At 44.0% G+C, this 55,371-nt stretch carries 64 protein-coding genes and 2 pseudogenes (1 of these 66 only partly in view); 54 read left to right on the top strand and 12 right to left on the bottom strand.

Annotated elements, in window-relative coordinates; all coding sequences use genetic code 11:
- The 9 genes and pseudogenes from ACQEXU_RS18520 to rpoC form a co-directional block, all read left to right on the top strand.
- A pseudogene (locus ACQEXU_RS18520) lies at positions 1-96 on the top strand (elongation factor Tu); the annotation flags it as partial.
- A 278-nt stretch (positions 97-374) separates the two neighbouring features.
- Positions 375-755 (top strand): preprotein translocase subunit SecE, encoded by a 381-nt coding sequence (gene secE, locus ACQEXU_RS18525; RefSeq protein ID WP_367987457.1) that lies wholly within the window; start codon positions 375-377, stop codon positions 753-755.
- Between the two features lie 13 nt (positions 756-768).
- Complete coding sequence (gene nusG / locus ACQEXU_RS18530) at positions 769-1,317, top strand: transcription termination/antitermination protein NusG (protein WP_005384681.1); 549 nt, start codon at positions 769-771, stop codon at positions 1,315-1,317.
- Between the two features lie 141 nt (positions 1,318-1,458).
- Positions 1,459-1,887: a 50S ribosomal protein L11 gene (gene rplK, locus ACQEXU_RS18535; protein ID WP_367987456.1), complete on the top strand. Its 429-nt coding sequence runs from the start codon at positions 1,459-1,461 to the stop codon at positions 1,885-1,887.
- A 4-nt stretch (positions 1,888-1,891) separates the two neighbouring features.
- Entirely contained in the window at positions 1,892-2,593 is a 702-nt protein-coding gene (gene rplA, locus ACQEXU_RS18540) for a 50S ribosomal protein L1 (RefSeq protein WP_006878400.1), read from the top strand.
- A 291-nt stretch (positions 2,594-2,884) separates the two neighbouring features.
- Positions 2,885-3,379 (top strand): 50S ribosomal protein L10, encoded by a 495-nt coding sequence (gene rplJ, locus ACQEXU_RS18545; protein WP_367987455.1) that lies wholly within the window; start codon positions 2,885-2,887, stop codon positions 3,377-3,379.
- A 57-nt stretch (positions 3,380-3,436) separates the two neighbouring features.
- The gene (gene rplL / locus ACQEXU_RS18550; protein WP_367987454.1) at positions 3,437-3,805 is read left to right on the top strand and encodes a 50S ribosomal protein L7/L12; all 369 of its coding nucleotides are present in this window, start codon (positions 3,437-3,439) and stop codon (positions 3,803-3,805) included.
- Between the two features lie 249 nt (positions 3,806-4,054).
- Positions 4,055-8,083: a DNA-directed RNA polymerase subunit beta gene (gene rpoB, locus ACQEXU_RS18555; protein ID WP_367987453.1), complete on the top strand. Its 4,029-nt coding sequence runs from the start codon at positions 4,055-4,057 to the stop codon at positions 8,081-8,083.
- Between the two features lie 105 nt (positions 8,084-8,188).
- On the top strand, positions 8,189-12,391 hold the full coding sequence (gene rpoC, locus ACQEXU_RS18560; RefSeq protein WP_367987452.1) for a DNA-directed RNA polymerase subunit beta': 4,203 nt from the start codon (positions 8,189-8,191) through the stop codon (positions 12,389-12,391).
- 100 nt (positions 12,392-12,491) lie between these two features.
- On the opposite strand, the gene rsd is transcribed toward rpoC, so the two are convergent.
- Complete coding sequence (gene rsd / locus ACQEXU_RS18565; protein ID WP_367987451.1) at positions 12,492-12,986, bottom strand: sigma D regulator; 495 nt, start codon at positions 12,984-12,986, stop codon at positions 12,492-12,494.
- Between the two features lie 179 nt (positions 12,987-13,165).
- On the opposite strand from rsd, the gene nudC reads away from it, so the two are divergent.
- The 31 genes from nudC to rplQ all read left to right on the top strand — a co-directional run bounded on the left by nudC (position 13,166) and on the right by rplQ (position 30,012).
- A complete protein-coding gene (nudC, locus tag ACQEXU_RS18570; RefSeq protein WP_427011880.1) occupies positions 13,166-13,993 on the top strand; it encodes an NAD(+) diphosphatase in 828 nt (275 codons plus the stop codon).
- A 205-nt stretch (positions 13,994-14,198) separates the two neighbouring features.
- Complete coding sequence (hemE, locus tag ACQEXU_RS18575) at positions 14,199-15,266, top strand: uroporphyrinogen decarboxylase (protein WP_427011881.1); 1,068 nt, start codon at positions 14,199-14,201, stop codon at positions 15,264-15,266.
- 103 nt (positions 15,267-15,369) lie between these two features.
- Positions 15,370-16,005, top strand: a complete 636-nt coding sequence (locus tag ACQEXU_RS18580; protein ID WP_427011882.1) for a TetR/AcrR family transcriptional regulator — start codon at positions 15,370-15,372, stop codon at positions 16,003-16,005.
- Positions 16,006-16,371: 366 nt separating this feature from the next.
- Complete coding sequence (gene rpsJ / locus ACQEXU_RS18585) at positions 16,372-16,683, top strand: 30S ribosomal protein S10 (RefSeq protein ID WP_001181007.1); 312 nt, start codon at positions 16,372-16,374, stop codon at positions 16,681-16,683.
- Positions 16,684-16,697: 14 nt separating this feature from the next.
- Positions 16,698-17,327: a 50S ribosomal protein L3 gene (gene rplC / locus ACQEXU_RS18590; RefSeq protein WP_367987447.1), complete on the top strand. Its 630-nt coding sequence runs from the start codon at positions 16,698-16,700 to the stop codon at positions 17,325-17,327.
- Positions 17,328-17,344: 17 nt separating this feature from the next.
- A complete protein-coding gene (gene rplD, locus ACQEXU_RS18595) occupies positions 17,345-17,947 on the top strand; it encodes a 50S ribosomal protein L4 (RefSeq protein ID WP_005379556.1) in 603 nt (200 codons plus the stop codon).
- Positions 17,944-18,246, top strand: coding sequence for a 50S ribosomal protein L23 (rplW, locus tag ACQEXU_RS18600; protein WP_004398471.1), 303 nt, complete (start codon positions 17,944-17,946; stop codon positions 18,244-18,246). Before rplD ends, rplW begins: the two co-directional genes overlap by 4 nt.
- 16 nt (positions 18,247-18,262) lie before the next feature.
- Positions 18,263-19,087: a 50S ribosomal protein L2 gene (rplB, locus tag ACQEXU_RS18605; RefSeq protein WP_367987446.1), complete on the top strand. Its 825-nt coding sequence runs from the start codon at positions 18,263-18,265 to the stop codon at positions 19,085-19,087.
- A gap of 20 nt (positions 19,088-19,107) precedes the next feature.
- Positions 19,108-19,386, top strand: a complete 279-nt coding sequence (gene rpsS / locus ACQEXU_RS18610; RefSeq protein ID WP_005435078.1) for a 30S ribosomal protein S19 — start codon at positions 19,108-19,110, stop codon at positions 19,384-19,386.
- Positions 19,387-19,396: 10 nt separating this feature from the next.
- Positions 19,397-19,729, top strand: coding sequence for a 50S ribosomal protein L22 (gene rplV, locus ACQEXU_RS18615; RefSeq protein ID WP_367989214.1), 333 nt, complete (start codon positions 19,397-19,399; stop codon positions 19,727-19,729).
- 17 nt (positions 19,730-19,746) lie between these two features.
- Positions 19,747-20,445 carry a 30S ribosomal protein S3 gene (gene rpsC / locus ACQEXU_RS18620; protein ID WP_070962697.1) on the top strand — a complete coding sequence of 233 codons (699 nt, stop codon included), beginning with the start codon at positions 19,747-19,749 and terminating at the stop codon, positions 20,443-20,445.
- Positions 20,446-20,456: 11 nt separating this feature from the next.
- Complete coding sequence (gene rplP, locus ACQEXU_RS18625; RefSeq protein WP_021704472.1) at positions 20,457-20,867, top strand: 50S ribosomal protein L16; 411 nt, start codon at positions 20,457-20,459, stop codon at positions 20,865-20,867.
- Positions 20,867-21,058 carry a 50S ribosomal protein L29 gene (rpmC, locus tag ACQEXU_RS18630; RefSeq protein ID WP_004410456.1) on the top strand — a complete coding sequence of 64 codons (192 nt, stop codon included), beginning with the start codon at positions 20,867-20,869 and terminating at the stop codon, positions 21,056-21,058. The genes rplP and rpmC overlap by 1 nt, the downstream gene beginning before the upstream one ends.
- On the top strand, positions 21,058-21,312 hold the full coding sequence (gene rpsQ / locus ACQEXU_RS18635) for a 30S ribosomal protein S17 (protein ID WP_367987445.1): 255 nt from the start codon (positions 21,058-21,060) through the stop codon (positions 21,310-21,312). The genes rpmC and rpsQ overlap by 1 nt, the downstream gene beginning before the upstream one ends.
- A 159-nt stretch (positions 21,313-21,471) precedes the next feature.
- Positions 21,472-21,843: a 50S ribosomal protein L14 gene (rplN, locus tag ACQEXU_RS18640; RefSeq protein WP_004410450.1), complete on the top strand. Its 372-nt coding sequence runs from the start codon at positions 21,472-21,474 to the stop codon at positions 21,841-21,843.
- Positions 21,844-21,855: 12 nt separating this feature from the next.
- The gene (gene rplX, locus ACQEXU_RS18645) at positions 21,856-22,173 is read left to right on the top strand and encodes a 50S ribosomal protein L24 (protein ID WP_005455662.1); all 318 of its coding nucleotides are present in this window, start codon (positions 21,856-21,858) and stop codon (positions 22,171-22,173) included.
- Between the two features lie 23 nt (positions 22,174-22,196).
- The gene (gene rplE, locus ACQEXU_RS18650) at positions 22,197-22,736 is read left to right on the top strand and encodes a 50S ribosomal protein L5 (RefSeq protein WP_005450569.1); all 540 of its coding nucleotides are present in this window, start codon (positions 22,197-22,199) and stop codon (positions 22,734-22,736) included.
- 17 nt (positions 22,737-22,753) lie between these two features.
- Positions 22,754-23,059: a 30S ribosomal protein S14 gene (rpsN, locus tag ACQEXU_RS18655; protein WP_367987444.1), complete on the top strand. Its 306-nt coding sequence runs from the start codon at positions 22,754-22,756 to the stop codon at positions 23,057-23,059.
- A 31-nt stretch (positions 23,060-23,090) separates the two neighbouring features.
- The gene (gene rpsH, locus ACQEXU_RS18660) at positions 23,091-23,483 is read left to right on the top strand and encodes a 30S ribosomal protein S8 (RefSeq protein WP_367987442.1); all 393 of its coding nucleotides are present in this window, start codon (positions 23,091-23,093) and stop codon (positions 23,481-23,483) included.
- A gap of 12 nt (positions 23,484-23,495) precedes the next feature.
- Positions 23,496-24,029 carry a 50S ribosomal protein L6 gene (rplF, locus tag ACQEXU_RS18665; RefSeq protein ID WP_367987441.1) on the top strand — a complete coding sequence of 178 codons (534 nt, stop codon included), beginning with the start codon at positions 23,496-23,498 and terminating at the stop codon, positions 24,027-24,029.
- A 9-nt stretch (positions 24,030-24,038) separates the two neighbouring features.
- Entirely contained in the window at positions 24,039-24,392 is a 354-nt protein-coding gene (rplR, locus tag ACQEXU_RS18670; protein WP_367987440.1) for a 50S ribosomal protein L18, read from the top strand.
- A 14-nt stretch (positions 24,393-24,406) separates the two neighbouring features.
- Positions 24,407-24,910, top strand: coding sequence for a 30S ribosomal protein S5 (rpsE, locus tag ACQEXU_RS18675; RefSeq protein WP_004745894.1), 504 nt, complete (start codon positions 24,407-24,409; stop codon positions 24,908-24,910).
- A 7-nt stretch (positions 24,911-24,917) separates the two neighbouring features.
- A complete protein-coding gene (gene rpmD / locus ACQEXU_RS18680) occupies positions 24,918-25,094 on the top strand; it encodes a 50S ribosomal protein L30 (protein ID WP_000201159.1) in 177 nt (58 codons plus the stop codon).
- Between the two features lie 5 nt (positions 25,095-25,099).
- Positions 25,100-25,534, top strand: a complete 435-nt coding sequence (gene rplO / locus ACQEXU_RS18685) for a 50S ribosomal protein L15 (RefSeq protein WP_367987439.1) — start codon at positions 25,100-25,102, stop codon at positions 25,532-25,534.
- A 20-nt stretch (positions 25,535-25,554) separates the two neighbouring features.
- A complete protein-coding gene (secY, locus tag ACQEXU_RS18690) occupies positions 25,555-26,889 on the top strand; it encodes a preprotein translocase subunit SecY (protein ID WP_367987438.1) in 1,335 nt (444 codons plus the stop codon).
- Positions 26,890-26,914: 25 nt separating this feature from the next.
- Positions 26,915-27,028: a 50S ribosomal protein L36 gene (gene rpmJ / locus ACQEXU_RS18695; protein WP_000868186.1), complete on the top strand. Its 114-nt coding sequence runs from the start codon at positions 26,915-26,917 to the stop codon at positions 27,026-27,028.
- A 147-nt stretch (positions 27,029-27,175) separates the two neighbouring features.
- The gene (gene rpsM / locus ACQEXU_RS18700) at positions 27,176-27,532 is read left to right on the top strand and encodes a 30S ribosomal protein S13 (RefSeq protein WP_005450559.1); all 357 of its coding nucleotides are present in this window, start codon (positions 27,176-27,178) and stop codon (positions 27,530-27,532) included.
- 18 nt (positions 27,533-27,550) lie between these two features.
- The gene (rpsK, locus tag ACQEXU_RS18705) at positions 27,551-27,940 is read left to right on the top strand and encodes a 30S ribosomal protein S11 (RefSeq protein ID WP_001118870.1); all 390 of its coding nucleotides are present in this window, start codon (positions 27,551-27,553) and stop codon (positions 27,938-27,940) included.
- A gap of 27 nt (positions 27,941-27,967) precedes the next feature.
- Positions 27,968-28,588, top strand: coding sequence for a 30S ribosomal protein S4 (gene rpsD, locus ACQEXU_RS18710; protein ID WP_367987437.1), 621 nt, complete (start codon positions 27,968-27,970; stop codon positions 28,586-28,588).
- Positions 28,589-28,612: 24 nt separating this feature from the next.
- Positions 28,613-29,605 (top strand): DNA-directed RNA polymerase subunit alpha, encoded by a 993-nt coding sequence (locus tag ACQEXU_RS18715; protein WP_367987436.1) that lies wholly within the window; start codon positions 28,613-28,615, stop codon positions 29,603-29,605.
- Positions 29,606-29,631: 26 nt separating this feature from the next.
- The gene (gene rplQ / locus ACQEXU_RS18720) at positions 29,632-30,012 is read left to right on the top strand and encodes a 50S ribosomal protein L17 (RefSeq protein ID WP_005383141.1); all 381 of its coding nucleotides are present in this window, start codon (positions 29,632-29,634) and stop codon (positions 30,010-30,012) included.
- Between the two features lie 106 nt (positions 30,013-30,118).
- Here the strand turns inward: rplQ and ACQEXU_RS18725 are convergent, their stop codons facing one another.
- A complete protein-coding gene (locus ACQEXU_RS18725) occupies positions 30,119-30,616 on the bottom strand; it encodes a DUF2780 domain-containing protein (RefSeq protein WP_427011883.1) in 498 nt (165 codons plus the stop codon).
- Between the two features lie 100 nt (positions 30,617-30,716).
- Positions 30,717-31,337: an FKBP-type peptidyl-prolyl cis-trans isomerase gene (locus tag ACQEXU_RS18730; RefSeq protein WP_367987434.1), complete on the bottom strand. Its 621-nt coding sequence runs from the start codon at positions 31,335-31,337 to the stop codon at positions 30,717-30,719.
- A 232-nt stretch (positions 31,338-31,569) separates the two neighbouring features.
- On the opposite strand from ACQEXU_RS18730, the gene ACQEXU_RS18735 reads away from it, so the two are divergent.
- Positions 31,570-32,139: a LysM-like peptidoglycan-binding domain-containing protein gene (locus ACQEXU_RS18735; RefSeq protein ID WP_427011884.1), complete on the top strand. Its 570-nt coding sequence runs from the start codon at positions 31,570-31,572 to the stop codon at positions 32,137-32,139.
- Between the two features lie 3 nt (positions 32,140-32,142).
- On the opposite strand, the gene ACQEXU_RS18740 is transcribed toward ACQEXU_RS18735, so the two are convergent.
- The 4 genes from ACQEXU_RS18740 to cpdB all read right to left on the bottom strand — a co-directional run bounded on the left by ACQEXU_RS18740 (position 32,143) and on the right by cpdB (position 36,114).
- Complete coding sequence (locus ACQEXU_RS18740) at positions 32,143-32,952, bottom strand: DMT family transporter (RefSeq protein ID WP_427011908.1); 810 nt, start codon at positions 32,950-32,952, stop codon at positions 32,143-32,145.
- 38 nt (positions 32,953-32,990) lie between these two features.
- Positions 32,991-33,449, bottom strand: coding sequence for a GNAT family N-acetyltransferase (locus tag ACQEXU_RS18745; RefSeq protein WP_427011885.1), 459 nt, complete (start codon positions 33,447-33,449; stop codon positions 32,991-32,993).
- Between the two features lie 76 nt (positions 33,450-33,525).
- Complete coding sequence (locus tag ACQEXU_RS18750) at positions 33,526-34,089, bottom strand: Crp/Fnr family transcriptional regulator (RefSeq protein ID WP_427011886.1); 564 nt, start codon at positions 34,087-34,089, stop codon at positions 33,526-33,528.
- A gap of 63 nt (positions 34,090-34,152) precedes the next feature.
- The gene (gene cpdB / locus ACQEXU_RS18755; protein ID WP_427011887.1) at positions 34,153-36,114 is read right to left on the bottom strand and encodes a 2',3'-cyclic-nucleotide 2'-phosphodiesterase; all 1,962 of its coding nucleotides are present in this window, start codon (positions 36,112-36,114) and stop codon (positions 34,153-34,155) included.
- A 255-nt stretch (positions 36,115-36,369) separates the two neighbouring features.
- On the opposite strand from cpdB, the gene cobA reads away from it, so the two are divergent.
- The 5 genes and pseudogenes from cobA (at position 36,370) to cysC (ending at position 42,027) form a co-directional block, all read left to right on the top strand.
- Positions 36,370-37,227, top strand: coding sequence for a uroporphyrinogen-III C-methyltransferase (gene cobA, locus ACQEXU_RS18760; protein WP_427011909.1), 858 nt, complete (start codon positions 36,370-36,372; stop codon positions 37,225-37,227).
- Between the two features lie 41 nt (positions 37,228-37,268).
- Positions 37,269-38,189, top strand: a pseudogene (gene cysD / locus ACQEXU_RS18765) (sulfate adenylyltransferase subunit CysD); the annotation flags it as partial.
- Positions 38,190-38,207: 18 nt separating this feature from the next.
- Entirely contained in the window at positions 38,208-39,635 is a 1,428-nt protein-coding gene (cysN, locus tag ACQEXU_RS18770) for a sulfate adenylyltransferase subunit CysN (protein ID WP_427011888.1), read from the top strand.
- 33 nt (positions 39,636-39,668) lie between these two features.
- Positions 39,669-41,393, top strand: coding sequence for an SLC13 family permease (locus ACQEXU_RS18775; RefSeq protein ID WP_427011889.1), 1,725 nt, complete (start codon positions 39,669-39,671; stop codon positions 41,391-41,393).
- Positions 41,394-41,406: 13 nt separating this feature from the next.
- Positions 41,407-42,027 carry an adenylyl-sulfate kinase gene (gene cysC, locus ACQEXU_RS18780; protein ID WP_427011890.1) on the top strand — a complete coding sequence of 207 codons (621 nt, stop codon included), beginning with the start codon at positions 41,407-41,409 and terminating at the stop codon, positions 42,025-42,027.
- A gap of 53 nt (positions 42,028-42,080) precedes the next feature.
- Here cysC and ACQEXU_RS18785 read toward each other — a convergent pair whose 3' ends face one another.
- Positions 42,081-42,542 (bottom strand): chemotaxis protein CheX, encoded by a 462-nt coding sequence (locus ACQEXU_RS18785; RefSeq protein ID WP_427011891.1) that lies wholly within the window; start codon positions 42,540-42,542, stop codon positions 42,081-42,083.
- Between the two features lie 16 nt (positions 42,543-42,558).
- A complete protein-coding gene (gene zur / locus ACQEXU_RS18790) occupies positions 42,559-43,023 on the bottom strand; it encodes a zinc uptake transcriptional repressor Zur (RefSeq protein ID WP_367987425.1) in 465 nt (154 codons plus the stop codon).
- Positions 43,024-43,741: 718 nt separating this feature from the next.
- Here zur and ACQEXU_RS18795 point away from each other — a divergent pair.
- The 5 genes from ACQEXU_RS18795 to ACQEXU_RS18815 all read left to right on the top strand — a co-directional run bounded on the left by ACQEXU_RS18795 (position 43,742) and on the right by ACQEXU_RS18815 (position 47,014).
- A complete protein-coding gene (locus ACQEXU_RS18795) occupies positions 43,742-44,041 on the top strand; it encodes a pyocin activator PrtN family protein (protein WP_427011892.1) in 300 nt (99 codons plus the stop codon).
- 183 nt (positions 44,042-44,224) lie between these two features.
- Complete coding sequence (locus tag ACQEXU_RS18800; protein ID WP_427011910.1) at positions 44,225-44,569, top strand: MobC family plasmid mobilization relaxosome protein; 345 nt, start codon at positions 44,225-44,227, stop codon at positions 44,567-44,569.
- A 2-nt stretch (positions 44,570-44,571) separates the two neighbouring features.
- Positions 44,572-45,933 carry a hypothetical protein gene (locus tag ACQEXU_RS18805; RefSeq protein ID WP_427011893.1) on the top strand — a complete coding sequence of 454 codons (1,362 nt, stop codon included), beginning with the start codon at positions 44,572-44,574 and terminating at the stop codon, positions 45,931-45,933.
- Positions 45,934-46,249: 316 nt separating this feature from the next.
- Positions 46,250-46,750 carry a hypothetical protein gene (locus ACQEXU_RS18810; protein ID WP_427011894.1) on the top strand — a complete coding sequence of 167 codons (501 nt, stop codon included), beginning with the start codon at positions 46,250-46,252 and terminating at the stop codon, positions 46,748-46,750.
- A gap of 39 nt (positions 46,751-46,789) precedes the next feature.
- On the top strand, positions 46,790-47,014 hold the full coding sequence (locus tag ACQEXU_RS18815; protein ID WP_427011895.1) for a hypothetical protein: 225 nt from the start codon (positions 46,790-46,792) through the stop codon (positions 47,012-47,014).
- A 123-nt stretch (positions 47,015-47,137) separates the two neighbouring features.
- Here the strand turns inward: ACQEXU_RS18815 and ACQEXU_RS18820 are convergent, their stop codons facing one another.
- From ACQEXU_RS18820 to ACQEXU_RS18830, 3 genes are all read right to left on the bottom strand, one after another.
- Positions 47,138-47,497, bottom strand: a complete 360-nt coding sequence (locus ACQEXU_RS18820) for a hypothetical protein (RefSeq protein WP_427011896.1) — start codon at positions 47,495-47,497, stop codon at positions 47,138-47,140.
- 83 nt (positions 47,498-47,580) lie between these two features.
- Positions 47,581-47,934: a hypothetical protein gene (locus ACQEXU_RS18825; RefSeq protein ID WP_427011897.1), complete on the bottom strand. Its 354-nt coding sequence runs from the start codon at positions 47,932-47,934 to the stop codon at positions 47,581-47,583.
- An 89-nt stretch (positions 47,935-48,023) separates the two neighbouring features.
- Entirely contained in the window at positions 48,024-49,454 is a 1,431-nt protein-coding gene (locus tag ACQEXU_RS18830; protein WP_427011898.1) for a hypothetical protein, read from the bottom strand.
- An 812-nt stretch (positions 49,455-50,266) separates the two neighbouring features.
- On the opposite strand from ACQEXU_RS18830, the gene ACQEXU_RS18835 reads away from it, so the two are divergent.
- The 3 genes in view from ACQEXU_RS18835 to ACQEXU_RS18845 are tightly spaced (at most 38 nt apart) and all read left to right on the top strand, a layout consistent with a single transcriptional unit that may run on beyond the window.
- Positions 50,267-51,838, top strand: a complete 1,572-nt coding sequence (locus ACQEXU_RS18835; protein WP_427011899.1) for a type I restriction-modification system subunit M — start codon at positions 50,267-50,269, stop codon at positions 51,836-51,838.
- A 12-nt stretch (positions 51,839-51,850) separates the two neighbouring features.
- Positions 51,851-53,182, top strand: coding sequence for a restriction endonuclease subunit S (locus tag ACQEXU_RS18840; protein WP_427011900.1), 1,332 nt, complete (start codon positions 51,851-51,853; stop codon positions 53,180-53,182).
- A gap of 38 nt (positions 53,183-53,220) precedes the next feature.
- Positions 53,221-55,371, top strand: the 5' portion of a protein-coding gene (locus tag ACQEXU_RS18845) for a type I restriction endonuclease subunit R (RefSeq protein WP_427011911.1). The gene runs 816 nt beyond the window's last position; only the first 2,151 of its 2,967 coding nucleotides appear in the window; its start codon is at positions 53,221-53,223; its stop codon lies beyond the right edge, outside the window.

Here is a 55,371-nt window from a genome sequence, read left to right on the forward strand (position 1 = left end):
ATCGCACCAATCGCGATGGACGAAGGTCTACGTTTCGCGATCCGTGAAGGTGGCCGTACAGTTGGTGCTGGTGTTGTTGCTAAAATCTTCGAATAATTCCTCGGAATTGCTGAAGATGTCGGAAAAATCTTTGAATAAGATTTGACGAACCAGTAACAAAAAGGGCATCATTTGATGCCCTTTTTCTGCACTAAATTTTGATGTTTGCTTTTTTCTTATCCAGGCAAGCATTAAGCAGGATTTTTTTGAATTGGATTTCGGTCTGAATCAATAAAAGAGTACACCAAAATCAATTTTCGTTTGGTGTTTATGGATTTGCCCTGCAACAGCGGGGTTGTTGTCGTCTATATTAAGACTTGTGACAGGTTGGTTTTATGAAAGCAAATAATGCTGAAACTCCTGAAAGCTCAAATGGCGCAGATATCTTTAAGTGGATTGTCACTTTCGTTCTGCTAGCTGCCGCTGTTGTGGGTAATTACCTGTATGGTGAGATGTCTGTAGTGGTTCGCGCTGCAGCGGTTGTTGTTCTTATCGCCGTAGCACTTGGTGTTGCAGCTACAACAACGAAAGGTAAAGCTGCGATCAGCTTTGCTAAAGAATCCCGTATGGAAGTTCGCAAAGTGGTTTGGCCTACTCGCCAAGAAACTATGCAAACAACTCTGATCGTTTTGGCTGTAAGTATTGTAATGGCTCTAGCGCTTTGGGGCATTGACGGCATCATGGTTCGTCTTGTCGCTCTAGCGACTGGGGTATAGAGGGTTTTAATTCATGAGTGAAGCTCCAAAAAAACGCTGGTATGTGGTTCAAGCCTTCTCTGGATTTGAAGGCCGTGTCGCTCAGTCTCTTCGCGAGCATATCAAAATGCACGGCATGGAAGAGCTGTTTGGTGAAGTACTGGTTCCTACTGAAGAAGTAGTGGAAATGCGTGCAGGTCAACGCCGCAAATCTGAGCGTAAGTTCTTCCCAGGATACGTTCTAGTTCAGATGATTATGAACGATGAATCATGGCACCTAGTACGCAGCGTGCCGCGTGTCATGGGCTTCATTGGTGGTACCTCAGATCGTCCTGCACCTATCACTGACAAAGAAGCTGACGCAATTCTTAACCGTCTTGAGAAAGCGAGTGAAGCACCACGCCCACGTACGATGTACGAAGCGGGTGAAGTGGTACGTGTTAACGAAGGCCCATTTGCTGACTTTAACGGTACTGTTGAAGAAGTGGATTACGAAAAGAGCCGCCTGAAAGTGTCTGTATCGATCTTTGGTCGTGCAACACCAGTTGAGCTTGAGTTTGGTCAGGTTGAAAAACTTGATTAAAAAAACACCTTTATAGGGTTGTTTAAGGCGCGAATTATGTCTATAATTTCGCGCCTTTTTACTTCTCTCGAAATAAAAAGTTTTTGAATAACGGGGAGCTGATCGAGTGATTAGCGTCTGAACCCAAAATTAGGAAAAATCATGGCTAAGAAAGTTGAAGCTTATATCAAGCTACAAGTTGCTGCTGGTATGGCAAACCCAAGTCCACCAGTTGGTCCTGCACTAGGTCAACACGGTGTAAACATCATGGAATTCTGTAAAGCGTTCAACGCGAAAACAGAATCTATTGAGAAAGGTCTACCAACTCCAGTTGTTATCACTGTATACAACGACCGTTCTTTCACGTTCATCACTAAGACTCCACCTGCTGCTGTTCTTCTGAAGAAAGCTGCTGGCGTTAAGTCTGGTTCTGGTCGTCCAAACACTGAAAAAGTGGGTACAGTAACTGACGCTCAAATCCAAGAAATCGCAGAAACTAAAGCTGCTGATTTGACTGGTGCTGACATCGAAGCAATGAAGCGTTCAATCGCTGGTACTGCTCGTTCAATGGGCCTAGTGGTAGAGGGTTAATAAGATGGCTAAACTAACTAAGCGTATGCGCGTAATCCGCGAAAAAGTTGACGTAACTAAAGAATACGAAATCAACGAAGCTGTAGCTCTTCTTCAAGAACTAGCGACTGCTAAATTCGTAGAGTCTGTTGACGTTGCTGTTAACCTAGGCATCGATGCTCGTAAATCTGACCAGAACGTACGTGGTGCAACTGTACTACCTCACGGTACTGGCCGCGAAATCCGCGTTGCAGTGTTCACTCAAGGTGCAAACGCTGAAGCAGCTAAAGAAGCTGGCGCAGACATCGTTGGTATGGAAGATCTTGCTGAGCAAGTGAAGAAAGGCGAAATGAACTTCGACGTAGTTGTTGCTTCTCCAGATGCAATGCGCGTTGTAGGTCAACTAGGTACTATCCTAGGTCCTCGCGGTCTAATGCCAAACCCTAAAGTTGGTACTGTAACTCCTAACGTTGCTGAAGCAGTTAAAAACGCTAAAGCTGGTCAGGTTCGTTACCGTAACGACAAAAACGGCATCATCCACACTACAATTGGTAAAGCAAACTTCTCTGCTGAGCAGATCAAAGAGAACCTAGAAGCGCTTCTAGTTGCTCTGAAGAAAGCTAAGCCATCTTCTGCTAAAGGTACATTCCTGCAGAAAGTAAGTATCTCTACTACTATGGGTGCTGGTGTTGCTGTTGATCAGGGTAGCCTGAACACTCAAGCTTAATATATTTGCTTAGGCGTGAAATTTGTGTATAATTTCGCGCCTAATATTTGTGGTTGGGGCTGATCTTTACTTTATGGTGATAGGATCACTTATTAGCATAATTTAAGACCCAGTCTCCGTCCAAGACCGTAGGTGTTTATTTTAAATAGACTTAATTTTCCTACGTAGATGGTGCCCGAACTGACAGAAAGCTCTATGTAAATAGTTAACTTTCTTCTGGGAAGCACCTCAATAACTCTCACTGTCGTGATGATAGTGAGTGGTGTAACGACAACCAGGAGTAAATCCAAGATGGCTTTAAACCTTCAAGACAAAAAAGCAATTGTTGCTGAAGTCAACGAAGCTGCCAGTGGTGCACTTTCTGCAGTTGTAGCTGATTCTCGTGGCGTAGAAGTGGGCGCGATGACTTCACTACGTAAACAAGCTCGCGAAGCGGGTGTTTACGTACGAGTTGTTCGTAACACACTTATGCGTCGTGCGGTTGAAGGTACAGACTACGAGTGTCTAAAAGAGACATTTACTGGTCCTACTCTAATCGCGTTCTCAAACGAGCACCCAGGTGCTGCAGCGCGTCTTTTCAAAGACTTCGCTAAAGAGAACAAAGACTTCGAGATCAAAGCTGCTGCATTTGAAGGCGCGCTAACTGACGCTGAAGTACTAGCGACACTACCAACTTACGACGAAGCTATCGCACGCCTAATGATGTGCATGAAAGAAGCTTCTGCAGGCAAGCTGGTACGTACTATCGCTGCACTACGCGACCAAAAAGAAGAAGCTGCTGCTTAAGCCTTGCTTTTCACTGGTTGCTATTTAAACTTATTGTTGATTTAAAAGAGAATTGTTATGTCTATCACTAACGAGCAAATCCTAGACGCAGTTGCAGAAATGTCTGTAATGCAAGTTGTTGAACTAATCGAAGCAATGGAAGAGAAATTCGGTGTTTCTGCTGCTGCTGCTGTTGTAGCTGGCGGCGCTGCTGCAGGCGAAGCTGCTGCTGAGCAAACTGAATTCGACGTAATCCTAGAATCTGCTGGCGGTAACAAAGTTGCTGTAATCAAAGCAGTACGTGGCGCAACTGGCCTAGGTCTTAAAGAAGCTAAAGCTCTTGTAGACGGTGCTCCTGCTCCTCTGAAAGAAGGCATCGAGAAAGATGAAGCTGAAGCTCTTAAAGCTCAGCTAGAAGAAGCTGGTGCAACTGTTGCTGTTAAGTAATTATTGCATAGTTTCTTAGCCTAACGGCTAATGGCTGGTGGTTTTGTAACCACCGGCCTTTTTGCGCTGTAGGGTATAGGCGAATTTTCCCGCTGTTTAAGCGTCTTTACCTGAGCAAAATACATTTCATTTCATCGTAATGAAATGTCACTACAGTAAACAGCTATTTAGTCACTGTCCCTTACCCCCCTTAAGTAACTAGGTGTGGGCGGACAGTTTGGGTCACTTATCAGCGAGCTGAGGAACCCCATGGTTTACTCTTATACCGAGAAAAAGCGCATCCGTAAGGACTTTGGTACTCGTCCACAAGTTTTGGACATTCCATACCTGCTATCGATCCAGCTCGATTCGTTCGAAAAGTTCATCGAACAGGATCCTGAAGGGCAATACGGTCTTGAGGCTGCTTTCCGTTCTGTATTCCCGATTCAGAGCTACAACGGCAATTCCGAGCTGCAATACGTTAGCTACCGTCTTGGTGAGCCAGTTTTTGACGTTAAAGAATGTCAAATCCGCGGTGTTACATATTCAAAACCACTACGCGTTAAATTACGCTTGGTTATTTTTGATAAAGACGCGCCAGCAGGTACTGTAAAAGACATTAAAGAACAAGAAGTCTACATGGGTGAGATTCCACTCATGACAGACAATGGTACCTTCGTAATCAATGGTACCGAGAGGGTTATCGTATCCCAGCTGCACAGAAGCCCAGGCGTTTTCTTCGACAGCGATAAGGGTAAGACCCACTCATCAGGTAAAGTTCTATATAACGCACGTATCATTCCTTACCGTGGTTCATGGTTAGACTTTGAGTTTGATCCTAAGGACAATCTATACGTACGTATTGACCGCCGTCGTAAGCTTCCAGCATCTATCATTCTTCGCGCACTTGGTAAGACGACAGAAGAGATTCTGGATATCTTCTTCGAGAAGGTGAACTTCGAAGTAAAAGATCAAACTCTACTCATGGAGCTTGTTCCTGATCGTCTACGTGGTGAAACTGCGTCATTCGATATCGAAGCTAATGGCAAAACTTACGTTGAAACTGGTCGTCGTGTAACTGCACGCCACATCCGTCAACTTGAAAAAGATGGCGTTGATCATATCGAAGTGCCAGTTGAGTACATCGTAGGTAAAGTTGCATCGAAAGATTACATCAACGAAGCGACTGGCGAGATCATTGTTGGTGCAAACCAAGAAATCAGCCTTGAAGCATTAGCGAACCTTTCGCAAGCTGGCCACAAAGCTCTGGAAGTTCTATTTACGAACGATCTAGACCACGGTCCATTCATGTCAGAAACTCTACGTATTGACAGCACTGTTGATCGTATTTCTGCATTGGTAGAAATCTACCGCATGATGCGCCCTGGTGAGCCACCAACAAAAGAAGCTGCTGAAGCACTATTCGAAAGCCTATTCTTCTCTGAAGAGCGTTACGATCTATCGACTGTTGGTCGTATGAAGTTTAACAGCTCTATCGAACGTGAAGATGCTCAAGAGCAAGGCACACTTGACGAAACTGATATCGTTGAAGTGATGAAGAAGCTTATCGCTATCCGTAACGGCATCGGTGAAGTGGACGATATCGACCACTTAGGTAACCGTCGTATCCGTTCTGTTGGCGAAATGGCAGAAAACCAATTCCGCGTTGGTCTAGTACGTGTTGAACGTGCTGTTAAAGAGCGTCTAAGCCTTGGCGACCTTGATGCAATCATGCCTCAAGATCTAATCAACGCTAAGCCGATCTCTGCTGCTGTTAAAGAATTCTTTGGCTCTTCACAGCTTTCACAGTTCATGGACCAAAACAACCCGTTATCAGAAGTTACGCATAAGCGTCGTATCTCTGCATTGGGTCCTGGCGGTCTTACTCGTGAACGTGCTGGCTTCGAAGTACGTGACGTACACGTAACTCACTACGGTCGTCTATGTCCTATCGAAACGCCTGAAGGTCCAAACATCGGTCTGATCAACTCTCTATCTGCGTTTGCGCGTTGTAACGAGTACGGTTTCCTAGAGACTCCATACCGTCGTGTTGTAGATGGCGTAGTAACAGACGAAGTAGATTACCTATCTGCTATTCAGGAAGGTCAGTACGTTATCGCTCAGGCGAACACTGTTCTTACTGAAGAAGGCACATTCTCTGAAGAGCTAATCACTGCTCGTCAGAAAGGTGAATCTGGCCTACACCCACGCGAACATGTTGACTACATGGACGTTGCAACTAACCAGGTTGTATCTATTGCTGCATCGCTTATCCCGTTCCTAGAACACGATGATGCGAACCGTGCATTGATGGGTGCCAACATGCAACGTCAGGCAGTTCCAACACTTAAGGCTGACAAGCCTCTAGTTGGTACTGGTATTGAGCGTAACATCGCCGTTGACTCTGGTGTTACAGCGGTAGCGAAACGTGGTGGTGTAATCCAGTCTGTAGATGCTTCTCGTATCGTTGTTAAAGTTAACGAAGACGAGCTGATCCCTGGTGAAGCGGGTATCGATATCTACAACCTAACTAAATACACTCGTTCTAACCAAAACACGTGTATCAACCAGCGTCCATGTGTGATGCCGGGTGAACCTGTAGCGCGTGGTGACGTTCTTGCTGATGGTCCTTCAACAGACCTTGGTGAGCTTGCGCTTGGTCAGAACATGCGTATCGCATTCATGCCTTGGAACGGTTACAACTTCGAAGACTCGATCTTAGTATCTGAGCGCGTAGTTCAAGAAGACCGTTTCACGACTATCCACATTCAAGAGCTATCTTGTGTGGCGCGTGATACTAAGCTTGGTGCTGAAGAAATCACAGCTGACATTCCAAACGTAGGTGAGTCTGCTCTGTCTAAACTAGACGAGTCAGGTATCGTTTACATCGGTGCGGAAGTGAAAGGCGGTGATATCCTTGTAGGTAAAGTAACGCCTAAAGGTGAAACTCAGCTCACTCCTGAAGAGAAGCTACTACGTGCTATCTTTGGTGAGAAAGCGTCAGATGTTAAAGATACGTCTCTACGCGTGCCAAATTCTGTTTCAGGTACGATCATCGATGTTCAAGTATTTACTCGTGACGGTGTTGAAAAAGACAAACGTGCACTTGAAATTGAACAGATGCAGCTTAAAGAAGCGAAGAAAGACCTTACTGAAGAATTCCAGATTCTTGAGGGTGGCCTTCTAAACCGTGTTAAAGCTGTACTAATCGACGGTGGCTACACTGAAGCGAAACTAGATGCTATCGATCGTAAGAAATGGCTAGAACTAACGCTTGAAAACGATGCTCAACAGACTCAGCTAGAGCAACTAGCAGAGCAGTATGATGAGCTACGTGCAGACTTCGATAAGAAATTCGAAACTAAGCGTCGCAAGATCACACAAGGTGATGATCTAGCTCCTGGCGTACTGAAGATCGTGAAAGTTTACCTAGCGGTTAAACGTCGCATCCAGCCTGGTGATAAGATGGCGGGTCGTCACGGTAACAAGGGTGTAATCTCTAAGATCAACCCTGTTGAAGACATGCCTTACGACGAAAAAGGTCAGCCTGTAGACATCGTACTTAACCCACTGGGTGTACCTTCGCGTATGAACATCGGTCAGATCCTAGAAGTACACTTAGGTCTGGCAGCGAAAGGTATCGGTGACAAGATCAACCAGATGGTGAAAGAGCAGCAAGAGCTAGCTAAGTTCCGTGACTTCCTACAGAAGGTTTACGATCTTGGTGAGACACGTCAGAAAGTAGACGTTGCGTCTCTATCTGATGATGAAGTTCGTACGCTGATCAAAAACCTACGTGGCGGTTTACCGATCGCGACTCCAGTATTTGATGGTGCTTCTGAACAATCAATCAAAGAGCTATTGAAACTAGGTGACCTACCAGAGTCTGGTCAGCTAACGCTGTTTGATGGTCGCACAGGTGATGCGTTTGAGCGTCCTGTAACTGTTGGTTACATGTACATGCTGAAACTGAACCACCTTGTTGATGACAAGATGCACGCTCGTTCAACTGGTTCGTACAGCCTAGTAACTCAGCAACCACTTGGTGGTAAAGCTCAGTTCGGTGGTCAGCGTTTCGGTGAGATGGAAGTATGGGCACTAGAAGCATACGGTGCTGCTTACACGCTTCAAGAAATGCTAACAGTTAAGTCGGATGACGTTAACGGCCGTACTAAGATGTATAAGAACATCGTAGATGGCAACCACAGCATGGAACCTGGCATGCCAGAATCGTTCAACGTATTGTTGAAAGAGATCCGCTCGCTAGGTATCAACATCGAGCTAGAAGACGAAGAGTAATCTCTTTCTCTCTTGACTAAGGTTGAGAGAATCAAAGGCGATTATTTGGTAGAAGGTGCTCACTTTTGCGGGTGAGCTCCTTTTAACTCCTTACAGGAGCTGATTGTGAAAGACTTATTAAACTTTCTAAAAGCACAGCATAAGACCGAAGAATTTGATGCAATCAAAATCGGTCTATCTTCACCAGACATGATTCGTTCATGGTCTTTCGGTGAAGTTAAAAAACCTGAAACGATCAACTATCGTACGTTCAAACCTGAGCGCGATGGTCTATTCTGTGCGCGTATCTTTGGTCCAGTTAAAGACTACGAATGTCTTTGTGGTAAGTACAAGCGCCTGAAACACCGTGGTGTTATCTGTGAGAAGTGTGGTGTAGAAGTTACACAGACTAAAGTTCGTCGTGACCGTATGGGCCACATCGAGCTTGCTTCACCAGTGGCTCACATCTGGTTCCTAAAATCGCTACCGTCTCGTATCGGTCTACTGATGGATATCCCTCTACGTGATATCGAACGTGTTCTTTACTTCGAAATGTACGTAGTAACTGAACCAGGTATGACAGATCTAGAAAAAGGTCAGATGCTAACTGAAGAAGAGTATCTAGACCGTTTAGAAGAGTGGGGCGACGAGTTCACCGCTAAGATGGGTGCAGAGGCAATCAAGGATCTTCTAGGTTCTATGGATCTGCACGCAGAAACTGAACAAATGCGTGAAGAACTAGAGTCTACAAACTCTGAAACTAAGCGTAAGAAAGTAACTAAGCGCCTTAAGCTGGTAGAAGCGTTCATCGCATCTGGCAACAACCCAGAGTGGATGATCCTAACTGTACTTCCAGTTCTTCCGCCAGATCTACGTCCTCTAGTACCACTAGATGGCGGCCGCTTTGCGACTTCTGATCTGAACGATCTATACCGTCGTGTGATCAACCGTAACAACCGTTTGAAGCGTCTTCTAGAGCTAGCTGCTCCGGACATCATCGTACGTAACGAAAAACGTATGCTACAAGAGTCTGTTGATGCGCTACTAGATAACGGTCGTCGTGGTCGTGCGATCACAGGTTCGAACAAGCGTCCTCTGAAATCTCTTGCTGATATGATCAAGGGTAAACAAGGTCGTTTCCGTCAGAACCTTCTAGGTAAACGTGTAGACTACTCTGGCCGTTCTGTAATCACAGTAGGTCCATACCTTCGTCTACACCAGTGTGGTCTTCCTAAGAAGATGGCACTTGAGCTATTCAAACCATTTATCTACAGCAAGCTAGAGACTCGTGGTCTTGCGACTACAATCAAAGCTGCTAAGAAAATGGTAGAGCGTGAAGAAGCGGTAGTTTGGGATATCCTAGACGAAGTCATCCGTGAACACCCAGTACTATTGAACCGTGCACCTACACTTCACCGTCTAGGTATCCAGGCGTTCGAACCAGTACTAATCGAAGGTAAAGCGATTCAGCTACACCCACTTGTGTGTGCGGCGTATAACGCGGACTTCGATGGTGACCAAATGGCGGTTCACGTACCTCTAACTCTAGAGGCACAGCTTGAAGCTCGTACCCTGATGATGTCGACAAACAACATTCTGTCGCCAGCGTCTGGTGACCCGATCATCGTACCTTCTCAGGACGTTGTATTGGGCTTGTACTACATGACTCGTGAAAAGATCAACGTTAAAGGCGAAGGTATGTACCTTGCTGGACCAGCAGAGGCTGAGAAAGCATACCGCACTAAACAAGCTGAACTTCATGCACGCGTTAAAGTACGTATTACAGAAACTGTTGTAGATGAAGATGGCAACAGCACAACTGAGACTAAGATGGTTGATACAACTATCGGTCGTGCAATGCTATGGCAAATCGTGCCAGCTGGTCTACCGTACAGCATCGTTAACCAAAAGCTAGGTAAGAAGCAAATCTCTAACCTACTAAACGAGGCGTACCGTAAACTGGGTCTGAAAGACACGGTAATCTTCGCTGACCAAATCATGTACACAGGTTTCGCATACGCTGCACTATCTGGTGTGTCTGTTGGTATCGACGATATGGTTGTTCCACCTGCGAAATACACTGAGATTTCTGAAGCGGAAGAAGAAGTACGTGAAATCCAGGAACAATACCAATCTGGTCTTGTAACCGCGGGTGAGCGCTACAACAAAGTGATCGATATTTGGGCATCGACCAACGATCGCGTTGCAAAAGCGATGATGGAGAACCTTTCATCTGAGACGGTAATTAACCGTGATGGTGAAGAAGAGCAGCAAGAGTCATTTAACAGCATCTATATGATGGCTGACTCAGGTGCTCGTGGTTCTGCAGCTCAGATTCGTCAGCTAGCGGGTATGCGTGGTCTGATGGCGCGTCCAGATGGTTCAATCATCGAAACGCCGATCACTGCGAACTTTAAAGAAGGTCTAAACGTACTTCAGTACTTTATCTCAACGCACGGTGCTCGTAAGGGTCTTGCGGATACGGCACTGAAAACAGCGAACTCGGGTTATCTAACTCGTCGTCTAGTAGACGTTGCTCAAGACGTTGTTGTAACTGAACATGACTGTGGCACTCATGAGGGTGTTGACATGATGCCTCACATCGAAGGTGGTGATGTTAAAGTTGCACTAACTGAGCTAGCGCTAGGTCGTGTAGTAGCTGAAGACGTTCTTAAGCCAGGTACTGAAGATGTTCTGATCCCACGTAACACTCTAATTGATGAGAAGTGGTGTCAGATCATGGAAGAGAACTCAGTAGACAGCATGAAAGTGCGCTCTGTGGTTACTTGTGATTCTGACTTCGGTTGTTGTGCACAGTGTTATGGTCGTGACCTAGCACGTGGTCACCTAGTAAACCAAGGTGAAGCAGTAGGCGTTATCGCTGCTCAGTCAATCGGTGAACCAGGTACACAGCTTACGATGCGTACGTTCCACATCGGTGGTGCGGCATCTACTGCAGCAGCAGAGAACAGTATCCAAGCTAAGAACACAGGTTCTGTGAAACTACACAACGCGAAGTTCGTAACGAACAAAGACGGTAAGCTAGTTATCACTTCTCGTGCATCTGAACTAACCATCATCGATGAGTTCGGCCGTACGAAAGAGAAACACAAACTGCCATATGGTTCTCTACTGTCTAAAGGTGATAACGACGCAGTTGAAGCTGGTGAAACAGTGGCTAACTGGGAAGCGCACACCATGCCAATCATCACTGAAGTGGCAGGTCGTATCCAGTTTGTAGATATGATCGATGGTGTAACCGTTTCTCGTCAAACAGATGACCTAACTGGCCTTTCTTCAAGTGAAGTAACTGACGCTGCGGCTCGTCCATCGGCAGGTAAAGATATGCGTCCAGCTATCAAACTTGTTGATGCAGCGGGTAACGATGTAATGATCCCTGGTACTGAAATGCCAGCTCACTACTTCCTACCTGGTAAAGCTATCGTTAACATCGAAGACGGCGCAGAAGTGGGCGTGGGTGACACGTTAGCACGTATTCCACAGAAATCTGGCGGTAACAAAGATATCACCGGTGGTCTACCTCGCGTTGCGGACCTATTCGAAGCACGTAAGCCAAAAGAGCCAGCAATCCTTGCTGAGCACACTGGTACTGTGAGCTTTGGTAAAGAGACAAAAGGTAAGCGTCGTCTAGTTATCACTCGCGAAAGCGGTGAAGCTTATGAAGAGATGATTCCTAAACATCGCCAGTTAAACGTATTTGAAGGTGAGAAAGTGGAACGTGGTGATGTGATCGCCGACGGTCCAGAATCTCCGCATGACATCCTTCGTCTACGTGGTGTACACGCAGTAACACAATACATCGCGAACGAAGTTCAAGAAGTATATCGTTTACAAGGCGTTAAGATTAACGATAAGCACATTGAGACTATCGTTCGTCAAATGCTACGTAAGTGCACTATCACTCATGCGGGTGACTCAGAGTTCTTACCTGGTGAGCAAGTAGAATATGCAAATGTTAAAATTGCAAACCGTCTACTTGAAGCAGAAGGTAAAGAACCTGCACGTTTTGAGCGTGAGCTATTAGGTATTACTAAGGCATCTCTAGCAACTGAGTCGTTTATTTCTGCGGCATCGTTCCAAGAGACAACTCGCGTACTAACGGAAGCGGCAGTTTCTGGTAAACGTGATGATCTACGTGGTCTGAAAGAAAACGTAATTGTAGGTCGTTTGATTCCTGCAGGTACTGGTTTTGCGTATCACCAAGATCGCCAAGCTAAGCGTGATCAAGAGCAAGAAGGTCCATCTGCTGAACAAGCAACGGATAACCTAGCAGCACTTCTAAACGCAGGTTTCTCTTCGGAAGAATAATCGCTCCGAGTAAAATAATAAAAGGCACCGAAAGGTGCCTTTTTTGTATTCTCTTTTTGAGATATTTAAACCTAATAGCGACTACTAAGCGGAAGTTCTATCAAGCTCCGGGAGGGACTGCGAGACTATCGGCGATTTGCTGAATTAATTCGTCCTCAACTTCAAAACGTACTTCTATGATCTCGCCAATCAAAGATAAGTTACTATCAAAATCACTTAAGTTGTCATCTTCAGCAATAGAAGCATATTTATCTGTGAAATTGAGTAGAGGCTCTGTTGTCAGAACGATCTTGCCATAGGTTTGGTTGATTTCATCTGTTGCTTCAAACCCAGTCGCGCGCCATTTATCCATGACCATGTCGTAGATCTTAAAATGTCCCTCTGAAATATAGTCGACAAGGTGTTGGCAGAATGACTGAAGTTCAGTCGCGGAAGGGAGTTTAGCAAGAGAAGGTTTTGTAGAGCAGGGCTGAAGATCAGCAAGCTTACAGTATTCGACGATTAATAATTGCCGTTTTTCTAGCCAATGATCGATGACTTCACTAGAGCCACCCCACTGTTCTTGCGTTTGTTTGAATTTATTTAGCATGACCATGCCCTCATGATCGGATCACATCTCCGGTGATCATTAAGCCTTGCTTGGCAAAGCGTTCTTAAAGGTATAAACCTTAGTCCTTACAGTAATTTATAGTCTGAATATTTCGTGACTACAAACTCTAGTATGAAATTAGATTGCCAGTAAAATAACGACACTGCAAGCAATGAGGATTAAACATGTCGAAGAAAGGTGAACTAAACCAAATAGAAAAAGCCTACTGGTGTGTTGTTTCAGGAAGTAACATTTTTTTGCAAGATCAACAGCTGCCATTTGGAACAGGGGAGAAGTATGGTTTTGAAAATGTTGATGCCATACAAATTGGAACTTACAACGGATTCCCAGTAATGTGGCTCAACGAAAGTGATTTAGTTGGTAATTTAGAACTCACGTCATTGCGTGACTGCTTACACTTTCCAGAAGAGTTATATCTGTTACTGAGTCGTGCGGTACAGTATGGCCATATGTATCAATCAATTCGTTTTTGCCCACAATGTGGTGGTCGCACACACTTGAACATCAATCAACTTGCAATGCAGTGCTCCGATTGTCGCGCACTACATTATCCGAGAGTATTTCCTTGTATTATTGTTGCGGTGCGCAATGAGAACCAAATATTGTTGGCGCAACACCCTCGCCACAGAAATGGTATGTATACCGTAATCGCCGGTTTTGTCGAGGTAGGAGAGACGTTGGAACAATGTGTAGAACGAGAAGTTTTTGAAGAAACGGGAATCCGAGTTAAGAATATTCGATATTACGGTAGCCAACCATGGGCCTTTCCAAGTAGCTTGATGGCTGCCTTTTTTGCGGATTATGAGTCGGGAAATATTAAGCCAGATTATACTGAACTCAGTGATGCTGGCTGGTTCTCGCCAGAAAATATGCCAGGGGTGGCTCCTAAAGGAACAATTGCACGTCAGTTGATTGATCAAACTGTATTAGAAATTGTAGAGAACAAAAAAAACCCTCCAATGAAGGAGGGGGTAAGTAAGATGTCGTTATGAGATGCTGAGTCTCAAGTACTCAGTATTGTAATTGTAGTTTTCGCTAGCAAACAAATTTTTAACACTGTTATTGTGTACTGGCAAACGAACTGTTCATCTAAAAGTTAATAACTTGATCCAGGTTGCAAAGCACGCAGCTTTTGAGATGGAAACAGTGTTAGAATACGAGCGAAATAAATGAAGTTAATTGAATTGGAATAACGGAATGACAGAATTAAAAAATGATCGTTATCTGCGCGCATTACTTAAAGAATCAGTAGACTACACACCTGTATGGATGATGCGTCAGGCTGGTCGTTATTTACCTGAGTATAAAGCCACACGTGCGCAAGCTGGCGACTTTATGTCTTTATGTAAAAATGCAGAACTTGCATCTGAAGTGACGCTTCAGCCATTGCGCCGTTTTCCTCTTGATGCAGCCATTTTATTTTCTGACATTCTAACGATTCCAGATGCAATGGGGCTTAGTCTACGTTTTGCAGCTGGTGAAGGCCCAGTGTTTGATAATCCAATTACCTGCAAAGCAGACGTAGAGAAAATCGGTCTGCCGGATCCTGAAGGTGAGCTGCAATATGTAATGAATGCAGTACGTCAGATCCGCAAAGATTTGAATGGTGATGTTCCACTGATTGGCTTCTCTGGCAGCCCTTGGACACTAGCAACTTATATGGTGGAAGGTGGCAGTTCAAAAGCATTCACTAAGATCAAGAAGATGATGTATGCAGAACCACAAACGCTGCACCTTCTGCTAGATAAACTGGCAGACAGCGTTATTGAATACCTAAACGCGCAAATTAAAGCGGGTGCGCAGTCTGTAATGGTGTTTGATACATGGGGAGGCGTTCTTACTCCACGTGATTACAACCTATTTTCACTTCAGTACATGCACAAGATTGTTGATGGTCTGATCCGTGAAAATGATGGTCGCCGTGTACCGGTGACACTATTTACGAAGAATGGTGGCATGTGGCTTGAACAAATCGCAGCTACTGGCTGTGATGCAGTGGGTCTGGACTGGACAATCAACATTGCAGACGCGAAAGCACGTATTGGTGATAAAGTGGCACTTCAAGGCAACATGGATCCATCAATGCTATATGCATCTCCTGACCGTATCCGAGAGGAAGTAGCAAGTATCCTTGAGGGGTTTGGTGATGCTGGTACTGGCCATGTATTCAACCTAGGTCACGGTATCCACTTAGATGTGCCGCCTGAAAATGCGGGTGTGTTTGTTGAAGCAGTACACGAACTCTCTAAGCCGTATCATAAATAACAAACTAATTAATAAAGCGTCTGGTCTAATCAGGCGCTTTTTTGTTATTGGCTAAACTACTGGTTATACTTCAAATACTGCTATTAAGGGATTACACGTAGAGATGAAAACTCGTGACAAGATCGTATTCGCTGCTCTTGAGTTGTTTAACAAACATGGAGAGCGGAACATAACGACTAACCATATTGCTGCTCACATCGATATTAGCCCTGGTAACCTCTACTATCACTATCGAAACAAGCAAGAAATTGTCCGAGAAATCTTTGCTTTATATTCGGCTGAGCTTTTAGAACGTTTCACTCCTTTTCAAGGGCAACAAGAAAGCTTAGTACTACTGAAACACTACCTTGATTCAATTTTTACCTTGATGTGGAAATATCGATTCTTCTACGCAAACTTGCCTGAAATTCTTCAGCGAGATGAAGTTCTTCACGACGATTATATACATGTTCAGGAAAAGCTGCAGAGTAACCTGATCAGTATTGTTAGAGCATTTATTGAACTTGAGTTACTGAATGTCGAAGAGGAAGAAATGCGTCCCTTTGTGACAACATTGCATTTGATTGCATCGAGTTGGCTTGGCTACCGCTCTGCAATGTCGGTAAAAACTCAAATAACTGAGCAAGTCGTCCATCAAGGAATGTTGCAGATGATTGCTGTTGTAAAGCCTAAAGCCACTAAGCAGGGATTGGAGCAGCTACAGTTGCTGGAAGAGGGGGTGAAAGCCATTCACGCCTAAAAGTCTATATGGCACTTTTTATTTTTTGAACAGTACTTGCAAGCGAAGTTGTGATCTGTATAATACGCCGCACTGACTTGTTCAGTTGTGAACCAATGAGCAGCGAGGAGCGGACTTATCTTTTGATAAGTTAGGTAATGTATACTCAGCTTATGTTCGCGGTTAATACAATTAGCTATCTATTCTTCGGAATAACTATTCCCAGAGGTGACTCTGATATATAGGGATAGTTAATCGAAAATTAACTGACAATGCATCCTAATCTTGGATGCTACGGTTTCACATGAATCAATCGGCATTCTCTCGTCTTGACGAGCTTGAGTGGCGATATTGTTTGTGTAATTTTTAATATTGGAGCTCTGTCTCATGCAGAACCAACGTATCCGTATCCGCCTTAAAGCTTTCGATTACAAACTAATCGATGCTTCTACAGCGGAAATCGTTGAAACAGCTAAGCGCACTGGCGCACAGGTTCGTGGTCCAATCCCACTACCTACTCGTAAAGAGCGTTTCACAGTTCTTATCTCTCCACACGTTAACAAAGATGCTCGTGATCAGTACGAAATCCGTACTCACAAACGTCTAATCGACATCGTTGAGCCAACAGACAAAACTGTTGATGCTCTGATGCGTCTAGACCTTGCTGCGGGCGTTGACGTACAAATTAGCCTAGGTTAAGGGAGATTAGAAGAATGATTGGTCTAATCGGTCGTAAAGTGGGTATGACCCGCGTATTTACTGAAGAAGGCGTTTCTATCCCAGTAACTGTTGTTGAGGTTGAAGCAAACCGTGTATCTCAAGTTAAAACTCTTGAGACAGATGGCTACGCAGCAATCCAGGTAACTACTGGTGCAAAGAAAGCTAACCGCGTATCTAAACCAGAAGCAGGTCACTTTGCAAAAGCAGGTGTTGAAGCTGGTCGTGGTCTTTGGGAATTCCGTTTGGAAAACGGTGAAGAGTTCGAAGTTGGTGCTGAGCTAACAGTTGAACTATTCAACGAAACTAAGAAAGTAGACGTTACTGGTACATCTAAGGGTAAAGGTTTCCAAGGCGCTGTTAAGCGTTGGAACTTCCGTACTCAAGATATGACTCACGGTAACTCATTGTCTCACCGTGCTCCTGGTTCTATCGGTCAATGTCAGACTCCAGGTCGCGTGTTTAAAGGCAAGAAAATGGCAGGTCACATGGGTGCTGAGCGTGTAACGACTCAAAACCTAGAGATCGTACGTGTTGACGCTGAGCGCAACCTGCTTCTTATTAAAGGTGCAGTCCCAGGCTCAACTGGCGGCAACGTGATCGTTAAACCAGCTGTTAAAGCATAACGTCTCAGGAGTAAGTAATGGAACTTATGGTTAAAGGTGCTGATGCACTAACTGTTTCTGAAACTACTTTCGGACGTGAGTTTAACGAAGCTCTTGTACACCAAGTAGTTGTTGCGTATGCAGCAGGTGCTCGTCAAGGTACACGTGCTCAGAAAACACGTTCAGAAGTATCTGGCGGTGGCGCTAAGCCATGGCGTCAAAAAGGTACTGGCCGCGCACGTGCTGGTACAATCCGTAGCCCAATCTGGCGTACAGGTGGTGTTACTTTTGCTGCGAAACCACAAGATCACAGCCAAAAAGTTAACAAGAAAATGTACCGTGGTGCTATGAAGAGCATTCTTTCTGAGCTAGTTCGTCAAGAACGTCTAATCGTTGTTGATAACTTCTCAGTAGAAGCGCCAAAAACTAAAGAGCTTGTAGCTAAGCTTAAAGAGCTTGAGCTAACTGACGCTCTAATCGTGACTAGCGAAGTAGATGAGAATCTATTCCTAGCTGCTCGTAACCTATACAAAGTTGACGCACGTGACGTAGCTGGTATTGATCCAGTTTCACTAATCGCGTTCGACAAAGTTGTAATGACTGCTGAAGCAGTTAAGCAAGTTGAGGAGATGCTAGCATGATCACTGAAGAGCGTATCCTAAAAGTTCTACGTGCTCCGCACATCTCTGAAAAAGCAACTATGGCTGCTGAAAAAGCGAACACTATCGTTTTTAAAGTAGCTAAAGATGCAACTAAAAAAGAGATCAAAGCAGCTGTAGAAAAGCTATTTGAAGTTGAAGTTAAGTCTGTAAATACTCTTATCACTAAGGGTAAGACCAAACGTCAAGGTCTACGCCAAGGTCGCCGCAGCGACGTTAAGAAAGCGTACGTTACTTTGAAAGAAGGTCAAGATCTTGACTTTGTTGGCGGCGCGGAATAACAGGAGTAGTTGAGAAATGGCTATTGTTAAATGTAAGCCGACTTCGGCTGGTCGTCGTCACGTTGTTAAAGTTGTTAACGCTGACCTACACAAAGGTAAGCCTTACGCACCTCTTCTAGAGAAAAACTCTAAGAACGGTGGTCGTAACAACAACGGTCGTATCACAGTACGTCACATCGGCGGTGGTCACAAACACCACTACCGTGTAATTGACTTCAAACGTACTAAAGATGGCATTCCAGCGAAAGTTGAGCGTCTAGAATACGATCCAAACCGTAGCGCAAACATTGCTCTAGTTCTGTACGCAGACGGTGAGCGTCGTTACATCATCGCACCTAAAGGTGTTCAAGCAGGTGACCAGATTCAATCTGGTGTGGATGCGCCAATTAAAGCAGGTAACACTCTGCCAATGCGCAATATCCCAGTAGGTTCTACTGTACACTGTGTTGAACTTAAACCTGGTAAAGGTGCTCAGCTAGCTCGTTCGGCTGGTGCTTATGCTCAAATCGTTGCTCGCGACGGTGCATACGTAACTATCCGTCTACGTTCTGGTGAGATGCGTAAAGTATTGTCTGAAGGCCGTGCAACAATCGGTGAAGTAGGCAATGCAGAACACATGCTACGTGAACTAGGTAAAGCTGGTGCTAACCGCTGGCGCGGTGTTCGTCCAACCGTTCGCGGTGTGGTAATGAACCCGGTTGACCACCCACACGGTGGTGGTGAAGGTCGCACATCTGGTGGTCGTCACCCAGTTTCTCCTTGGGGTATGCCAACTAAAGGCTTTAAGACCCGTAAGAACAAACGCACTGACAAGTACATCGTACGTCGTCGTAACAAGTAATCTATATAAGAGGATAAGCCATGCCACGTTCTCTCAAGAAAGGTCCATTTATTGACCTACACTTGCTGAAGAAGGTAGAGAAAGCGGTGGAAAGCGGAGACAAAAAGCCTATTAAGACTTGGTCCCGTCGCTCAATGATCATTCCTACAATGATCGGTTTGACCATCGCTGTCCATAATGGTCGTCAGCACGTACCAGTTTTCGTAACCGAAGAAATGATCGGTCACAAACTGGGCGAATTCGCACCAACTCGTACTTACCGCGGTCACGCTGCGGATAAGAAAGCTAAGAAGCGTTAAGGAGTAGATGATGGAAGCATTAGCTAAACATAACTTTGCTCGCATTTCGCCTCAGAAAGCTCGCTTAGTTGCAGATCAAATTCGTGGTAAATCAGTTGATCAAGCTCTAGAAATCTTGACGTTCAGCAACAAAAAAGCTGCTGATCTTATCAAGAAAGTTCTTGAATCAGCTATCGCGAACGCGGAGCACAACGAAGGTGCAGATATCGACGATCTATCAGTCGCTAAAATCTTCGTAGATGAAGGCCCGATCATGAAGCGTATTATGCCTCGTGCTAAAGGTCGTGCGGATCGTATCTTGAAGCGTTCAAGCCACATCACTGTTGTTGTTGCAGACGCTTGAGACTAGGAGAGTAAGCAATGGGTCAAAAAGTACATCCTAATGGTATTCGTTTAGGCATCGTTAAGCCTTGGAATGCTACTTGGTTTGCTAATACCAAAGAATTCGCTGACAACCTAGACGGCGACTTCAAGGTACGTCAGTTCCTTACTAAGGAACTACAAAAAGCATCTCTATCACGCATCGTTATCGAACGTCCAGCTAAGAGCATCCGTGTGACTATTCACACTGCTCGTCCTGGCGTTGTAATCGGTAAGAAAGGTGAAGACGTAGAGAAGCTACGCGCAGCTGTAGCTAAAATTGCAGGTGTACCAGCGCAAATTAACATCGCTGAAGTACGTAAACCTGAGTTAGATGCACAACTTGTTGGTGACAGCATCGCGTCTCAGCTAGAGCGTCGTGTTATGTTCCGTCGTGCTATGAAGCGCGCAGTACAAAACGCAATGCGTCTAGGCGCTAAAGGCATCAAAGTAGAAGTAAGTGGTCGTCTAGGCGGCGCTGAAATCGCACGTTCTGAGTGGTACCGTGAAGGCCGTGTGCCTCTACACACTCTACGTGCTGACATTGATTACGCAACTTCTTCGGCTCACACTCAATATGGTGTGATCGGCATTAAAGTTTGGATCTTCAAAGGTGAGATCCTAGGCGGTATGCCAGCAGCTAACGCTGTAGAGCCTAAAGGCGACAAGCCTAAGAAGCAGCGCAAAGGCCGTAAGTAAGGAGTCGACAGATGCTACAACCTAAACGTACTAAGTTCCGTAAGGTTCACACTGGTCGTAACCGCGGTCTTGCTAAAGGTACTGACGTAAGTTTCGGTACTTTCGGCTTGAAAGCTGTTGGCCGTGGTCGTCTAACTGCTCGTCAAATCGAAGCAGCACGTCGTGCAATGACGCGTCATGTTAAGCGTCAAGGTAAAATCTGGATCCGTGTGTTCCCAGACAAACCAATCACAGAAAAACCGCTTGAAGTTCGTCAAGGTAAGGGTAAAGGTAACGTTGAGTACTGGGTAGCCCAAATCCAACCTGGTAAGGTTATGTACGAAATGGACGGTGTACCTGAAGAATTGGCACGTGAAGCGTTCCGCCTAGCGGCTCGTAAACTGCCATTCAAGACTACATTTGTAACTAAGCAGGTGATGTGATGAAAGCACAAGATCTACGCGAAAAGAGCGTTGAAGAGCTTAACGCTGAGCTTTTGAATTTGCTACGTGAACAGTTCAACCTGCGCATGCAGGCTGCGACTGGTCAGCTACAGCAAACTCATACTCTGAAAGCTGTACGCCGTGATATCGCACGTGTGAAAACTGTTTTGACTGAGAAGGCAGGCGCATAATGAGCGAAGTAAAACGTACTCAACAAGGTCGTGTAGTTAGCGACAAGATGGACAAGTCTATCGTAGTTGCTATCGAGCGCATGGTTAAACACCCAATTTACGGTAAATTCGTAAAGCGCACGACTAAAGTACACGCACATGACGAAAACAATGAGTGTGGCCTAGGCGACACTGTTGAAATCGCAGAGTGTCGTCCACTGTCTAAGACTAAGTCTTGGACTTTGGTAAAAGTTGTAGAAAAGGCGAAGATGTAATCTTCACTTATCTATAAAGAAACGGCTCCAAAATTATTTTTGGAGCCGTTTATTTTTTGACTACCCAATCACAAAAAAGGGTGGTACAATTCGCGTCCCTTTTAAAGAGGCAGCCCGACCCGAGATGGGTCTAGTTTTAATATTTAGCGGAGCACTAACATGATCCAAATGCAAAGTATGCTGGACGCAGCTGATAACTCAGGCGCTCGCAGCGTAATGTGTATTAAGGTTCTGGGTGGCTCTCACCGCCGTTATGCACATATCGGTGACGTTATCAAAGTTACTGTTAAGGAAGCAATTCCTCGCGGTAAAGTTAAAAAAGGTGACGTTCTGAAGGCGGTGGTAGTTCGCACCCGTAAAGGCGTACGTCGTCCGGACGGTTCTGTCATTCGCTTCGACCGAAATGCTTGTGTATTGTTGAACGACAACACTGAGCAACCAATCGGTACACGTATCTTTGGTCCTGTGACACGCGAACTTCGTGGCGATAAGTTCATGAAGATCGTTTCACTGGCTCCAGAAGTTCTGTAAGGAGCACGTAAGATGGCAGCTAAAATCCGTCGTAATGACGAAGTAATCGTTCTTGCTGGTAAAGATAAAGGCAAGAAAGGTAAAGTAACTAAGGTTCTCGCAACTGGTAAAGTTATCGTAGAAGGTATCAACCTTGTTAAGAAACACCAGAAACCTGTTCCTGCTCTAGGTATCCAAGGTGGTATCGTTGAGCAAGAAGCAGCGATCGATGTTTCTAACGTGGCTATTTTCAACGCAGCTACTGGTAAAGCGGACCGTATCGGTTTCCGTTTTGAAGACGGCAAAAAAGTTCGTTTCTTCAAGTCTAACGGCGAAACCGTTTCTAACTAATAGAAGTAATTTGGAGTTCTACTATGGCGAAACTGCATGATTACTACAAGTCGTCTGTAGTCGCTGAACTGACCAAACAGTTCAGCTACACAAGCGTCATGCAAGTCCCTAGAATCGAGAAAATCACCCTAAACATGGGTGTTGGTGAAGCAATCAACGATAAGAAACTGCTAGAAAACGCAGCTGCTGATATGGCAACGATCTCTGGTCAAAAGCCACTTATCACTAAAGCTCGTAAATCTGTAGCAGGTTTCAAAATCCGTGAAGGCTACCCTATCGGTTGTAAAGTAACCTTGCGTGGCGAACGTATGTGGGATTTTCTTGAGCGTCTAATTTCGATCGCTCTTCCACGTGTACGTGACTTCCGTGGTGTTAGCGCTAAGTCTTTTGACGGTCGCGGTAACTACAGCATGGGCGTTCGCGAGCAAATCATCTTCCCGGAAATCGACTTTGATAAAGTTGATCGTGTGCGCGGTCTTGATATTACTATCACGACGTCTGCTGGCACTGATGAGGAAGGCCGTGCTCTGCTGGCTGCCTTTAACTTCCCATTCCGTAAGTAAGGTGAAGGGTTACTGTTATGGCTAAACAATCAATGAAAGCACGTGAAGCTAAACGTGCGAAGCTAGTAGCTAAGTTCGCTGAAAAGCGTGCAGCGCTAAAAGCTATCATCAGCGATGTAAACGCATCTGAAGAAGATCGTTGGAACGCGGTTCTAAAACTGCAAACTCTTCCACGTGATTCAAGTGCATCACGTCAGCGCAACCGTTGTAACCAAACTGGTCGTCCACACGGTTACCTACGTAAGTTCGGTCTAAGCCGTATTAAGGTTCGTGAAGCTTGCATGAAAGGCGAGATTCCGGGTCTTCGTAAGGCTAGCTGGTAATTGCCACTTTTAATCATTTGGAGTAAATCATATGAGCATGCAAGATCCGATTTCGGATATGCTGACCCGCATTCGTAACGGTCAGGCAGCAAACAAAGTTGCTGTTAAGATGCCTTCTTCAAAGCTTAAAGTTGCAATCGCTGCACTACTAAAAGCTGAAGGTTACATCACTGACTTCGCTGTTGAAGGCGACGTAAAACCTGAGCTAGAAGTTACTCTTAAGTACTTCCAAGCTAAACCAGTTATCGAGCAACTAAAGCGTGTTTCACGTCCAGGTCTGCGCGTCTACAAGAACAAAGACTCGCTACCATCTGTAATGGGTGGTCTAGGTGTTGCTATCGTTTCAACTTCCAAGGGTCTGATGTCAGACCGTGCTGCACGTAAAGCAGGTCTTGGTGGTGAAATCATCTGCTACGTAGCGTAATAGGAGTAGAATATGTCTCGTGTTGCTAAAGCACCTGTCGCTATTCCAGCTGGCGTAGAGGTGAAACTAAACGGCCAAGAAATCACTGTAAAAGGTGCTAAAGGCGAACTGTCTCGCGTTCTTAATGACGCAGTAGTTGTCGCTCAGGAAGATAACAACCTTACTTTCGGTCCTAAAGAAGGTGTTGCTAACGCATGGGCACAAGCAGGTACTGCTCGCGCTCTAGTTAACAACATGGTTGTTGGTGTTACTGAAGGCTTTACTAAGAAGCTAACTCTTAAAGGTGTTGGTTACCGTGCTGCTATTAAAGGCAACGCTGTAGGTCTAACACTTGGCTTCTCTCACCCTGTTGAGCACGAGTTGCCAGCGGGTATTAAAGCTGAATGTCCAAGCCAAACTGAAATCGTGATCACTGGTTGTGACAAACAACTTGTTGGTCAAGTAGCGGCTGACATTCGTTCTTACCGTGAGCCTGAGCCTTATAAAGGTAAAGGTGTTCGTTACGCAGATGAAAATGTGCGTACTAAAGAAGCTAAGAAGAAGTAAGGTAACACTATGGATAAGAAAGCATCTCGCATCCGTCGTGCTACACGTGCACGTCGTAAGATTGCAGAACTGGGTGCAACTCGCCTAGTAGTACACCGTACTCCTCGTCACGTGTACGCTCAGGTTATCGCATCAAACGGCTCTGAGGTTATCGCTTCAGCTTCTACTGTAGAAAAAGCGATCCGTGAGCAAGTGAAATACACTGGTAACATCGATGCAGCTAAAGCAGTAGGTAAAGCTATTGCTGAACGCGCTCTTGAAAAAGGCGTTGAAGCAGTTGCATTTGATCGTTCTGGTTTCCAATACCACGGTCGAGTAGCGGCGCTAGCAGAATCTGCTCGCGAAGCTGGTCTGAAATTCTAAGGTAGGGTTGGAAGATGGCTAAAGAACAACAAGTTCAAGCGAATGATTTGCAAGAAAAGCTGATCGCAGTTAACCGTGTTTCTAAGACGGTTAAAGGTGGTCGAATCATGAGCTTTACTGCACTAACAGTTGTTGGTGACGGTAACGGTCGTGTAGGTTTCGGTTACGGCAAAGCTCGTGAAGTACCTGCAGCGATTCAAAAAGCAATGGAAAAAGCACGTCGTAACATGACTACGATCGCGCTTAACGAAGGCACTCTTCACCACCCAGTGAAAGGTCGCCATTCGGGCTCTAAAGTTTACATGCAGCCTGCTGCAGAAGGTACAGGTGTTATCGCCGGTGGTGCGATGCGTGCAGTACTAGAAGTTGCTGGTGTACACAACGTACTATCTAAAGCATACGGTTCTACGAACCCTATCAACATCGTTCGTGCAACGATCGATGCACTAGGTAGCATGAAGTCGCCAGAAATGGTTGCTGCTAAACGTGGTCTAACTGTTGAATCTATTTCGGAGTAAGCACACGATGGCAACTATTAAAGTAACTCAAACTAAAAGCTCAATTGGTCGTCTACCTAAGCACAAAGCTACGCTTCGTGGTCTAGGTCTTCGTAAAATCAACCACACAGTAGAACTTGAAGATACACCGTGCGTACGCGGTATGATCAACAAGGTTTACTACATGGTTAAAGTTGAGGAGTAATCAGAATGCGTTTGAATACTCTATCACCGGCTGCGGGTTCTAAGCCTTCTGCGAAGCGCGTAGGTCGTGGTATCGGTTCTGGTCTTGGTAAAACAGGTGGCCGTGGTCACAAAGGTCAAAAATCACGTTCTGGCGGTAAAGTTCGCCCAGGTTTCGAAGGCGGTCAAATGCCTCTGAAACAACGTCTACCTAAATTCGGTTTCACTTCTCGTAAGAGCCTAGTGTCTGCTGAAGTTCGTCTAGCTGAGCTAGCGAAAGTAACTGGTGACGTGGTTGATCTAAACAGCCTTAAAGCTGCTAACGTAATCACTAAGAACATCGAATTTGTTAAAGTTGTTCTTTCTGGTGAAATTAACAAAGCAGTGACTGTTAAAGGTCTACGTGTGACTAAAGGCGCTAAAGCTGCAATCGAAGCTGCAGGCGGTAAAATCGAGGAATAATCTCGAGGAACGAGGTACAGATGGCTAAGAAACCAGGACAAGATTTTCGTAGTGCTCAGAGCGGCTTAAGTGAGCTAAAGTCGCGCTTATTATTCGTAATTGGTGCACTTTTAGTATTCCGAGCCGGCTCTTTTGTGCCGATTCCTGGTATTGACGCTGCTGTACTTGCCGATTTGTTCGAACAGCAAAAAGGTACCATCGTTGAAATGTTTAACATGTTCTCCGGTGGTGCTCTTGAGCGTGCATCTATCTTAGCATTGGGCATCATGCCGTATATTTCGGCATCTATTGTTGTCCAATTGCTAACAGTAGTTCATCCAGCGTTAGCGGAACTCAAAAAAGAGGGTGAAGCAGGCCGTCGTAAGATAAGCCAATATACACGCTATGGCACGCTTGTACTTGCAACATTCCAGGCTATTGGTATTGCAACAGGCTTACCAAACATGGTCGATAATCTGGTTGTTATCAACCAAACCATGTTTACGCTAATTGCTACCGTAAGTTTAGTAACCGGCACCATGTTTCTTATGTGGTTAGGTGAACAAATTACAGAGCGTGGAATAGGTAACGGTATATCGTTACTAATTTTCGCAGGTATTGTTGCTGGGTTGCCTTCTGCAATCGGTCAAACAATCGAGCAAGCGCGTCAAGGTGAATTGCATGTACTTCTTCTGCTGTTGATTGGTGTACTAGCTTTTGCAGTAATTTACTTCGTTGTTTTCATGGAGCGTGGTCAACGTAAAATCGTTGTGAACTACGCGAAGCGTCAACAAGGTCGTAAAGTATTTGCTGCGCAAAGCACTCACTTGCCACTTAAAATTAATATGGCAGGTGTTATTCCAGCAATCTTTGCATCAAGCATTATTTTGTTCCCAGGAACATTGGCGCAATGGTTTGGTCAGAATGGTGAGAGCAGCGCGTTCGGTTGGTTAACTGACGTGTCTTTAGCTCTTAGCCCAGGTCAACCTTTGTATGTCATGCTTTATGCCGCAGCGATTATTTTCTTCTGTTTCTTCTACACGGCGTTGGTTTTCAACCCGAGAGAGACAGCAGATAACTTGAAGAAGTCCGGTGCATTCGTACCCGGCATCCGCCCAGGTGAGCAGACAGCTAAGTATATTGATAAAGTAATGACACGTTTAACCCTTGCTGGTGCACTGTACATTACGTTTATCTGTCTGATTCCAGAGTTTATGATGGTCGCGTGGAACGTACGTTTCTACTTCGGCGGTACATCTCTACTAATCGTAGTAGTTGTAATCATGGACTTTATGGCACAGGTACAGACTCATCTGATGTCTCAACAGTATGATTCTGTGTTGAAAAAAGCAAACCTGAAAGGCTACGGCCGATAATCAGGTTTCATTACGGAGTTTAGCAATGAAAGTTCGTGCTTCCGTTAAAAAAATCTGCCGTAACTGTAAAGTAATCAAGCGTAACGGTGTTGTACGCGTGATTTGCAGTGAGCCAAAGCACAAGCAGCGCCAAGGCTAATCAGCAGAAATTTTTACTTGAAATATAAGGTAGTGTCGAGTATATTCCTCGGCCTACCTTTTGCGTGCAAAAGAAGTAGTATTCCGCAGCGTATCCTCTACGGGCTTTGCTGCGGCTAATTCTTTTATGAAACACTAGGAGTGAATAATGGCCCGTATAGCAGGCATTAACATTCCTGATCAAAAACATGCTGTAATCGCACTAACAGCGATTTATGGCATCGGTAAAACTCGCTCTCAGGCAATTTTGGCTGAAGTGGGTATTGCTGAAGATGTTAAGATCAGTGAACTAACTGAAGAGCAGATCGATCAACTGCGTGATGGTGTAGCTAAGTACACTGTAGAAGGTGATCTACGTCGTGAAGTATCTATGAACATCAAGCGTCTAATGGACCTTGGCTGTTACCGTGGTCTTCGTCATCGTCGCAGTCTACCACTACGTGGACAGCGTACTAAAACCAATGCTCGCACCCGTAAGGGTCCGCGTAAGCCGATCAAGAAATAATCGGGAAGGTAGAGTACAATGGCTAAACAACCAACTCGCGCTCGTAAGCGCGTACGCAAGCAAGTTGCAGATGGCGTTGCGCACATTCATGCATCTTTCAATAACACAATCGTAACTATCACTGACCGTCAAGGTAATGCACTAGCTTGGGCTACTGCTGGTGGTTCAGGTTTCCGCGGTTCTCGTAAGTCTACTCCGTTTGCTGCACAGGTTGCTGCAGAGCGTTGTGCTGAAATGGCTAAAGAATACGGCCTAAAGAACTTGGAAGTTATGGTTAAGGGTCCAGGTCCAGGTCGTGAATCTACTGTTCGCGCACTGAACGCTGCTGGTTTCCGCATCACTAATATTGTTGATGCTACACCAATCCCACATAACGGTTGTCGTCCACCTAAGAAACGTCGCGTATAACGTTTCTGGGAAGATTGGAGAAAGATCATGGCAAGATATTTGGGTCCTAAGCTGAAGCTTAGCCGTCGTGAAGGCACTGACTTATTCCTTAAGTCTGGTGTACGCGCGATCGATACCAAGTGTAAAATTGATAACGCACCAGGTGTACACGGCGCTCGTCGCGGTCGTCTATCTGAGTATGGCGTTCAGCTTCGTGAGAAGCAAAAAGTTCGTCGTATGTACGGCGTTCTAGAAAAACAATTCCGTAACTACTACAAAGAAGCTGCTCGCCTTAAAGGCAACACAGGTGAAAACCTACTTCAGCTTCTTGAAGGTCGTCTTGATAACGTAGTTTACCGTATGGGCTTTGGTGCAACTCGCGCAGAAGCACGTCAGCTAGTGAGCCACAAAGCTATTCTAGTTAACGGTAAAGTTGTAAACGTTCCTTCTTTCAAAGTTGCGGCAAACGACGTTGTTGCTATTCGTGAGAAAGCTAAAAAGCAAGCTCGCATCAAAGCAGCTCTAGAAGTTGCAGAACAACGCGAAAAACCAACTTGGATTGAAGTAGATGGTGGTAAGATGGAAGGTACGTTCAAGCGTATGCCTGAGCGTTCAGATCTATCTGCTGACATCAACGAACAATTGATCGTCGAGCTTTACTCTAAGTAAGGTTTAAACTAAAGAGAGGACACAATGCAGGGTTCTGTAACAGAATTTCTTAAGCCACGTCTTGTTGACATTGAACAAATCAGCACGACTCACGCAAAAGTAACTCTTGAGCCGTTAGAGCGTGGTTTTGGCCATACTCTGGGTAATGCACTTCGCCGTATTCTACTATCTTCTATGCCGGGTTGTGCCGTTACTGAAGTAGAGATTGAAGGCGTTCTACACGAATACAGCACTAAAGAAGGTGTTCAGGAAGATATTCTTGAAATCCTTCTAAACCTTAAAGGTTTGGCTGTACGCGTTGCCGAAGGCAAAGATGAAGTGTTTATTACGCTAAACAAATCAGGCTCGGGCCCTGTGGTTGCAGGTGACATCACCCATGACGGTGATGTAGAGATCGCTAACCCAGAACACGTTATTTGTCACCTAACGGATGACAACGCTGAAATCGCTATGCGCATTAAAGTTGAACGTGGTCGCGGTTATGTTCCTGCTTCTGCTCGTATCCATACTGAAGAAGATGAGCGTCCAATTGGCCGCCTACTGGTTGATGCAACATACAGCCCGGTAGATAAAATTGCTTATTCTGTTGATGCTGCTCGTGTAGAGCAACGTACTGACTTAGATAAGCTAGTCATCGATATGGAAACGAATGGTACTCTAGACCCTGAGGAAGCAATCCGTCGTGCGGCTACTATCCTAGCTGAACAATTGGATGCGTTCGTAGATCTTCGTGATGTACGTGTACCTGAGGAGAAGGAAGAGAAGCCTGAATTCGATCCGATCCTACTGCGTCCTGTAGACGATCTTGAACTAACAGTTCGCTCTGCTAACTGTTTGAAAGCAGAAGCGATTCACTACATCGGTGATCTTGTACAGCGTACTGAGGTTGAGCTACTTAAAACGCCAAACCTTGGTAAGAAATCTCTTACTGAGATCAAAGACGTACTTGCATCACGTGGTCTATCTCTGGGCATGCGCCTAGAAAATTGGCCACCAGCGTCTATCGCTGAAGATTAATCGATACTAGTTAGAAGGATTAGGTCATGCGCCATCGTAAGAGTGGTCGTCAACTCAACCGCAACAGCAGTCATCGCAAAGCGATGTTCAGCAACATGGCTAGCTCTCTAGTACGTCATGAAGTTATCAAGACTACACTGCCAAAAGCAAAAGAGCTACGTCGCGTAGTTGAGCCTTTGATTACACTAGCTAAGACTGACAGCGTTGCTAACCGTCGTCTAGCATTTGCACGTACTCGTGATAACGAAGTAGTTGCAAAACTATTTAACGAACTAGGTCCACGTTTTGCTGCTCGTCAGGGCGGTTACACTCGTATCCTAAAAGCTGGCTTCCGTGCTGGTGATAAAGCTCCAATGGCTTACATTGAGCTTGTAGATCGCCCAGCTGCTGAAGAAGCTGCTGAGTAATCAGGTTCCTAAGAACTAAAAAGCCGAGCGTAAGCTCGGCTTTTTTGTATCTGTGACTTTCTAAAAGAAGTGACTCTAGCCTTTGCTTCTCTTATAAAACTCAGTGTTACTGCCAAATTGCTCCTAATGAGCTAAGCAGAGATGAGCTTGCTCCCTGAGACTTCAATGACTCGATGATGATGGGGGAGAAGCTATTCACCATTGAAGTATCCATACCCAAGCTTGAAAAAGTACTATCTACAGCACTACTGGTTGTTATCATTGAAGTTAATCCGCTATTCTCTAAGGCTTCATAACCTGGTACTAGCGAACCAAGCTCATTATTTTGACTTGGTTTCAATGTGTTTTGTGCAAGTGCTAAAAGAGAGCCAACCCCCCCGATAGCTTGATCCGTTGATACATTAGTCACTCCTTGTATAGACTCTATTAATGCGGAGTCTAAATTTCCCTGTGTTGACCAAGCTTGTAGTGCAGCCATGGCTACACTTGTTGCGATAGTTGTATAGTTAGTCTCTGAAGAGGTTTGTGTATTTGGAGAACTGTTACTTTGACATCCAAGCAAAGTTGTACCAGTTAATACAGCAGCGATGAGAAACTTATTCATTTACAATCCTTATAGTTATTAAAAGTGATATGAGAATCATATACAAAAAAAATGGCGATACAAAAGTATCGCCATTATTTAACCTTAATTCGCTGCTAGATTATAGGATATCTAGTAGTTCAACTTCGAATACTAGTGCTGCAAATGGAGGAATAGCTGCACCTGCACCACGCTCACCGTATGCGAGATCTTGTGGGATGTATAGTTTCCACTTAGAACCAACAGGCATTAGTTGAAGTGCTTCAACCCAACCTTTAATTACGCCAGTTACTGGGAATTCTGCTGGTTGACCGCGAGATACAGAGCTGTCGAATACAGTACCGTCAGTTAGCTCACCGTGGTAGTGAACACGTACTTGCTTATCTGAAGTTGGAATTTCACCAGTGCCTTCTGTGATCACTTCGTATTGAAGGCCTGACTCAAGTACAGTAACTTCTGGGCGTAGTGCATTGTCTTTTAGAAATGCTTCACCGTCAGCTGCAGCAGCTTTTGCCGCTTCTTGGCGTGCAGCTTCAGCGCGAGTGTGAAGCTCTTGAAGTGCTTTGTTGATCTCATCAATTTCAATAGATGGCATATCACCAGTAAGTGCTGTTGCAATACCTGCTGCAATTGCGTCAACACTTAGGCCTTCTAAGCCAGAACCTGCTAGCTGTTGGCCCATTTGTAGACCGATACCGTAGCTTGCTTTTTGCTCTACAGTTTCAAATTTAACTTCAGACATGATGTCTCTCTCGGTTGAGGATGAAAGGCTAAAGGATACCAGCTTAAACTTGGAGTTTAAACGTTGGGTCGCATTTGCGTTTGTCATTCGAACGTAATGAGAGTTCGATCTTGTTTTTTTCTTGTCACAGTAAGATTTTACCTGCACATTACCTAATCGCATCGATATCTCTATACTCAGAGCATTCCTATTCTTATACTTACCTTAGTTCTATAGCGAGAGACATTAAGCGATGAATCGCAGAAGAAAAAAGCAGCAGAAAACAGATTATTTGGCATTGCTAAAGGAGCACTGGTCAAAGTTCGAGATTGCTCCGTATAAGCAAAAAGTTGTTGAACTCTGGCAAATGTTGCCTAAGTTTCATCAGCGAGCTCTTCTGATCGTTGTTCCTGTTGTCACGTTAATAGCCATTATCCCATTCCCAAGGGCGGAAAATGGTATAACTACACCACAATCCAATAACACGCAGAGAGTAGAAGTCGATATCAACACTTCGGGTTTGAGTGAACAATTTGATTCTGCAATTAGCGGTACAAAATCTGATGTATGGCAAGAGTACGTTGTAAAAAATGGCGATACATTAGCTCAAGTTTTTCGAACTAATGGCTTGCCAATGGCAGATCTGAACGCATTGGTGAAAGTTGAAGGGAACGACAAACCACTCAGTTACATAAAAAAAGGCCAATTGGTTCGCTATAAGCTTGCGAAAGATGGCTCCTTAGATATTCTCCAGCTGGAAAAAAAAGCAGGCTCGGTCATGTTTTTTCGGTTGTCTGATGGTGGTTTTGGTCGCAGTAAATAGACATTACCATTTATTTCCTAGTAACACTTTCCACGGCATTAGGGGAAGCAAAATCATTGCAATTCCTAATGTCGTCAACCAATCTGGTATCTCGTTAAACCACATGAAACCAAATAGGGCGACAAATACTAAGCCAGAATTTTCAGCTATTGCTATTTTGGCTGCCGGTGCTCGTTGGTAGGCTCTTACAGCCAAGCCGTTGTAAGCAAGGATAAGGCCTGCACTGCATAAGATGAGTAATAAGTGCTTTATCGACGTTGGCTGCCAATACAATATTGCTAAGAACCCTGATACCGGTAGTGAGAGTAGGCTGGTCCAAAATAGTGTACTGATGAGAGGTTGTACACTGTCGATTTTTCTAGCACTGATATTAAATAAAGCCAATGTTACTGCCGTACCAAGTGCAAACCAAGCTGCCCAATGAAATTCTGAAGGCCTCAATACCACAAGAACACCAATAAAGCCGAATAACGCGAGTAGTATGTTTGTAATACTGGGCGATTCTCGTAGCAATAAAGCGGATAAAGGTAGCATCAATAATGGACCAGCATAAAAGACGGCATTTGCAGTAGCTAAGGGTAAATGAGTGATGGCAACGAACATGCATCCGCTACCCAAGATGATTAGATGTGCTCTTGCAATATGGAGCATCGGTGTATGGATTTGCCTTTGTTGTTTGGTCAACCGCAACCATAGAGGGCCAATTACGATCACAGATAATAATTGGCGGATGAAAATGTATTGAAAGGTGGAGATTTCGCCATTAAGTAACTTTACAGCAACATCGGAAAGAGAGGCAAATAAATTGCCCATAATGAGTAACAGTATCGCGAAATATGTGGCTTCAAGTTTCACTGACCACCATCTCGTTTCATGTCTATGTGGGGTATGTCATCTTCCAAATACACTGCCGAGGTCTGGTTAAATCCATACTTGGTGTAAAACTGTATTAAGTGTTCTTGAGCGCCGATTTCGATATCTTGATCAGGCCATAGCTGATGGCATGCGTGCAAAGCTTGTTCAAGCAATTGATGGCCAATACCTGTTCCTCTGAATTCAGCTGAGGTGGCAACACGTCCGATACTGACTGACGGATAACTCACTCCTTTCGGTAATAAACGTGCGCATGCTGCGAGTTTCCCATGACTGTAACCCAAAAGATGATGTACTCCCGGTTGATGATCTTTGTCATCAAGCTCTGGGTATGGGCACGTTTGCTCAACAACGAACACATCCACTCTCAATTTGAGCAGTTGATAAAGTTGTTGGGCCGTTAGTTGAGAAAAAGGAAGAAGCTGCCAAGTGAGCATGTAATGTAAGTCCCTCTATAATCCGATGACGTAGAGCGACTGTAACAACTCCAGCCTCTTTCAGCATTAACAATTGTTAACTTGAAATACGTTTTTTAATCCGGCTTAAGCTAATAGGTGTGATACCGAGGTAGGCAGCGATCTGGCAGTCATTGACTCGTTCAACGAGGTTTGGAAAGTTTTGGCGTAATAGCTCATAGCGCTCTTCTGCTGTATAGAGCAACATGAAACGTTCTTTGTTCTCTTTGTACATCAGTTGAGTTTCAAGCAGCTTTATGTAAAGGCTGTGTTTCTCTTCACGCCAGCGACGCAAGGTTTCTACTGGTAGACATAACATTTTACAAGGAGTGAGAGATTCAATTAAGTATGGCGAAGGTTGATGCTTTATGAGGCTTTCAAATCCGATGACCCAATCCTGTTCCCAGTAAAACTCTTTGCTGAATTCTTTGCCTTTCTCAGTTAGGTAGGCGGCGTGACATATGCCTTCTATGATGAAGTAAACATCGCTCGCTTCCTCACCTTGATGCACCAATATGTGCCTTGTTGGTAACTCTAATGGCGTCGCTAAATCGCACAGTTCTTGAATTTCATCTTGGGTAAAACCATGTGCATCTAAATTGTTAATAAAGCTCTGTTCCATCACCAACCTCTCAATAAAAAGCCGCAATCTAAATTGCGGCTTGGTAAAGTATACAACTTAACGTTATTTTTGAAGGTCAATTCGATAAACCGCAAAACCTACATCATCAGTAGCGACTCGTTTCATTGGATATTGGCCTTTCTCTTTAATGAACTCAGCCGCTTTCTCGCTTGGTGACGTTTCGAATCGGATATCTAGTTTCTTCTCTGATTTGATTGGTGCAAATGACCAATTGTTATCTGCACTTGGTGTAAATTCTCCTTTTTCGTGGCTTACACGAGTGATATATGCAGCGATAACTGAACGGTTTTCATCAGGAGAGTCAAAAGCAACAAACTCAGAGCCAGTGCCAGGGAATTTGTTGCTGTATGCGCGGTAGTTGTTGGTAGCAATAATGAAGTTCTGCTTCATATCGATTGGTTTACCTTGATAGGTTAGGTTCACGATACGCTCTGCACTATCATTTACTAGTTTACAATCACCATCGTATTTCGCCGGTGTGGTTACATCGATTTGATAGTTGAGGCCATCAATCACGTCGAAGTTATAGGTACGGAAACCGTCCCAATCGATTAAGCTTTGTGGGGCAGTGCTGTTAACATCAATCTGCTTAAACTGACCTGCGGTACATTCCAGCCATTCTTTCACCTCTTTACCCGTAACTTTCATTGCCACAAGAGTATTTGGATACAGGTAAAGATCCGCTGCGTTGCGGAATGTAAGTTGGCCTGATTCTACTTCAGTAAAATTCGCCGGATCGTTTTTACGTCCACCTGCTTTAAATGGCGCCGCGGCAGAAAGTACAGGGATATCTGCGAGATCTGGGTCGCCCTGAATAAAGCGTTCAACATAATCTTTTTGTGCCAAGTTTACGATTTGTACGGTTGGGTCATCCTGTACTAATGCCAAAAAGCTGTACATTACATCGCTGGCTTTACCAATTGGTTGGTTAACAAAATCTCGAGTTCCTTTATGGTCAGCGGCCAGCGCTTTTACCATTTCAGAGTCTGCTTCTGCTAATGATTGTTTTGTCTTTTTATTAAAGATAGGGCGGGCTTCCGATTGGCCTTTCACGACCACCCATTTTCCGTCTTGTTCCTTGAGTTCAAGATCAATCACACCAACATGGCTACCCCAACGGCCTGGCATGACGGCGGCGACACCATTAATGGTACCTTTTTGGTTATCGATACCTTTTAGATCATCGAAACCCTTACCCGGAAAAACAGCATGTGAGTGACCGAATGCAATCGCATCAATACCTTCCACTTCTGATAGGTAATAGGTGGAGTTTTCTTCTCCAAGTTTGTGCGGATCCATCGATACACCAGAGTGAGGAATCGCAACAATGACGTCAGCCCCTTCTTTCTTCATTTGAGGAACCAGTTTTTCAGCTGTTTCCTTAATATCTTTAGCAAACACTTTGCCTTCAAGGTTTTTCTTATCCCAAACCATAATTTGAGGTGGGACAAAGCCGATGTAGCCCACTTTGATTTGGTGCTCTACACCGTCGCTATCTTTAAAAGTGTGTGCTTTGATGATGTAAGGCTTGAAGTAGTGTTCACCTGTTTTCTTATCAAAAACGTTAGCACTGATGTAAGGGAAATCGGCATCATTAATGGTTTCGGCCAAGAACTCTAAGCCGTAGTTGAATTCGTGGTTACCGATATTACCAACATCATAATTGAGCTGGTTCATCGCTTTATAAACTGGGTGTACTTCACCTTCTTTAATGCCTTTTGAGGCCATGTAGTCGCCCATCGGGCTACCTTGGATCAAGTCACCATTATCAACCAATACACTATTTTCCACTTCTGCACGGGCTTGTTTCACTAATGTAGCAGCACGAGTTAAACCAATTTTTTGTGATGGCTTATCTTTGTAGTAATCGTAGTCCATAACATTTGTGTGGATGTCTGTGGTCTCGATGATACGCAATTTAATGGTGTCTGCCATCGCTGGGCCTGCCATAGTTAACAGGCCGCCAAGTACAGCAAGGGATAAAGGTTTCACTGCGACTTTCATTGTTGTGCTCCGATAGAGGGGGTTAAGTGAACCCGCATAATGTAACAAAACCTTATGTAACAATGTGTTTAGTAAGCATTAAATTGTGATTTTGAGCGTTTGCTAAATGCGCTTCTGCAACGAGCGTCTCACCTTTAGGGAGTGAAGAATCTATTCCCTTATCAGTATTTCGAATAAAAAATGAAATTTTAGAATTTCAGGTAATATAAAGAGAGCGCCATAATGCATTTTATTCACAAGGAATAAATGGTGATTATGGTTATGAAGGAAAGCGTTTCTCAGTTCCCGCTCAGTAGCGTGAGAAATAATACCTCTACATTTCAGAAGGTAGTCCAAAGTCAATTACGCCCCGGAGAAGTCGCTTTAGTAGGCGCAGGTCCTGGTGATCCTGAATTGCTCACACTTAAAGCGTTGTCTTTCCTTCAACAAGCTGATGTCGTTTTGTATGACTACTTAGTGTCAGACGACATTATGGCGCTTGTTCCATCTTCCACGATTTTGGTCTGCGTTGGTAAGCGCGCAGGTCACCATAGTGTTCCTCAAGAAAAAACCAATCAATTAATTGTTGATTTTGCCCGTCAGGGGCATCGCGTTGTGCGGATTAAAGGGGGCGATCCTTTTGTATTTGGACGTGGTGGAGAAGAGCTTGAAGTTCTGGCTGATGCCGGGATTGCGTTTCAAGTGATCCCTGGTATTACCGCTGCTGCCGGGGCAACAGCTTATGCAGGAATTCCATTAACTCACCGTGATTATGCTCAATCGGCAATGTTTGTGACCGGTCACTTAAAAGCTGAAACCGATGATATGGATTGGTCGACACTGGCTCGTGGGCACCAAACGCTGGTGATCTACATGGGGTTGATGAAGTCTTCGTATATCCAGCAGCAATTAATTGAACACGGTCGAGCTCTAAGTACACCAATCGCCATTATTGAGCGTGGTACTCAGGCGGATCAGAAAATTTTCAAAGGCCAGCTTTCACAATTGGCAGAACTTGCAAAAGATGCCCAATCTCCAGCGTTGATCGTGGTAGGAGAAGTTGTGGCTTTATCTGAAAAATTACATTGGTTTGGCAGTGAGGAGTCTGCGGAACCACTAAGACATTATGCGTAAGGCAATAAAGTTAAGCCCACTCGCTCAAGCAGAGTAGCAAAGGAAGCATAAACATGGACCAACAACGTTTAACCCACCTGAAACAGCTCGAAGCGGAAAGTATTCATATCATCCGTGAAGTTGCAGCAGAATTTGATAACCCAGTGATGATGTACTCCATTGGTAAAGATTCGTCAGTGATGTTGCATTTAGCACGTAAGGCGTTTTACCCAGGCAAAATTCCATTCCCACTTCTTCATGTGGATACCGATTGGAAATTTAAAGAGATGATTGAGTTTCGCGATCGTACTGCAGAAAAGTATGGCTTTGAGCTTTTGGTTCATAAGAACCCTGAAGGTCTAGCAATGGGTTGTAGCCCTTTTGTTCATGGCTCCTCTAAACATACGGACATCATGAAAACTCAAGGCTTGAAGCAAGCTCTGAACAAGTACGGTTTTGATGCCGCATTCGGTGGTGCACGCCGTGATGAAGAAAAGTCTCGTGCGAAAGAGCGTGTGTATTCATTCCGTGACAAGAACCATACCTGGGATCCTAAAAACCAGCGTCCTGAGTTATGGCGTACCTATAACGGTCAAATTAACAAGGGTGAAAGTATCCGCGTATTCCCATTATCAAACTGGACAGAGCTGGATATTTGGCAATACATCTACCTAGAAAATATTGAAATTGTGCCATTGTATTTAGCGGATAAGCGCCCAGTGGTTGAGCGTGATGGCATGTTGATCATGGTTGATGACGATCGAATGGAACTTGAGCCTGGGGAAGTTATTGAAGAAAAGAGTGTTCGTTTCAGAACTCTGGGTTGCTATCCACTGACAGGGGCGATTGAGTCAGAAGCGAAGACGTTAACCGGCATTATTGAAGAGATGCTAGTTGCCACATCGAGTGAACGTCAGGGACGAGCGATCGACCACGATCAGTCTGGATCGATGGAACTGAAAAAACGCCAAGGCTACTTCTAAAAGATCTAAGGAAAGAATATGAACAGTGCAGTTGAAGCTCAATTAGCTGAGCTTGGTATCGAAGGTTACCTAAACCAACATCAACATAAATCGCTACTTAGATTTTTAACCTGTGGTTCCGTAGACGATGGTAAAAGTACACTGATAGGCCGATTGCTCCATGACTCGAAGCAGATTTATGAAGATCAATTAGCGGCAGTCCACTCTGACAGCCAACGTGTTGGTACAACAGGTGAAAAACCAGACTTAGCCTTGCTGGTGGATGGTCTGCAAGCCGAGCGTGAACAAGGCATCACAATTGATGTGGCTTACCGTTATTTTTCTACTCAGAAGCGTAAGTTCATTATTGCGGATACGCCGGGGCATGAGCAGTACACTCGAAATATGGCTACCGGTGCATCAACGTGTGATCTTGCAGTGATCCTTATTGATGCACGTAAAGGGGTATTGGATCAAACGCGTCGCCATTCGTTTATCTCAAACCTGCTTGGCTTGAAACATTTTGTCGTTGCTGTGAACAAAATGGATCTTGTGGATTATTCCCAAGAGCGTTTTGAAGAGATTCGTGAAGAGTATTTAGCGTTTTCTGAAAACCTTCATGGTGATATCGACATTCAAATTATTCCTTTATCAGCACTGGAAGGCGATAACGTAGTAGAGAAAAGCCAGAAGATGGCCTGGTATCAAGGGGCACCATTGCTGGATATTCTCGAGGCAGTTGATGTTGACCATGAGAAGGAGGAGGGAGAGTTTCGTTTCCCCGTCCAGTACGTGAATCGTCCAAATCTCGATTTTCGTGGTTTTGCTGGCACTATCGCCTCAGGTTCGATCAAAGTGGGTGATGCTATTAAAGCGCTTCCATCAGGTAAAACATCGAAAGTCGCACGCATCGTCACTTTTGACGGAGATCTAGAGCAAGCACAAGCAGGTCTAGCCGTCACACTGACCTTGGAAGATGAAATTGATATCAGCCGTGGGGATTTAATTGTCCTTGAAAATGCCGAGGTGGAATCCACGAACCGTCTACTTGCTGACGTCGTTTGGATGACTGAGCAACCTCTAGCGCCAGGTCGTGATTATGACATCAAAATTGCAGGCAAGAAGAGCGTTGGTCGAGTGGATGCCATTCGTTATCAATATGACATCAATAACCTCTCTACTCATGACGCAGAAAGTTTGCCGTTAAATGGCATTGGTGCGTGTGAATGGACATTAAATGAATCGGTGGCACTGGATGATTACCTCAACTGCGCAGACACCGGCGGTTTTATTATTATTGACCGTTTGACCAATGTGACGGTAGGGGCAGGGCTGGTGCGTGAAAGCTTATCGGTGAGCGAAGCCACAACAGGTGATCTCTCAGCGTTCGAAATAGAGCTAAATGCACTTATTCGTAAGCATTTCCCTCATTGGGATGCGAAGGATCTAAGTCAGTTATTGAAGTAACCATCACAGAGTGTTCTGTGTAAGGTAAGGATTATGTGGCAACAAGGATTTGTGTTAGCAATGCTGCTTGGCATTGTGACTTGTCTGCTCGTGACTCGAATAAAGCCCAGCTTGATCTTTGCTGGTGCAGCATTTATCGCCTTTATTGCGGGAATGATCGAGTTAAGCGATGTTGCCACTAATTTTACCAATTCGTCTTTGTTGACTCTTGTATTGCTGATCTTGGCGTCAAGTGCACTAGAAAAGACCCGCTTGATTAGCTGGGTAAGTCGTAGCTTGTCGAATGGTAAACTCGGTACCGTTGTGGCCAAGCTTGGTTTTTCCACTGCGCTGCTATCTTCATTTACTAACAATACGGCAGTTGTGGTCTCCCTTATTGGAGCGATAAAGCGTAATCAACAACACGCGCCATCAAAGTTATTGATCCCGCTTTCTTATGCGGCGATCTTAGGTGGGACATTAACGTTGATCGGTACCTCCACCAACTTGATCATTAATAGCTTTGTGGAAGATGCCGGTTTACCGAGTTTGAACTTTTTTACACCCACCTTGATCGGCTTATCAGTATTAGTGGGTGGCTTAGTGATCCTGATCCCGCTCAGCTACTTGTTACCCAATTATGAAGATCATGCCCAAGATGATCTGCCATATTTTCTTGAAGCACGAGTCGAGTCTGGCTCTCCTCTGGTTGGAAAAAGTATTGCGAAAAACAATTTACGCGCTTTACGCAAATTGTTTTTAGCTGAAGTCATTCGTGATGGGCAAACCATGCCATCAGTTGACCCAGACTTTGTACTTCAAGCGAAAGACCGATTGCTCTTTTGTGGAGATATTGAAAGTGTTGCAACGCTTCAAGAGATCCAAGGGTTAACGTTGTTTGGTCAGCATCATTTGAATGGTCAAAGTTTTGTAGAAGTGGTAGTGAGCTCTTCAGCGTCGTTTTGCAATAAAACCTTGAAGTCGAGTCGTTTTCGAGACCGCTTTGATGCTGTGGTCGTCGCTATTCGCCGTGGTCATGAACGGTTAGAAGGAGGTTTGGGAAATATCACGCTCAATGCTGGTGATACCTTAGTGTTAGTCCCGGGAAAGCGTTTTGAATCAGAGCGCCAAGCACACCGTAAAGAATTTGTTCAAATCAATGATCTGGACTCTAGTGCACGCTTAGACATCAATAAATCATCATGGGTATTGGCAGGTTTTGCGCTTGTGATAGCGGCAGCTCTGCTTGAGTTTATTCCCTTGATTAAAGGGCTTGCGGTGTATCTAGTGATCATGCTGTTCACTGGGGTGGTTCAACTGAGTGAATTACGTCGCCGTTTCCCTGTCGACATTGTGGTAATTGTTGGCTCTGCACTATCTATCGCTCAATTAATGCTTTCTACTGGTTTGTCTGAGCGTCTTGGGCAGATGTTCATGCATACATTTAATGGTTGGGGCGTTTTAGGCGCATTGGTTGCGACGTATTTATTGACTCTCATCCTAACTGAGTTGGTAACCAATAATGCCGCTGCCGCACTGGCATTCCCTATCGGCTACAGTATGGCTATTAGCTATGGTGTTGATCCCATGCCATTCATTATGGCGGTATTGTTTGGTGCTAGTGCCAGCTTTATTTCGCCATACGGATATCAAACAAATTTATTGGTTTATAGCGTTGGGAATTACAAATTGACAGATTACGTACGGATAGGCATACCAATTTCGATCGTGTATTCGGTTCTGGTACTTAGCTTAATCCCACTCTTTTTTCCGTTTTAAAAGGATTTGAATGATGACAACGCAGACGCCTGTGAAAGACGAAAACATCGTTTGGCATCAACATACGATAGATAAATCATTTCGAGCTGAACTGAAAAAACAGCAGCCCGCCGTGCTTTGGTTTACAGGGTTATCGGGGGCGGGTAAATCGACCGTCGCGGGTGCGTTGGAAAACAAGCTAGCGAGCCAAGGGTACCATACCTATTTATTGGACGGTGACAATGTACGCCACGGTTTGTGCAGTGACTTAGGTTTCTCAGAGCAAGATCGTCGTGAAAATATTCGTCGTATCGGTGAGCTTTCGAAGCTCATGGCTGATGCTGGTTTGATTGTGCTATCAGCTTTCATTTCACCACACCGAGCTGAACGTCAAATGGTTCGTGAAATGTTGCCTGATGGAGAATTTATTGAAGTGTTCGTTAATGCTTCTCTGTCAGTATGCGAAGAGCGTGATCCAAAAGGTTTGTATAAAAAAGCAAGGGCGGGAGAGATCACGAATTTCACTGGAATCGACTCTGAGTATGAAGCGCCATTGGCGGCTGAACTAGATTTGCCAGCAGGGGAGTGCAGTGTTGAGGAACTTGTTGAGTTATGTATGGCTGAATTGAAGCAACGTGGCATTATTGCCAAGTAGCGCAATGAAAAAAGCTTCCATTAGTGGAAGCTTTTTTATTGTGTCCGTTAATGCTATTCGAAACAGATTTCGATGAAGGCATTACCCCATTGTGAGGTAAACGGCATAATGATAATTGCGCCTTCACATTTGTGGCGAATAGTATGCCCTTTGCCAGATACCACAACAGGTGTTGCCATATCAAAGTCAAAGCCACTTTCTGCCAAAATACGTTTTGCACCACCAGTCACCATATTGGTGATTTCACCCACCATATCGGTAACTTCATCATTCAAACCATTTGGGCGTTCACCCAGCATGTTTTGCATGATCTCGAGTGCTAAGCTTTCATCAAATGTGATCGACATAGATCCGCGAGTCTGGTCTCCGACCATTCCAATTAGACCGGATACGTCACCACGAGCAATTTCGTCTTTTTTTACGCGAGGCTTTTGTGGTTTCAATTCCAGTGAAGCCATCGTTTTTAAGACGTTCATCAAAGATGCTAAAAACGGATTAACAAATTCAGCGCGCATAATCTTCTTCTATATTTCAGGTTGCCGTTCCAGAGGAACAAGACAAACAAACTCCATGCGATTCAATAACATGGTTTGTAATAGTAAATCCATGTTGTTCTGCGTTTTCTGCCAGTAACTTAACTAAACTATCATTTTGAAGTTCAATTACATTGCCGCAACTATCACAAATCAACAAATGTGAATAATGCTTATGTGCATTACAGGAGCAGCAAGAAATAAAGCTGTTTGTGGACTCCACCCGGTGGATAAACCCTTGTTCCATCAGAAAATCCAATGCTCGGTATACCGTAGGTGGCTTCGCTTGTGGTTCACTTTGTTTCAGCTCTTCCAATAGCTCATAAGCGCTGGAAGCCTTTTTGCTGGAACAAATGAGCTCAAACACTCGCTTTCTTTGAGGAGTGAGTCTAACTCCTCGTGCTGCACATATCTCTTCTATTTGCTTTATTAGCTGCTGGTCCAAATTAATCACCATAACCATTGGACTTTATTAATAATATACTATTTTTCGACGATGATCGTTTGTTGTAGAAACATTTCTGACAAAGATGTAGGTAATTACTACTAGACCTCGTCGTCAGGCAGTAAGTTTTCTGCCTGTCTGATTGACTAAGTTACCTTATCTTAACCAAAAACGATACAGACAAGATAAATTGGCACCCTTTTGCGGTTCCTATTACAATACTCGGCTTATTTGTAACTTGCTTATCAGACTTCATAACTCAGGATAGTGAAACATGACTCATTTATGCCGCTTCTCTGTCGCTCCCATGTTGGATTGGACCGACAATAGAGTTTAGTTGTTTAAAATCAATAACTTAAATTTGATTGTGGAAAAAGAGGGGAAAAAAGGGGTAAAAATTATCGCCTTGCATTCGTCTTTGCCTTCAGATTTTAATTGTATTCCCCATCAATAAATTTGCAATTGCCAGGCTCTAATTTTGGCGCTTCAGTACCTTAAATCTAAATCGTAACCTCATATCTATTCAACTACGTATCACTTCTGACGTGCTATTTGGTGACAAAAAGGCTGTGATCGCGGTCATATTATTTTAATGTTCAAAAAATGCACATTTTATTTTAAATCAATTGCTTAAGTTTTTTCTGGGTTTGTATGCTAGTTTTTTGGCACTTCTAACACCCACTAATGCCTGTAATCATAGCTTCAGTTCCTGTTATCTAACTGATAGACGAAAACAATGGCATCAACTTCTGAACCGACTACTAGATCCCTTTTAGCTGAACAATTTAATCATCAGCCCTTTATCCCTGCTGTTGATGTTGCCAAATCATTGCTTGGTATGGCAGCAACTACCATTAAGCGAAAAGCCTCTCAGCAAGATTTGCCTTTTCCTGTTGTGCGTCTCAGCGATTCACAGAAATCTCCTTGGTTCGTGAGCTTTGATGATTTAGTGAAATTTGTTGAACGTAAACGACTAGAAAACGAGAGAGAGTGGAGGAAAAACAAAGGAGCGAGAAGGGCATCATATCGGTGCTAATGGATGTTCTGATTTGCCATCAATCACAATTGTTATTACTCTCTAAAAAGAGGTGATTCTCTAGCCAGCATAGATATGTCATTACGTTCCGTAATTCTCATATCGCTGGCAAAGAGGTGCGTTCCTACCCCTTTAATCCCCTCCCAAAAGCTGCCTAGCAGCATCAAAAACAAACCCAACGTGATGAACCACAGCGGAAAAATCAAGAGAACTGAGTGCATTCAGTTACGAGTTACAAAAGACGAAAAACTACAAATTTTTGCCCATGCTAACGGTAATGTTTCAGATTGGTTGCGCAGCATCGCTCTTGATCCCGATACCAATCCCCACCGAGTAATCTATAAAGAATTGAAACAAGATCCGGCACTGGTGCGTGAGATCGCCAGAATTGGCAATAACCTTAACCAAATCGCCCGTTATATAAACAGCGCAAAAAAATCTGGCTCGTTGGTTGATTTGGTGGCGGTGCAAGCTCAGCTCGTGAAGATGAATGCCTTGTTAAGCGCTTTAATTAAATCAGCACCATGATTGTGAAGTTCTTTAAAGGCGATCACTCAGTTGTGACGAACGGCTTAGAGTATTTAGAGGGTAGCACCAAGCGCCGTAGCATTGCGCCTCAATTGTTATCGGGTAATCCGGACATCACAAGGGAATGGCTCAAAGAGGCTAGTCGCTTCTCAAAAGCCTTTACGTATGGCTGTTTGAGCTTTGAAGAGTCGGATATTCCCGCACATCAAAAGCAATTACTGATGGCGTCATTTGAACAAACATTGCTGACCGGACTAACACCAGAGCAATACGATATTGTCTGGATTGAGCACCGAGATAAAGGGAGATTGGAACTGAACTTCCATATCGTGAATATGGAGCTGACCACAGGAAAAGCCCTGACCCCTTATGTTCACAAACGTGACATGGTGCGTATTGATACGTGGAAATGCATTGCGAACGATACTTTTGGCTTTACCGATCCGAATGACCCAACCAAGACTCGAACTTTTACGTGGGGGGATAATTCGCAACCACGGCGCGATTTGATGGCACAAATTGATGCGTATCTATTCGAGCTTGCAGCGACTGGCAACTTAAATTGCCAGCAAGATGTGGTTGATGCACTCAATGAAATCGAGGGCATCAGCGTAACTCGTAATACTAAATCATCCATCTCTTTTACCGCAGATGGATATCAAAAACCGATACGCCTCAAAGGCGAACTCTATGCAAAATCTTACACAGGCATTGAAAACAGCGCAGCAAAACAGGCAGAACGAACTGCGAGCTTTGCACGCCAGCGTCACGAACGACTTAAAGCAAACAAACAGAAGCTTCAGCAACGAAATCGGCACCTCGCTCGCCAACGTCGAAAGAACTATAAAGCGTCAACTCAAAATGCAGCGCCGTTACAATTGGCTGTATCCAATGCTTCTGAGCATAACAACATTATTCGGGGGAATGATAGTAGGCAGGTATCTGACGTTAGAATACGAAATCAATCCATTTCAGCTCTGCCATCAAATAGTGAGGTCGCAAGACAATCCGGCTCAGTTGTACTGCCAGATCACCAAACCACCGAAGAAAAGAATAAAAATCCAGTAAACCAATATGCTTACGACCATACTGACCAATCTAAAAGCCCTTCAACATGGGTATATGAAATCCTCACAAAGCTTGGAGAAGCAATTGCATCTCTTACAGGATGCATTAGCCGACGAGAGGCAGAGGCGCGAGAGCTTGGAAGCATCTATCACGCAGCTCAACTCAACTGTGAACACCTTAATCGAATGCTTGAAGAAAGAGGATCAAGAGGCAGTACGCTAGAGTCGCTGCACCGATTCAAGCATGGCGGCAACCAAGTCAAAATTGGCGCTCCCCCTCAACCAATATCTGATTAACAACTGGTGACTTTTGCTATCTGTAGGTCAGAATCTACATAGTCTACAGACACTAAAAGTGTGATATTTCTCTCGGTTTTCGAATGTTTTTGGTCGATGAAAACCTGACTTTATTACCAAATTAAGTCAGTTTTCAATTTTAGTAAGCACATGTTTTTTGAGGAATAGGGAATGTTTTGTACTTGCTTTCATGCTAGTGCAAAGTGTTGATTTATAAGTGTTTATTTCAAGTTGGTTACGTTGACGGATGGAATTGTTCAGCTATTATCGCGGTGTTGGAAGGCATTCAGTTTTCCGAAGTATTTAGATGAGAAATATGAAATTAACAACGTTTAAAGCGCTACTGGCATCGATCCTAAAAAGCGCCTCATTTTTCAAAATTAAGGACATTGCAAAGAGTTTAGTTGATGCAGGGCTAATGCATGTATCTGTATTGGCGATGAGCAAGGAAGGTCACATGGTTGATGCCATCTTGAAAGCGGTGAAAAGCAAGGACATCGCCAAGGCGATGAGTAAAGCAGCTCCGTATTATCTGTCTATTCATCCATGTGAGGTTGAAAGGCTACTAAATTGCTCGACACCAGAACGCAAAAAATTATTCGATAGAGGCTACTTGAGCGTTGGTTATGAGGGGGATTTTAAATATGGTTATGTTAAGTATGCGACACTAGATTCCATGGCAGTGGTTATGGATAAGTTCGATAACATCAAACAGCGTTTTGAAAAAGAGAAAGCCAAGAATCGAAAGACTGGTGCGCAGAAAGCTGCGAAAACTCGAAAACAAAGGATGAAATTAGTTCAACACCAAGAATGCTAACTATTATAAATTGGCACCACCACGTTCACAGAGTAGATAATGAGAAATTATGTAGCAAATGCAATTTACGAGGTTCTAGCTGACAATATCGGCACTGCCTGCGCAGAAGAAAAAATGCTTGAGATGAAAAATATGAATAAATATGAGTCTCTCGCTTGGTGCATTAAATTGGATGGAGATAATTTGGAGAGCTTGGCTAAAAAGCTTGATGCCAGCGCTGATGAGTTGCGTATTGCGATCAAAGTTCTGAATCAAAACGTTTAATTATAATTAAGAGTTTGATCTAGTTTTTTAGACCCACACAAATGTGGGTTTTGTTTTATGTATACATTTTTCATAGGGCATCATCAGCATCTCAATGCCACCACTTAAAGTGGCGGCAACTCACTAGCAATTTAGTGAATTTAGATAGCGTTCAAACGAGCGGCGCTGCTCTGATGAGAACATCACTCCTGTACTCAGTAGCATCTCTATATCTTTGGTTGATGGTTGCAAGCGAGCCAACGCTTTATCAGTGCGCCACTCAACTAACCCAATAAAAAACAAGGTTGTAAAACAGAACGCAACCACACCTGCAAGTAATCCAATACTCGCTTTAGGCCACCAAAATTCGTGCAAAAAGGGAAATACCGAATACGATAACGTTGCGGCAAACGCACTGGCAAACATAATCATGTACTGCTGTCCTTTTATTCGCTCCGCTTGTACTAATTCTGAAAGTAATTCTTTGGAGACTACATCGCGCATCGCATCTTCTCGTTATTATGTTGCGCTGCACTAACGCCAGGATTAAAACGTCATGCAACGCAAGGGTTGGTAATCGGTATCTATTATCTAAGATCTGGCAGACTAACCAATAGTCTATCTGAAATCACTTTGATAATACGTTGCACAAGCTTTTTCTTGTACTCGATACAAGCATTAACATTGTTGGTGGTGATGTTAGTATCATCGAAGTTGTCAACTAGCCTAAATGCATGATGCGCTGTCTCGATAGCGTTTTTGAGAGCTAAAAGTTTCCTTGTTTTGATAGTGAGGTCAGTTGATGTGATAAAGCCTTTTTCAATGCAGTGTTCAATCACCAAATCCTCCACGTTAAGTTTGTGATATTCATCTTTGGTTATATTTTCAAGAACCTCATATGACACAGGCTTTTCTTCTTTAGATGGTGGTATTTCTTCCATAGCGTTTCTTAAAAGAGTAAGAAATTTCGAATTAGTTTTAAAGGTCATCTATTTTTGAAGCGCCATCTGACGCTTCATTTGACCCTCTTTTAGAGCGGAATTTCTCCTTCAAACCAGTCAGAAGAAGGAATTTCCTCTAATGCTTCTTCGGGCATTGGTAACTCATCGGTATCACTAAAATTATATTGAGAGCCAAGGATTACAGGATCAATCATATAGTTGATTTTAATACTGGTTATGTTTCTGCCTTTTTTGACAAAATTCATACTTGTAATCTTGATTCCACCTTCAGAAAAAGCATTAATATTGTCCATGATGCTTTTCTCAAAAACTTCTTTTTTCAGTTTTGCCATCTGAGGATAGGGTTGAGATCGGTACACAAGAACACTTTGATGGGCTAATTTTTCTTGGATGTTCTCGTTATCACCCTCATCATTGATGCCTAAGTTTGTAAGCAATACTTTTTTGCCAACCAATACTGACGCTTGTTGCTCTGCTTCCAACTCTTTGAACTTCGATGTTGATTGAAGCTCTGAACTCAACAAGTCGGTGGCATTCTTAATCAGAACTGTTGATTCGCTCTTGGCAAGACCTTTGTCAGTGATGAAAGCTTCTAATTCAGTTTGAGTGCCAAGCTTTATTTTGACCTTTTCATTTAGATCAAGGTATGAACGCCAATTTGAAACGCTGAATTGGACAGAGAAAACGTACTCTGGGCTTGAACGCCAACGTGATCGTTTGGCTCTTGAAACCAAGAGTTTATATACTCTTGCGGCATATACATTTTTGAGTTTGTAGTGGTGCCCCAGACTAAAGCGGGTATAGTCTTCAGGGTGTAAGTTATGCATCAAAAAAGGCAAGTTAAAGACAAGAAAGGCATCTCTGTTTGAGCTTGTAGGCTTGGCACCTATCATCACTTTCTCAAAGACATTAATGTGCTCAAAGTAATAAAACTTATCCTCATCATTATACATTTTGAGCACAAGCTTCACATCGATAAGAGATCGAATAGCATTTGCCGTGTGCGTGGTATTAAGGTTTGTGGTTGATTTTTTTTTCGAATTCAAGATTGAGGCTATATGAGCATTTGTTAGCCGTACAGTTCTTGATTCCTCATCCCGAAAATATTGTTTTAACTCGCTTCTTGCCGTTTCTGTCCTGTAATCGCTATTTGACTTAGCCTTTTCTGTTTGATGGTTAGACGCATCAGTATCATAGTTTTTATCTGCAAAGACATTAGCTCTCAGTCGATAAAATCTTTTATCCATTGCTGCAAGGGATACATCCATAAGTTGCATTGAGAGCGCACTGAGCGGCTTGCGATCCAGTGCAGTTGCAAATGAAGAATCAATGACATCATTAGACATAGCAAAAGTGCTGCCATCATTAGCAACATTGAAATGGTCATCATCGATCTTAATGATAGAGGGTGGCGTAATGGTATCCTCTGCGAGTTTTAGTAACTCTTCATGTTCTTCAAGCATTGGATCGAACGCGACAAGGGTACTATTTTTCAACATACAAGATATCGTTCCTAAAAGTTAAAATATGTGAAAAGAAGCTCAAGATGGAATTGCACGTGTTTCTAAAAAGTTTTCACATATCATGGGGATGTTCATCTAAATAATTTGCACATATGCTAAATCCAAATCTAAATAATTTGCACATATCAATGTCTATCAATCTCTCTCAACTCCTTTGGCTACAATGGTTAGATAAGATTTGGGACATCATTGCTAATATGTCTATTTTTTCTTTTCTTTAAAATGTTCTTTTCTTTTACCTAATAGCGCACTTTGCTGCTTCGCTTGGCAAAGTTCAGCGATGTTTTGCTCCTTATGGAGTTGTTTTTGAGGTTGGCTATAGGCTAAACACCGATGTGCTAGCTCCTATAGCGATAATACTCATCAAAATCTAAACTTCAAAGTTAAATTTTCATTAAGTTGCTGATATATAAAGTAAAAATACTTGTTTTTATGTTAGTGCAAACAAGGGTAAATGCTTGTTTTGAACTCAGAATCGTTAATGGAACATCAACTGATGTGACGAGAAATTTGGTTTTTGAAAGGACAAAAATTACAAAACATCAGAAAGCCCTCATTTTCATCCACTCAGTGAGTTACCTAGGGGTAAACATGCAAAACGGTGGATAGATAGCGAAAATGGAGCTAAAAATGCTTTGTATGGTGATTGTTGGCTGTATTCGCTGCGGTGAATCGAGTTGTGATAACTCTGTGAGCAAGAATTTATACGCAATACGTGGGGTATAACGCTTACTTTACGGTCTTTTTTGCTAGAATAGCCGCACTATTTATCGAGGCTTAGCAAAACAATGGTTGAACAACACCAACGCGCATTAAAAACCCAGCTCTGGAACATTGCCAACACCCTTCGCGGCAATATGTCGGCAGACGATTTTCGTGACTACATTCTGGGACTGATTTTTTACAAATACCTATCTGACAAGCTCAACCGTTACTGTGATGAACTGCTTGCCGAAGACGGTATCAAGTTCGTTAATGCGGATGATGAGTTGATTAGTGAACTACGTGAAGAGTGTGTTGAAAACCTTGGTTATTTCATTGCGCCAACTCAGTTGTTCGCAACTCTGGCTAAGCGTGGCGAGAAGAAAGAATTTATCATTCACGATCTAGAGCGCGTACTGGTTGATATTGAACACTCGGCGACCTCTGCTGAGTCTGCTGATGACTTCAATGGCTTGTTCGAAGAGCTTGATCTGAACTCAAGCAAGTTGGGTAAAAACCCAGATGCTCGTAACGCCAAAATTGCACAAGTGCTAATCCACCTTGGAAATATCGACTTCCATTTAGAAAACACCGAGATCGATATTCTTGGTGATGCTTATGAATACCTGATTGGTCAGTTTGCTTCTGGCGCGGGTAAAAAAGCGGGTGAGTTCTACACGCCGCAACAGGTCAGTAAGATCCTCGCTAAGCTTGTTAGCCTTGATGACAACGGTAGTACAAGATCGGTTAAATCAGTATATGACCCAACTTGTGGTTCAGGCTCACTGCTATTGCGTGTTGCGCGTGAGCTGCAATCTAAAACAGACAGCAGTAGCCATAATCTGAGCTTCTTTGGTCAGGAGCAAAACCCAAGCACCTACAACCTTGCACGTATGAATATGCTGATGCACGGTGTGCGTTACGATAAGTTTGATATCAAAAACGATGACACACTAGAGCACCCAATGCACCTAGAGCAACGTTTTGATGCTGTTGTGGCGAACCCTCCGTTTTCTGCAAACTGGAGTGCTAACGAGCTTCACCTCAATGATGACCGCTTTGCAGATTACGGCAAGCTAGCACCAAAAACCAAAGCAGACTTTGCGTTTGTGCTGCACATGATCCACCAACTCAATGAAACAGGCACGCTCGCCGTGGTGGTGCCTCACGGCATCCTGTTCCGTGGCGCAGCAGAAGGACATATCCGCAAACATCTTATCGAGAAGAAAAATTACCTAGATGCAGTGATTGGCTTACCTGCGGGTATCTTCTTTGGCACAAGTATTCCAACCTGTGTGCTGGTGTTTAAGAAGAACCGCAAACACGCTGATAATGTGCTGTTTATTGATGCCTCAAATCATTTTGAGAAGGGCAAAGCACAAAACCACCTGCGCGATACCGATGTCACCGCAATTGTTGATGCTTACAGCAAGCGTGAATCGGTTGATAAGTTTGCGCATGTAGCACCATTGTCAGAGATTGCTGAGAACGACTACAACCTCAACATTCCTCGCTACGTAGATACTTTTGAAGAAGAAGAGAGGGTGAACTTGGATACCATCGCTACCGAGATCAGCGAAATTGAAACTAAGATGAGTTCTGTCGATAACGATATTGCTAATTTCTGTGCTCAGCTAAACATTAAAGCACCGTTCTAAGGTAGGTATGTTATGACAGAACAAATGAATGTGCCTACGCTGAGGTTTGGTGAGTTTGATGGAAACTGGCATACCGCAACTGTAGGTCAGTTAGTTAAAGATGGTGTCTTAGTTAAACCACTTGATGGTAATCATGGCAATATTCACCCTAAAGCAAGTGATTATGTCGAGTCTGGGATTCCGTTTTTAATGGCATCTGATATTCAACATGGTCAAGCTGATCTACAAGGCTGTAAGTTTATAGATAAAGACTTGGCAGACTCATTACAAAAAGGCTTTGCTTGCGAAGGTGATGTCTTACTAACTCACAAGGGAACTGTTGGCGAAACAACGATTCTAGAAGGAATCAAAACACCTTACGTAATGTTGACGCCACAAGTTACATACTATCGAGTTAAAAATAGTGAAAAATTAGACAATAGATTTCTACAGAAGCTATTCATGAGTGAATCATTTAGAAAAGAGTTACTTATGAAGGCTGATAGTGGTACTCGACCATATATCGGTATCTTGGGACAGCTAACACTTAACTTAACGTCTCCTGAGATTGAAGAACAACAAAAAATAGCCTCGTTCTTATCAAAGGTCGATGAGAAGATCGCGTTACTCACCGAGAAGAAAGCCAAGCTCACCGAGTACAAAAAAGGTGTGATGCAGCAGTTGTTTGATGGATCGTTCCAAGAGCAAGATGGCAAGCTTGTGTTTGTGCCACCAACACTGCGCTTCAAAGCGGATGATGGTAGCGAGTTTCCTGATTGGGAAGAGGTTTCACTTGGTTCCATTACCACGGCTATGCAAAGTGGTATATCTCGGCAATTGCACTCAGAAGATATTGGTTACCCGATACTTCGATCAAATAACCTGTCTGAAGGGAAAGTTTCTTTTGAAGACTTAAAGTATTGGCATCTAACAGATGACCAAGGAGCAGATCTCACTCGATACATATTGGAAGAAGGCGATTTACTCGTCAATTTCATTAATAGCTTAAGTCAAATTGGAAAAGTAGCTATCTATTATAACTCGATGGGGCGAGATGTTATTTATACAACAAACATAATGCGTTTGAAGTTCAACTCTATGATAACTAGTGAGTTTGCTTTCTACTCGTTCAACACAAGAAGATATGTGAACTTCATTCAATCAATTGCAAAGCCTGCTGTAAGTCAAGCTAGCTTTACAACTGTTGATTTCAAGAAATATAAAATGCATGTGCCGACTAGAGCTGAGCAAAATAAAATGACTAGCTTGCTTTTAGCTATCGACAAAAAAATAGAATTAATAAATACCGAACTTGAAAAAGCTAAAGAGTGGAAGAAAGGCTTGTTACAACAGATGTTTGTGTAAGTTTGACGAAATAAAGAAAACAGAGAGTCAACGTGACGATGCAGCAAGAAAAGCAACAAAAAACGCAATCAGAAGCGCAACTTGAGCGTGATCTCATCACGCAACTAAACGGACTTGGTTTTGCATCGGTCACGATTGGCGATGCTGACGCCCTTAAATGCAACCTCAAAACACAATTAGAACGAGCTAACGGCATCACGTTGACGGAACGCGAGTTTGAGAGTGTGCTAATTAGCCTAGAAAAAGGCAGCATCTTTGATAAATCTAAGCGACTGACAGGTAAAGTTGATGTTACCCATGAGGATGGCAGCGTCAGTTATCTAACACTGTTGTTTGACGATCCAAACAAGAACATCGTTCAAGTGACGAGCCAAGTGACGATTCATGGCAAGTACGAGAACCGCTATGACGTTACTTTGTTGTTCAACGGTTTGCCATTGGTGCAAATTGAGTTAAAACGCCGTGGCATTGAGATGGCTGAGGCGTTTAATCAGATACGACGTTATGACAAGCACACCTTTGGTGCTGAAGGTGGCTTGTTTAACTACGTTCAGCTATTCGTTATTTCTAATGGGGTTAACACCAAATACTTTTCCAACAACCGCGAGTTGTCATTCAAGCAGACATTCCACTGGACGGACGTAGACAATAACAAGATTAACCTGTTGCCAGCGTTTGCGGATGCGTTCTTAACGCCATCACACCTGACGACAATGATGAGCCGTTACATCGTGCAGAACGAGTCGGGTAAGTTTTTGATGGTGCTGCGCCCTTATCAGTTCTATGCGGTAGAGGCGATTGTCGATCAGGTTAAGACCAACGATAAGCATGGTTACATTTGGCACACCACGGGCAGTGGCAAGACGCTGACGAGTTTTAAAACGGCTCAGATCCTCTCGACATTGGAAGAGGTCGACAGAGTGGTATTCGTGGTTGACCGTAAAGACCTCGACTATCAGACCGCCAAAGAGTTTGATGCATTTTTAAGAGGCAGTGTCGACAGCACAGGTGACACCAAAAGCCTGCTTAACCAGTTCCTCGGCTCTCGACCCGTGCCAAAGAAAGTGGCGACTACGGCGAATGCTACAACCACAGGCAATAACGCCAATGATGGTGAAGCATTGCCGCAAGTGGCTGAGTATGCGCCGATCTACAGCAATAAAGTTAATCGTATTAACAAGCTGACCATTACCACGATTCAAAAGCTGAATAACCTCATTACTAAGCCTCGCTTTAAAGCTCAGGTGGAACACTTACGCCAAGAGCGTGTGGTCTTTATCTTTGATGAATGCCATCGCAGCCAGTTTGGTGAAACGCACCAAAACATCGTCGAGTTCTTCGAGAAAGCGCAACTGTTTGGTTTCACAGGGACGCCTATCTTTGCCGACAACGCGACAGCTAAGAAAGTGGAAGGCAAGGGTACACAAAAAAGAACCACTAAGGATCTGTTTGGTGAACGCCTTCACAGCTATGTGATTGTAGATGCGATTAAAGATGACAACGTTCTGCCGTTTGCGATTGAATATTACGGCAAGCTGAAACATAGAAATAATGGCATGGATGTCGATGTCAGCAGCATCGATGTCGCCGAGTTTTTTAGCTCTCCCGAGCGTATTAAACACGTGTGTGAGCACATCATTGGTATCCACGGACATAAGACCAAGCGCAAGTTTAACGCCATGCTGTGTGTGGCAAGCGTGCCTGATCTCATTACTTACTACGATACCTTTAAAGCGCTCAAACAAGAGGGCAAGCATAAGCTCAACATCGGCACTATCTTCAGCTACGGCGTGAATGAGGAAGAAGAGTTCGAAGGTGAGGTCAATGTTAAAGGATTGGCAGAAGCGAATGCCAAAGTGCACAGCCGAGACAAGCTAGATGCCTATATCGAAGACTACAACCAACAGTTTGGTACAAGCTATTCGACCCAAGATACCGACAGCTTCTATAACTATTACAAAGATCTCTCCAACCGTACTAAAAACGGTGAAGTGGATATCTTGCTAGTGGTGAATATGTTCCTGACAGGCTTCGATGCCCCTGGCTTGAACACTATCTACGTTGATAAGAATCTTAAGTACCACGGTTTAGTACAAGCATTCTCCCGCACTAACCGCTTGAATGGCACAGTGAAGTCGCATGGTAATGTGATGTGTTACCGCAACCTCAAACCGCAAGCGGATGAAGCA

Origin of the sequence: Vibrio sp. TRT 21S02 (genome assembly GCF_050113675.1) — a bacterium.
GTDB lineage: Bacteria > Pseudomonadota > Gammaproteobacteria > Enterobacterales > Vibrionaceae > Vibrio.

Excerpts from the sequence above, each read along its gene's own strand:
- rpsQ (WP_367987445.1), top strand. The coding sequence starts at position 21,058 with ATGAGCGAAGTAAAACGTACTCAACAAGGTCGTGTAGTTAGCGACAAG.
- rplL (WP_367987454.1), top strand. The coding sequence starts at position 3,437 with ATGTCTATCACTAACGAGCAAATCCTAGACGCAGTTGCAGAAATGTCT.
- rplN (WP_004410450.1), top strand. The coding sequence starts at position 21,472 with ATGATCCAAATGCAAAGTATGCTGGACGCAGCTGATAACTCAGGCGCT.
- rpmJ (WP_000868186.1), top strand. The coding sequence starts at position 26,915 with ATGAAAGTTCGTGCTTCCGTTAAAAAAATCTGCCGTAACTGTAAAGTA.
- ACQEXU_RS18785 (WP_427011891.1), bottom strand. The coding sequence starts at position 42,542 with ATGCGCGCTGAATTTGTTAATCCGTTTTTAGCATCTTTGATGAACGTC.
- nudC (WP_427011880.1), top strand. The coding sequence starts at position 13,166 with ATGTCGAAGAAAGGTGAACTAAACCAAATAGAAAAAGCCTACTGGTGT.
- ACQEXU_RS18775 (WP_427011889.1), top strand. The coding sequence starts at position 39,669 with ATGTGGCAACAAGGATTTGTGTTAGCAATGCTGCTTGGCATTGTGACT.
- rpsD (WP_367987437.1), top strand. The coding sequence starts at position 27,968 with ATGGCAAGATATTTGGGTCCTAAGCTGAAGCTTAGCCGTCGTGAAGGC.
- cpdB (WP_427011887.1), bottom strand. The coding sequence starts at position 36,114 with ATGAAAGTCGCAGTGAAACCTTTATCCCTTGCTGTACTTGGCGGCCTG.
- rpsH (WP_367987442.1), top strand. The coding sequence starts at position 23,091 with ATGAGCATGCAAGATCCGATTTCGGATATGCTGACCCGCATTCGTAAC.
- ACQEXU_RS18725 (WP_427011883.1), bottom strand. The coding sequence starts at position 30,616 with ATGAATAAGTTTCTCATCGCTGCTGTATTAACTGGTACAACTTTGCTT.
- rpsE (WP_004745894.1), top strand. The coding sequence starts at position 24,407 with ATGGCTAAAGAACAACAAGTTCAAGCGAATGATTTGCAAGAAAAGCTG.
- ACQEXU_RS18795 (WP_427011892.1), top strand. The coding sequence starts at position 43,742 with ATGGCATCAACTTCTGAACCGACTACTAGATCCCTTTTAGCTGAACAA.
- ACQEXU_RS18800 (WP_427011910.1), top strand. The coding sequence starts at position 44,225 with ATGAACCACAGCGGAAAAATCAAGAGAACTGAGTGCATTCAGTTACGA.
- rplF (WP_367987441.1), top strand. The coding sequence starts at position 23,496 with ATGTCTCGTGTTGCTAAAGCACCTGTCGCTATTCCAGCTGGCGTAGAG.
- cysC (WP_427011890.1), top strand. The coding sequence starts at position 41,407 with ATGACAACGCAGACGCCTGTGAAAGACGAAAACATCGTTTGGCATCAA.
- ACQEXU_RS18740 (WP_427011908.1), bottom strand. The coding sequence starts at position 32,952 with ATGGGCAATTTATTTGCCTCTCTTTCCGATGTTGCTGTAAAGTTACTT.
- rplA (WP_006878400.1), top strand. The coding sequence starts at position 1,892 with ATGGCTAAACTAACTAAGCGTATGCGCGTAATCCGCGAAAAAGTTGAC.
- rplJ (WP_367987455.1), top strand. The coding sequence starts at position 2,885 with ATGGCTTTAAACCTTCAAGACAAAAAAGCAATTGTTGCTGAAGTCAAC.
- rpsM (WP_005450559.1), top strand. The coding sequence starts at position 27,176 with ATGGCCCGTATAGCAGGCATTAACATTCCTGATCAAAAACATGCTGTA.
- rplX (WP_005455662.1), top strand. The coding sequence starts at position 21,856 with ATGGCAGCTAAAATCCGTCGTAATGACGAAGTAATCGTTCTTGCTGGT.
- secY (WP_367987438.1), top strand. The coding sequence starts at position 25,555 with ATGGCTAAGAAACCAGGACAAGATTTTCGTAGTGCTCAGAGCGGCTTA.
- rpmD (WP_000201159.1), top strand. The coding sequence starts at position 24,918 with ATGGCAACTATTAAAGTAACTCAAACTAAAAGCTCAATTGGTCGTCTA.
- ACQEXU_RS18580 (WP_427011882.1), top strand. The coding sequence starts at position 15,370 with ATGAAAACTCGTGACAAGATCGTATTCGCTGCTCTTGAGTTGTTTAAC.
- ACQEXU_RS18750 (WP_427011886.1), bottom strand. The coding sequence starts at position 34,089 with ATGGAACAGAGCTTTATTAACAATTTAGATGCACATGGTTTTACCCAA.
- nusG (WP_005384681.1), top strand. The coding sequence starts at position 769 with ATGAGTGAAGCTCCAAAAAAACGCTGGTATGTGGTTCAAGCCTTCTCT.
- rplQ (WP_005383141.1), top strand. The coding sequence starts at position 29,632 with ATGCGCCATCGTAAGAGTGGTCGTCAACTCAACCGCAACAGCAGTCAT.
- rplV (WP_367989214.1), top strand. The coding sequence starts at position 19,397 with ATGGAAGCATTAGCTAAACATAACTTTGCTCGCATTTCGCCTCAGAAA.
- rpsS (WP_005435078.1), top strand. The coding sequence starts at position 19,108 with ATGCCACGTTCTCTCAAGAAAGGTCCATTTATTGACCTACACTTGCTG.
- rpsN (WP_367987444.1), top strand. The coding sequence starts at position 22,754 with ATGGCTAAACAATCAATGAAAGCACGTGAAGCTAAACGTGCGAAGCTA.
- rplK (WP_367987456.1), top strand. The coding sequence starts at position 1,459 with ATGGCTAAGAAAGTTGAAGCTTATATCAAGCTACAAGTTGCTGCTGGT.
- ACQEXU_RS18715 (WP_367987436.1), top strand. The coding sequence starts at position 28,613 with ATGCAGGGTTCTGTAACAGAATTTCTTAAGCCACGTCTTGTTGACATT.
- ACQEXU_RS18820 (WP_427011896.1), bottom strand. The coding sequence starts at position 47,497 with ATGCGCGATGTAGTCTCCAAAGAATTACTTTCAGAATTAGTACAAGCG.
- ACQEXU_RS18835 (WP_427011899.1), top strand. The coding sequence starts at position 50,267 with ATGGTTGAACAACACCAACGCGCATTAAAAACCCAGCTCTGGAACATT.
- rplE (WP_005450569.1), top strand. The coding sequence starts at position 22,197 with ATGGCGAAACTGCATGATTACTACAAGTCGTCTGTAGTCGCTGAACTG.
- cobA (WP_427011909.1), top strand. The coding sequence starts at position 36,370 with ATGGTTATGAAGGAAAGCGTTTCTCAGTTCCCGCTCAGTAGCGTGAGA.
- zur (WP_367987425.1), bottom strand. The coding sequence starts at position 43,023 with ATGGTTATGGTGATTAATTTGGACCAGCAGCTAATAAAGCAAATAGAA.
- rplC (WP_367987447.1), top strand. The coding sequence starts at position 16,698 with ATGATTGGTCTAATCGGTCGTAAAGTGGGTATGACCCGCGTATTTACT.
- hemE (WP_427011881.1), top strand. The coding sequence starts at position 14,199 with ATGACAGAATTAAAAAATGATCGTTATCTGCGCGCATTACTTAAAGAA.
- rplW (WP_004398471.1), top strand. The coding sequence starts at position 17,944 with ATGATCACTGAAGAGCGTATCCTAAAAGTTCTACGTGCTCCGCACATC.
- rpmC (WP_004410456.1), top strand. The coding sequence starts at position 20,867 with ATGAAAGCACAAGATCTACGCGAAAAGAGCGTTGAAGAGCTTAACGCT.
- rpsJ (WP_001181007.1), top strand. The coding sequence starts at position 16,372 with ATGCAGAACCAACGTATCCGTATCCGCCTTAAAGCTTTCGATTACAAA.
- ACQEXU_RS18810 (WP_427011894.1), top strand. The coding sequence starts at position 46,250 with ATGAAATTAACAACGTTTAAAGCGCTACTGGCATCGATCCTAAAAAGC.
- rplP (WP_021704472.1), top strand. The coding sequence starts at position 20,457 with ATGCTACAACCTAAACGTACTAAGTTCCGTAAGGTTCACACTGGTCGT.
- rpsC (WP_070962697.1), top strand. The coding sequence starts at position 19,747 with ATGGGTCAAAAAGTACATCCTAATGGTATTCGTTTAGGCATCGTTAAG.
- rpoB (WP_367987453.1), top strand. The coding sequence starts at position 4,055 with ATGGTTTACTCTTATACCGAGAAAAAGCGCATCCGTAAGGACTTTGGT.
- secE (WP_367987457.1), top strand. The coding sequence starts at position 375 with ATGAAAGCAAATAATGCTGAAACTCCTGAAAGCTCAAATGGCGCAGAT.
- rplB (WP_367987446.1), top strand. The coding sequence starts at position 18,263 with ATGGCTATTGTTAAATGTAAGCCGACTTCGGCTGGTCGTCGTCACGTT.
- cysN (WP_427011888.1), top strand. The coding sequence starts at position 38,208 with ATGAACAGTGCAGTTGAAGCTCAATTAGCTGAGCTTGGTATCGAAGGT.
- rplD (WP_005379556.1), top strand. The coding sequence starts at position 17,345 with ATGGAACTTATGGTTAAAGGTGCTGATGCACTAACTGTTTCTGAAACT.
- ACQEXU_RS18830 (WP_427011898.1), bottom strand. The coding sequence starts at position 49,454 with ATGTTGAAAAATAGTACCCTTGTCGCGTTCGATCCAATGCTTGAAGAA.
- ACQEXU_RS18840 (WP_427011900.1), top strand. The coding sequence starts at position 51,851 with ATGACAGAACAAATGAATGTGCCTACGCTGAGGTTTGGTGAGTTTGAT.
- ACQEXU_RS18745 (WP_427011885.1), bottom strand. The coding sequence starts at position 33,449 with ATGCTCACTTGGCAGCTTCTTCCTTTTTCTCAACTAACGGCCCAACAA.
- ACQEXU_RS18815 (WP_427011895.1), top strand. The coding sequence starts at position 46,790 with ATGAGAAATTATGTAGCAAATGCAATTTACGAGGTTCTAGCTGACAAT.
- ACQEXU_RS18825 (WP_427011897.1), bottom strand. The coding sequence starts at position 47,934 with ATGGAAGAAATACCACCATCTAAAGAAGAAAAGCCTGTGTCATATGAG.
- ACQEXU_RS18735 (WP_427011884.1), top strand. The coding sequence starts at position 31,570 with ATGAATCGCAGAAGAAAAAAGCAGCAGAAAACAGATTATTTGGCATTG.
- ACQEXU_RS18730 (WP_367987434.1), bottom strand. The coding sequence starts at position 31,337 with ATGTCTGAAGTTAAATTTGAAACTGTAGAGCAAAAAGCAAGCTACGGT.
- rplR (WP_367987440.1), top strand. The coding sequence starts at position 24,039 with ATGGATAAGAAAGCATCTCGCATCCGTCGTGCTACACGTGCACGTCGT.
- rpsK (WP_001118870.1), top strand. The coding sequence starts at position 27,551 with ATGGCTAAACAACCAACTCGCGCTCGTAAGCGCGTACGCAAGCAAGTT.
- rsd (WP_367987451.1), bottom strand. The coding sequence starts at position 12,986 with ATGGTCATGCTAAATAAATTCAAACAAACGCAAGAACAGTGGGGTGGC.
- rplO (WP_367987439.1), top strand. The coding sequence starts at position 25,100 with ATGCGTTTGAATACTCTATCACCGGCTGCGGGTTCTAAGCCTTCTGCG.